The organism is Paenibacillus sp. 1781tsa1, assembly GCF_024159265.1.
Lineage (GTDB): Bacteria > Bacillota > Bacilli > Paenibacillales > Paenibacillaceae > Paenibacillus.
This window is the reverse complement of record NZ_JAMYWY010000001.1, coordinates 288,356-346,026: the sequence shown is the minus strand read 5'-3', so window position 1 is coordinate 346,026 and position 57,671 is coordinate 288,356. Positions and strand designations below refer to the sequence as shown.

Annotated in this window: 42 protein-coding genes, 17 tRNA genes, 3 rRNA genes and 2 pseudogenes (1 of these 64 cut by a window edge); 15 read left to right on the top strand and 49 right to left on the bottom strand. The window is 47.4% G+C overall.

The features are described 5' to 3' along the window. Window positions 1-196 precede the first annotated feature (196 nt). The 4 genes from NKT06_RS01625 to NKT06_RS01610 form a co-directional block, all read right to left on the bottom strand. Window positions 197-424, bottom strand: coding sequence for a cold-shock protein (locus NKT06_RS01625; protein WP_017691121.1), 228 nt, complete (start codon window positions 422-424; stop codon window positions 197-199). A gap of 188 nt (window positions 425-612) precedes the next feature. Next, the gene (locus NKT06_RS01620) at window positions 613-813 is read right to left on the bottom strand and encodes a cold-shock protein (RefSeq protein ID WP_024633772.1); all 201 of its coding nucleotides are present in this window, start codon (window positions 811-813) and stop codon (window positions 613-615) included. 395 nt (window positions 814-1,208) lie between these two features. Then, the gene (locus NKT06_RS01615) at window positions 1,209-1,445 is read right to left on the bottom strand and encodes a DUF6953 family protein (protein WP_253429245.1); all 237 of its coding nucleotides are present in this window, start codon (window positions 1,443-1,445) and stop codon (window positions 1,209-1,211) included. Window positions 1,446-1,586: 141 nt separating this feature from the next. Next, window positions 1,587-2,375 (bottom strand): CPBP family intramembrane glutamic endopeptidase, encoded by a 789-nt coding sequence (locus tag NKT06_RS01610; RefSeq protein ID WP_253429243.1) that lies wholly within the window; start codon window positions 2,373-2,375, stop codon window positions 1,587-1,589. A gap of 304 nt (window positions 2,376-2,679) precedes the next feature. On the opposite strand from NKT06_RS01610, the gene NKT06_RS01605 reads away from it, so the two are divergent. Continuing rightward, on the top strand, window positions 2,680-3,351 hold the full coding sequence (locus tag NKT06_RS01605; protein ID WP_253429241.1) for a phosphatase PAP2 family protein: 672 nt from the start codon (window positions 2,680-2,682) through the stop codon (window positions 3,349-3,351). A 134-nt stretch (window positions 3,352-3,485) separates the two neighbouring features. Here the strand turns inward: NKT06_RS01605 and NKT06_RS01600 are convergent, their stop codons facing one another. Continuing rightward, the gene (locus NKT06_RS01600) at window positions 3,486-4,265 is read right to left on the bottom strand and encodes a helix-turn-helix transcriptional regulator (RefSeq protein ID WP_253429239.1); all 780 of its coding nucleotides are present in this window, start codon (window positions 4,263-4,265) and stop codon (window positions 3,486-3,488) included. Between the two features lie 112 nt (window positions 4,266-4,377). Here NKT06_RS01600 and pyk point away from each other — a divergent pair, with 112 nt between their 5' ends. Then, the gene (gene pyk, locus NKT06_RS01595) at window positions 4,378-5,793 is read left to right on the top strand and encodes a pyruvate kinase (RefSeq protein ID WP_062838171.1); all 1,416 of its coding nucleotides are present in this window, start codon (window positions 4,378-4,380) and stop codon (window positions 5,791-5,793) included. Window positions 5,794-5,935: 142 nt separating this feature from the next. On the opposite strand, the gene NKT06_RS01590 is transcribed toward pyk, so the two are convergent. Next, window positions 5,936-7,465, bottom strand: a complete 1,530-nt coding sequence (locus NKT06_RS01590) for a methyl-accepting chemotaxis protein (RefSeq protein WP_253429237.1) — start codon at window positions 7,463-7,465, stop codon at window positions 5,936-5,938. A 179-nt stretch (window positions 7,466-7,644) separates the two neighbouring features. Beyond that, window positions 7,645-8,094, bottom strand: coding sequence for an SRPBCC family protein (locus NKT06_RS01585; RefSeq protein WP_253429235.1), 450 nt, complete (start codon window positions 8,092-8,094; stop codon window positions 7,645-7,647). Window positions 8,095-8,296: 202 nt separating this feature from the next. Between NKT06_RS01585 and NKT06_RS01580 the strand changes: the two are divergent. Both NKT06_RS01580 and NKT06_RS01575 read left to right on the top strand, forming a co-directional pair. Then, window positions 8,297-8,404: pseudogene (locus NKT06_RS01580) on the top strand (WecB/TagA/CpsF family glycosyltransferase); the annotation flags it as partial. Between the two features lie 28 nt (window positions 8,405-8,432). Continuing rightward, the gene (locus NKT06_RS01575) at window positions 8,433-9,272 is read left to right on the top strand and encodes a helix-turn-helix transcriptional regulator (RefSeq protein WP_253429233.1); all 840 of its coding nucleotides are present in this window, start codon (window positions 8,433-8,435) and stop codon (window positions 9,270-9,272) included. 16 nt (window positions 9,273-9,288) lie between these two features. On the opposite strand, the gene NKT06_RS01570 is transcribed toward NKT06_RS01575, so the two are convergent. Then, entirely contained in the window at window positions 9,289-9,822 is a 534-nt protein-coding gene (locus tag NKT06_RS01570; RefSeq protein ID WP_253429231.1) for an MOSC domain-containing protein, read from the bottom strand. Between the two features lie 266 nt (window positions 9,823-10,088). Here NKT06_RS01570 and NKT06_RS01565 point away from each other — a divergent pair, with 266 nt between their 5' ends. The 3 genes from NKT06_RS01565 (at window position 10,089) to NKT06_RS01555 (ending at window position 11,983) form a co-directional block, all read left to right on the top strand. Continuing rightward, window positions 10,089-10,445: a DUF1304 domain-containing protein gene (locus tag NKT06_RS01565; RefSeq protein ID WP_036608019.1), complete on the top strand. Its 357-nt coding sequence runs from the start codon at window positions 10,089-10,091 to the stop codon at window positions 10,443-10,445. 117 nt (window positions 10,446-10,562) lie between these two features. After that, window positions 10,563-11,363, top strand: coding sequence for a DUF4261 domain-containing protein (locus NKT06_RS01560; RefSeq protein ID WP_253429229.1), 801 nt, complete (start codon window positions 10,563-10,565; stop codon window positions 11,361-11,363). Window positions 11,364-11,623: 260 nt separating this feature from the next. After that, the gene (locus NKT06_RS01555; RefSeq protein WP_253429227.1) at window positions 11,624-11,983 is read left to right on the top strand and encodes a hypothetical protein; all 360 of its coding nucleotides are present in this window, start codon (window positions 11,624-11,626) and stop codon (window positions 11,981-11,983) included. Between the two features lie 337 nt (window positions 11,984-12,320). Here NKT06_RS01555 and NKT06_RS01550 read toward each other — a convergent pair whose 3' ends face one another. From NKT06_RS01550 to NKT06_RS01380, 35 genes and pseudogenes are all read right to left on the bottom strand, one after another. Next, window positions 12,321-12,848 (bottom strand): hypothetical protein, encoded by a 528-nt coding sequence (locus tag NKT06_RS01550; protein ID WP_253429226.1) that lies wholly within the window; start codon window positions 12,846-12,848, stop codon window positions 12,321-12,323. A 418-nt stretch (window positions 12,849-13,266) separates the two neighbouring features. After that, window positions 13,267-14,274 carry a LacI family DNA-binding transcriptional regulator gene (locus NKT06_RS01545; RefSeq protein WP_253429224.1) on the bottom strand — a complete coding sequence of 336 codons (1,008 nt, stop codon included), beginning with the start codon at window positions 14,272-14,274 and terminating at the stop codon, window positions 13,267-13,269. Between the two features lie 214 nt (window positions 14,275-14,488). Further along, window positions 14,489-15,295 (bottom strand): 5-deoxy-glucuronate isomerase, encoded by an 807-nt coding sequence (iolB, locus tag NKT06_RS01540; protein WP_074093115.1) that lies wholly within the window; start codon window positions 15,293-15,295, stop codon window positions 14,489-14,491. Between the two features lie 115 nt (window positions 15,296-15,410). Further along, the gene (iolG, locus tag NKT06_RS01535) at window positions 15,411-16,463 is read right to left on the bottom strand and encodes an inositol 2-dehydrogenase (protein WP_253429222.1); all 1,053 of its coding nucleotides are present in this window, start codon (window positions 16,461-16,463) and stop codon (window positions 15,411-15,413) included. Window positions 16,464-16,532: 69 nt separating this feature from the next. Next, on the bottom strand, window positions 16,533-18,008 hold the full coding sequence (locus tag NKT06_RS01530) for a CoA-acylating methylmalonate-semialdehyde dehydrogenase (RefSeq protein WP_301289673.1): 1,476 nt from the start codon (window positions 18,006-18,008) through the stop codon (window positions 16,533-16,535). A gap of 99 nt (window positions 18,009-18,107) precedes the next feature. After that, on the bottom strand, window positions 18,108-19,118 hold the full coding sequence (gene iolC / locus NKT06_RS01525) for a 5-dehydro-2-deoxygluconokinase (protein WP_253429220.1): 1,011 nt from the start codon (window positions 19,116-19,118) through the stop codon (window positions 18,108-18,110). Window positions 19,119-19,317: 199 nt separating this feature from the next. Then, window positions 19,318-20,220, bottom strand: a complete 903-nt coding sequence (gene iolE / locus NKT06_RS01520) for a myo-inosose-2 dehydratase (RefSeq protein ID WP_253429218.1) — start codon at window positions 20,218-20,220, stop codon at window positions 19,318-19,320. Window positions 20,221-20,370: 150 nt separating this feature from the next. Beyond that, complete coding sequence (gene iolD / locus NKT06_RS01515; RefSeq protein ID WP_253429216.1) at window positions 20,371-22,236, bottom strand: 3D-(3,5/4)-trihydroxycyclohexane-1,2-dione acylhydrolase (decyclizing); 1,866 nt, start codon at window positions 22,234-22,236, stop codon at window positions 20,371-20,373. Window positions 22,237-22,615: 379 nt separating this feature from the next. Continuing rightward, a tRNA-Gly gene (locus NKT06_RS01510) sits at window positions 22,616-22,686 on the bottom strand. 10 nt (window positions 22,687-22,696) lie between these two features. Continuing rightward, a tRNA-Pro gene (locus NKT06_RS01505) sits at window positions 22,697-22,770 on the bottom strand. A gap of 7 nt (window positions 22,771-22,777) precedes the next feature. Then, window positions 22,778-22,856 (bottom strand) — tRNA-Leu (locus NKT06_RS01500). A gap of 17 nt (window positions 22,857-22,873) precedes the next feature. Further along, window positions 22,874-22,950: transfer RNA gene (locus tag NKT06_RS01495), tRNA-Arg, on the bottom strand. 7 nt (window positions 22,951-22,957) lie between these two features. Next, window positions 22,958-23,032 (bottom strand) — tRNA-Gly (locus NKT06_RS01490). 10 nt (window positions 23,033-23,042) lie between these two features. Next, a tRNA-Leu gene (locus NKT06_RS01485) sits at window positions 23,043-23,123 on the bottom strand. A gap of 6 nt (window positions 23,124-23,129) precedes the next feature. Continuing rightward, window positions 23,130-23,205, bottom strand: a tRNA-Lys gene (locus NKT06_RS01480). A 10-nt stretch (window positions 23,206-23,215) separates the two neighbouring features. Beyond that, window positions 23,216-23,301: transfer RNA gene (locus NKT06_RS01475), tRNA-Tyr, on the bottom strand. A gap of 9 nt (window positions 23,302-23,310) precedes the next feature. Further along, a tRNA-Thr gene (locus tag NKT06_RS01470) sits at window positions 23,311-23,386 on the bottom strand. Window positions 23,387-23,406: 20 nt separating this feature from the next. Beyond that, window positions 23,407-23,482 (bottom strand) — tRNA-Phe (locus NKT06_RS01465). A 14-nt stretch (window positions 23,483-23,496) separates the two neighbouring features. Beyond that, window positions 23,497-23,574, bottom strand: a tRNA-Asp gene (locus NKT06_RS01460). A 25-nt stretch (window positions 23,575-23,599) separates the two neighbouring features. Next, window positions 23,600-23,673, bottom strand: a tRNA-Met gene (locus NKT06_RS01455). 18 nt (window positions 23,674-23,691) lie between these two features. Then, a tRNA-Val gene (locus NKT06_RS01450) sits at window positions 23,692-23,767 on the bottom strand. A gap of 122 nt (window positions 23,768-23,889) precedes the next feature. Further along, a tRNA-Glu gene (locus NKT06_RS01445) sits at window positions 23,890-23,961 on the bottom strand. A 4-nt stretch (window positions 23,962-23,965) separates the two neighbouring features. Beyond that, window positions 23,966-24,041: transfer RNA gene (locus NKT06_RS01440), tRNA-Asn, on the bottom strand. Window position 24,042: 1 nt separating this feature from the next. Then, window positions 24,043-24,118, bottom strand: a tRNA-Ala gene (locus NKT06_RS01435). Window positions 24,119-24,151: 33 nt separating this feature from the next. After that, a tRNA-Ile gene (locus tag NKT06_RS01430) sits at window positions 24,152-24,225 on the bottom strand. A 38-nt stretch (window positions 24,226-24,263) separates the two neighbouring features. Next, window positions 24,264-24,380, bottom strand: a 5S ribosomal RNA gene (rrf, locus tag NKT06_RS01425). A gap of 138 nt (window positions 24,381-24,518) precedes the next feature. Next, window positions 24,519-27,444, bottom strand: a 23S ribosomal RNA gene (locus NKT06_RS01420). Between the two features lie 347 nt (window positions 27,445-27,791). Further along, window positions 27,792-29,343, bottom strand: a 16S ribosomal RNA gene (locus NKT06_RS01415). Together the 16S, 23S and 5S rRNA genes with 17 tRNA genes alongside form the textbook arrangement of a ribosomal RNA operon. A 626-nt stretch (window positions 29,344-29,969) precedes the next feature. Continuing rightward, a pseudogene (locus NKT06_RS01410) lies at window positions 29,970-30,514 on the bottom strand (GNAT family N-acetyltransferase). A gap of 52 nt (window positions 30,515-30,566) precedes the next feature. Next, window positions 30,567-32,171: a response regulator gene (locus NKT06_RS01405; RefSeq protein ID WP_253429214.1), complete on the bottom strand. Its 1,605-nt coding sequence runs from the start codon at window positions 32,169-32,171 to the stop codon at window positions 30,567-30,569. Next, window positions 32,168-34,078 carry a cache domain-containing sensor histidine kinase gene (locus tag NKT06_RS01400; RefSeq protein WP_253429212.1) on the bottom strand — a complete coding sequence of 637 codons (1,911 nt, stop codon included), beginning with the start codon at window positions 34,076-34,078 and terminating at the stop codon, window positions 32,168-32,170. The genes NKT06_RS01405 and NKT06_RS01400 overlap by 4 nt, the downstream gene beginning before the upstream one ends. Window positions 34,079-34,106: 28 nt before the next feature. Further along, window positions 34,107-34,955 carry a carbohydrate ABC transporter permease gene (locus tag NKT06_RS01395; protein ID WP_036616400.1) on the bottom strand — a complete coding sequence of 283 codons (849 nt, stop codon included), beginning with the start codon at window positions 34,953-34,955 and terminating at the stop codon, window positions 34,107-34,109. Beyond that, on the bottom strand, window positions 34,952-35,902 hold the full coding sequence (locus NKT06_RS01390) for a carbohydrate ABC transporter permease (RefSeq protein WP_253429210.1): 951 nt from the start codon (window positions 35,900-35,902) through the stop codon (window positions 34,952-34,954). Before NKT06_RS01390 ends, NKT06_RS01395 begins: the two co-directional genes overlap by 4 nt. A 47-nt stretch (window positions 35,903-35,949) precedes the next feature. After that, the gene (locus NKT06_RS01385) at window positions 35,950-37,290 is read right to left on the bottom strand and encodes an ABC transporter substrate-binding protein (protein WP_253429208.1); all 1,341 of its coding nucleotides are present in this window, start codon (window positions 37,288-37,290) and stop codon (window positions 35,950-35,952) included. A 183-nt stretch (window positions 37,291-37,473) separates the two neighbouring features. After that, window positions 37,474-39,717 carry a glycoside hydrolase family 88/105 protein gene (locus NKT06_RS01380; RefSeq protein WP_253429206.1) on the bottom strand — a complete coding sequence of 748 codons (2,244 nt, stop codon included), beginning with the start codon at window positions 39,715-39,717 and terminating at the stop codon, window positions 37,474-37,476. Window positions 39,718-40,282: 565 nt separating this feature from the next. On the opposite strand from NKT06_RS01380, the gene NKT06_RS01375 reads away from it, so the two are divergent. Further along, entirely contained in the window at window positions 40,283-41,110 is an 828-nt protein-coding gene (locus tag NKT06_RS01375; protein ID WP_253429204.1) for a methyl-accepting chemotaxis protein, read from the top strand. 156 nt (window positions 41,111-41,266) lie between these two features. On the opposite strand, the gene NKT06_RS01370 is transcribed toward NKT06_RS01375, so the two are convergent. Further along, a complete protein-coding gene (locus NKT06_RS01370) occupies window positions 41,267-42,085 on the bottom strand; it encodes an endonuclease/exonuclease/phosphatase family protein (RefSeq protein ID WP_253429202.1) in 819 nt (272 codons plus the stop codon). A gap of 280 nt (window positions 42,086-42,365) precedes the next feature. Between NKT06_RS01370 and NKT06_RS01365 the strand changes: the two genes are divergently transcribed. After that, the gene (locus NKT06_RS01365; RefSeq protein ID WP_253429200.1) at window positions 42,366-44,138 is read left to right on the top strand and encodes an SWIM zinc finger family protein; all 1,773 of its coding nucleotides are present in this window, start codon (window positions 42,366-42,368) and stop codon (window positions 44,136-44,138) included. Next, on the top strand, window positions 44,135-47,164 hold the full coding sequence (locus NKT06_RS01360; protein ID WP_301289672.1) for a DEAD/DEAH box helicase: 3,030 nt from the start codon (window positions 44,135-44,137) through the stop codon (window positions 47,162-47,164). Before NKT06_RS01365 ends, NKT06_RS01360 begins: the two co-directional genes overlap by 4 nt. Before the next feature lie 150 nt (window positions 47,165-47,314). Here the strand turns inward: NKT06_RS01360 and NKT06_RS01355 are convergent, their stop codons facing one another. Continuing rightward, complete coding sequence (locus NKT06_RS01355) at window positions 47,315-47,779, bottom strand: hypothetical protein (protein WP_253429198.1); 465 nt, start codon at window positions 47,777-47,779, stop codon at window positions 47,315-47,317. A gap of 382 nt (window positions 47,780-48,161) precedes the next feature. Here NKT06_RS01355 and NKT06_RS01350 point away from each other — a divergent pair, with 382 nt between their 5' ends. Continuing rightward, window positions 48,162-48,845, top strand: a complete 684-nt coding sequence (locus NKT06_RS01350) for a type 1 glutamine amidotransferase domain-containing protein (protein WP_253429196.1) — start codon at window positions 48,162-48,164, stop codon at window positions 48,843-48,845. 102 nt (window positions 48,846-48,947) lie between these two features. Here NKT06_RS01350 and NKT06_RS01345 read toward each other — a convergent pair whose 3' ends face one another. The 4 genes from NKT06_RS01345 to NKT06_RS01330 form a co-directional block, all read right to left on the bottom strand. After that, window positions 48,948-49,907 carry a 2-keto-3-deoxygluconate permease gene (locus tag NKT06_RS01345; protein ID WP_253429195.1) on the bottom strand — a complete coding sequence of 320 codons (960 nt, stop codon included), beginning with the start codon at window positions 49,905-49,907 and terminating at the stop codon, window positions 48,948-48,950. Window positions 49,908-49,913: 6 nt separating this feature from the next. Then, window positions 49,914-51,371, bottom strand: a complete 1,458-nt coding sequence (locus tag NKT06_RS01340; protein WP_253429192.1) for a glycoside hydrolase family 1 protein — start codon at window positions 51,369-51,371, stop codon at window positions 49,914-49,916. Window positions 51,372-51,421: 50 nt separating this feature from the next. Continuing rightward, window positions 51,422-53,350 (bottom strand): beta-glucoside-specific PTS transporter subunit IIABC, encoded by a 1,929-nt coding sequence (locus tag NKT06_RS01335; RefSeq protein ID WP_253429190.1) that lies wholly within the window; start codon window positions 53,348-53,350, stop codon window positions 51,422-51,424. A gap of 160 nt (window positions 53,351-53,510) precedes the next feature. Continuing rightward, window positions 53,511-54,329: a PRD domain-containing protein gene (locus tag NKT06_RS01330; RefSeq protein ID WP_253429188.1), complete on the bottom strand. Its 819-nt coding sequence runs from the start codon at window positions 54,327-54,329 to the stop codon at window positions 53,511-53,513. 340 nt (window positions 54,330-54,669) lie between these two features. Here NKT06_RS01330 and NKT06_RS01325 point away from each other — a divergent pair, with 340 nt between their 5' ends. The 4 genes from NKT06_RS01325 to udk form a co-directional block, all read left to right on the top strand. Further along, complete coding sequence (locus tag NKT06_RS01325; protein ID WP_253429186.1) at window positions 54,670-55,206, top strand: RNA polymerase sigma factor; 537 nt, start codon at window positions 54,670-54,672, stop codon at window positions 55,204-55,206. Beyond that, the gene (locus tag NKT06_RS01320) at window positions 55,190-56,314 is read left to right on the top strand and encodes a DUF4179 domain-containing protein (protein ID WP_253429184.1); all 1,125 of its coding nucleotides are present in this window, start codon (window positions 55,190-55,192) and stop codon (window positions 56,312-56,314) included. Before NKT06_RS01325 ends, NKT06_RS01320 begins: the two co-directional genes overlap by 17 nt. A gap of 33 nt (window positions 56,315-56,347) precedes the next feature. Then, window positions 56,348-56,929, top strand: a complete 582-nt coding sequence (locus tag NKT06_RS01315) for a VanZ family protein (protein WP_253429182.1) — start codon at window positions 56,348-56,350, stop codon at window positions 56,927-56,929. A 204-nt stretch (window positions 56,930-57,133) separates the two neighbouring features. After that, a protein-coding gene (gene udk / locus NKT06_RS01310) for a uridine kinase (RefSeq protein ID WP_017691162.1) crosses the window boundary here: on the top strand, window positions 57,134-57,671 show its 5' portion. The gene runs 95 nt beyond the window's last position; the window shows 538 of its 633 coding nt (coding positions 1-538); its start codon is at window positions 57,134-57,136; its stop codon lies beyond the right edge, outside the window.

Sequence of the window (57,671 nt, the reverse complement as noted above, 5' to 3'; positions counted from 1 at the left end):
TTGCGTATAGCGAAAAGGGTCTTTATCTTTTCATACGATTCCCATCAATTAAAGTATACTTTCTGTAAAAAAAGATACAAAAAAAGGCATTCGCTAAAACGAATGCCGGGAACTTCATATTTAATACCCTTACCTTCGCACAGGGTGTCTGTTTGATCTTAAAAAAAAACACCTCGTTAGAGGCGGGTAAGCTATGTTAAATCCGATTTCCTTTAGGCATCGTTTTCAGATTACTATTCGAATTCTCAAGCAATGGTAGCATCCTAGTCGTGCTGACCATCTCAGAAGCACATATCGGACAAGTAGGTACGTTATCAAACGCAAAATTGTCCCGCATCCATCCTTTGCACGTATCACTCGTACATTCCCAGATTGCCGCATCAGCTTGTGGAATCTCTTCCAACGGTTTTTTGCGATTATACATGACTTCTACCCCCTTTGTTATGGAAAAACATCTAACCGACGTTATTTCACAGAAGCCTACACTTAGCGGAAGTTTTACGTACCACCGAACTTCTGTCTCGACAACTATTGGGTCGACTTTTATATAACTAATCAAAAAAAAGAAGCTGCCTTTACCATTATAACATGTTAAAGGCAGCTATGCTTTAATTACAGTTTTACAACTTCTTCTGCTTGAGGACCACGGTTTCCTTGTACAATTTTAAATTGCACGCGTTGACCTTCGTCCAGCGTTTTGAAGCCTTCGCCTGTAATAGCGCTGAAGTGTACGAATACATCTTCTCCGCCTTCAACTTCGATGAAACCGAAGCCTTTATCAGCGTTGAACCATTTTACTGTTCCGTTTTGCATGTGAATTACACCTCCAAATAAAGATTAACATGTTCCTTTGTTCTTTGCAGCAAGCAAATAAAAATTCACACATTGAAAAAGGTACCAGTCATAAACCTATAAGTGATCGCCCTTTACAATATATGAATTAGGTTTTCCACTCTCTACAACTTGTTTTTATTATAACTCCAATTCAGCCAAAAAGCAAATCTTTGTATTTTCTTTTCAAACAGCTTTGGAAATACATGTTATTAACTCGCGTGGGGACAGGGTTTATCACGCTTATGTGCCTGGTCGCTTGTGTACGGTCTTATGAAAGGATATGCAGATCTAATCCATCTTATACATTTTTTATATAATATTCTGACATGCATATCCAACACAACCAATGAATCATCTCACTACAGTTTAACACATTATGTCCATGCCCACATAAATGCATCCCGATCCCAGGCGATCTGCCCACGATGAAGCTTACGGAAAGCTTTCTTCACTTCCTTGGACAATGATGTATTACCGTTCTCGTTCACAAAAATAAACTCTTCGCCAAAATGGTTCTTCACATATTCTATGGCAGCTTCCTGATGAAGTGTTCCTGTGAATTTAATCTCCTGTACCATCCATTCTGCTACGCCTTGTGCTGTCTTCTCCACTATATCACCTACTGTCTGAACCTAATGTACGGATAGGCAGACCGCGTATCATGAACATATCTGTCTTCCCGCCAGACTGAAGTATACCATGATCCCACTGCTGACGGGAAACTGTAAGATAACTACTTCCAAGCGACACCCTTAATGAACAACCGCATTGTCCTGCTCACTTGCATGGGAAGGAATAATCGAAGTGGTTCGATTGCTCCACACTAACCAGGTACAGTATACAATCAGTACTACCAGTATAAAAAGATCGTAGGGAAGTGTTCCTGTGTCCTCCATATCATTCCCGAGGAATTGAATCAGATTATGTATGAAATGAAACAAAATAAGCGGTACGATATTTCCGTTCTTCAGCATTAATAATGCCAGTGCCGCTCCCAGTAGCAGCGCATAGACCAATTGCATAATCGTATCCATCATATTTTGACCAGACAATGCATTTAGCAGATGTGTAATTGAAAACAAGATGCTGGAGGTCACGACTGCGGTCACTGCACTTTTTTGAAGCAATGTTTTGAAAATAAGTCCTCGATAGATCGTTTCCTCAACAAAAGCTACGAGCAAGGTAAAGTAGATGAAAAAGACTACCCGTGAAAAGCTTAGCTCCCCAAATCCTTTTAAGGCAAGTGTACCCAGTACAAGGAGTAGTGGAATATAATACTTTGCGTGGCCAGCTGGGATACTTCGCAAGGATCGAAATCCGGTCTCTCTCCACTTGCGCCTGAACGTCAGATAGATCATCAGAACAATTGCGATGGGTGTAAAGGAAATAAGTACAGGGGAAGTGTAGTCCAATTGTTTTATCGTCGCTATGGCTCCTGCCGCAAATACGGCTAACAAGAGAAGTAGCTCAATAATCACGACGGTGAGCACAGGTTTGCGCTCAGAAAAGGAATGTTTTGGCTTGGGTTGCGGATTAACCATACATTTGCCTACCTCATTTCGTTTACTTTTTTCGTTGTCATATGAATTTATATGCCAATATAGTTGTATCACATCCCCAGTACAATGAATATCCCTATTATGGATAAAACTATAAAAGTAACAAAAAAGAGACTTATCCTGACTGCATTTCCCCTAAAATCAGGTATGGTTTATACCTTCATCTGTCCATTATAGTATTACAATAGTTTAAAGCTGCAGGGGTGCGGCGACTCTTCAACGTCATATATCTATAAGTATGAATTAACGATAATTTCACAATGCATAATGAAATCAGGGGGATACTATGAAAGCATTCTTTCAGCGCTGGGGGCATTTACTGGCTATTCTGTGCATACCGCTCCAAGGCTCCATTTACGTATTTCTAGGCAGCAACACGGGAAGTGATGTATTCTACAATTATGCTTGGATTGACACACAGATTCCTTTTGTCAAAGAATTTATTTATCCATACATTAGCTGGATGCCCATTCTGTATCTTGGATTTCTCTATCTGGGTCTGACAAACAAGTCGCTATTCTGGCGTACGTTGATTACCTATAATATTGGTGTGATGGCTGCCAATGTCTGTTTTGCGGTGTTCCCTACCCATGTCCCACGCCCGGAAATCGGCGGAACTGATCTGAGCAGCGTGTTAGTACAGTTTATCTATTCCAATGATGCGCCCTTCAATTGTTTCCCAAGTGTTCACGTTCTGACCAGCTACTTGCTGTTTATTGTGATTAACAGACACTTGAACTTTAAACCTTTGGCACGCATCTCTTGGTCAGTATGGCTGTGGTTGATTATTGCTTCGACTGTTTTTGTAAAACAGCATTCCTTGCTGGATATCGCCGGAGGCATTTTGTTTGCTGAGGCCGCATATTGGACTGTACATGTGTTTGCTCTTCGTTTGGGGCAGGCGCGAAAAAAAAGCAAGCAACCACTTACAGCATCTAATCCAAGCAGCCATGTATAACAGCATTTATATATGTAACAGGTGGGATGATGCTCCTGTTATATAGCAAAAGAGGGCCTAAGCCCTCTTTTTTTGTGCTCATTTAATTAAACCTACTTATTATAGAAGAACTTATTAGGGTTGGGCTATGCTTTTCATACTATAGGCGGGCGTTCATGGAGCAGATCGGATGGCGGACTTCCCGTTATACGCTTAAATATGCGGTAAAAATAAGACAAATCCCGGTAGCCGAGAAATTCGGCAATTTCCTGGATGGAGAGTTGTGACTCCGTGAGCAGATATATGGCTCGTTTCATCCGTTGATCATGGACATACTGACTGATGGTCTGATTCGTCATGCTTTTGAATAATGCAGCAGCATAATTGGGAGTCTTATTGATCTCGTCCCCCAGTTCTTCCTTCGTTACTTTCTCCCGATAATGCCGCTCAATATATCGCTTCATCCGTTCAACATGATTATGCCTCTCCGGCGGAATGACTCCCCGATCTAACTCCCTGTTCATATAAATCAACACTTCCATCAATAAGGCTTGGCTCATCATGACATAATAAGACGGACGCTCCTGCCATTGTTGATAAATAGCGCTCATGCGTTGATGGATCAGTTCGTAACATCCAGGTTTATGGCGCAAAGCTTCATACCGTTCGAGCGCAGGCAGAGTTTCTGTATGATTTCGTTGCAATTGAATTACAATCTGTGTGTGCGTTACTGTTGGAATACTCTTGCCGTAATATGGGACACCACCTGGAATGAGGAGCAATTCCCCCTTTTCCATGATCTGTTTATCACCGTTCACCCAATATACACATTTTCCATAAGTAACCAAGCTAAGCCGCCAAGTTTGTTGAGATTGCACAGCTTCTTCGTACCAACCAACACCGTTAATATGTCGTACTTCAAGTGGAGTGAACATAACACACCTCATTATCGGACTATACTCTAATCATTGTACTATAGTTCATACCCTGATTCGACAGAAAACGCTACAATACACATATAAGCTTAAATATGAGGAGGAAATTAGCATGTTAAAAACAAAAATTATTTGTACCATGGGACCTGCTTGTGACTCAATCGAATTGTTGAAAGTAATGATTCAGGAAGGTATGACTGTTGCTCGTCTGAACATGGCTCATGGCGAACTGGAAGATCACGTTACACGGATTAACAATATCCGCAAAGCAGCTTCCGAACTGAACACCTATGTACCGATCATGATGGACATCAAAGGGCCGGAAGTACGTATCGGCAAACTGAAAGAAGCATCCTGCCATCTGCAAGCGGGTAAAGAGCTGATCCTGACTACCGAAGAAATTCTCGGTGACGCTGAGCGTATCTCGGTAAACTATCCAGAACTGAACCTCGTTGTGAAACCTGGCGATCGTATCCTCATCGATGATGGCCTTGTGGATCTGACTGTACTGTCTGTGGAAGGATCCGATATCCATTGTAAAATCATCAGTGGCGGCATTCTGAAACCACGCAAAGGGGTTAACTTGCCAGGAATCAAAACGACATTGCCAGGTGTAACCGAGCGTGACGTTATGCACATCGGATTCGGGATCGAAAACGATATCGAAATTATCGCAGCATCCTTTGTTCGTAAAGGTGATGACATCCGTGAAATCCGCAGCATTCTGAAAGAACGCGGTGTAGATCACGTACAGATCATCTCCAAAATCGAAAACCAGGAAGGTATGACCAACCTGGACGATATTATTGAAGCATCTGACGGCATCATGGTAGCTCGTGGAGATCTCGGGGTTGAAGTACCCATCGAAGACGTACCAATGATGCAAAAAGAAATGATCGATAAATGTAACCGCGCTGGTAAACCGGTTATCGTAGCTACACATATGCTGGAGTCCATGCAAGTAAACCCACGCCCTACTCGTTCCGAAGTTAGTGACGTAGCTAACGCTGTACTTCAAGGTGCAGACGTTGTGATGTTGTCCGGTGAATCGGCTGCTGGTAAATATCCGGTACAATCCGTGCGTACGATGGCTGCGGTTGCTCGCCGTGCTGAAACAATGATCGATTACAAAGAGCAATTCGCACAAAAATCGGCTCAACAGATCGCTGATATTACTGAAGTTATCAGTCAGGGCGCTGTAAGTTCTTCCCTCGTACTGAATGCAAAAGCAATCATCACTTCGACTGAGAGTGGATTCACAGCACGCATGATCTCCAAGTATCGTCCAAAAGCGCCAATCATCGCAGTTACACAACATGAAGAAGTATTGGCCAAAATCTGCCTGCTCTCCGGTGTCATTCCGGTTATGGGCGACAAAGTAACCACAACAGATGAAATGTTCGAATCCGCTACTCGTAACGCAATTAAAACAGGTTACATCGAAAAAGGCGACATCATTGTATTGTCCGCAGGTGTCCCTATCGGTCAATCCGGTAATACAAACCTGATCAAAGTTCAACAAGTCTAATTCAATAGCTGAAACTGAAGCTATAGAATTAGCTATATATAGAAATATAAAAATCCACCGAGAGCAGAAATGCATCCCGGTGGATTTTTTTTGTTAGATGATTTGTGCAATGATCGTGAAGTGGCAACAAATGACTTCGGAATTATAGATTCCGCGAGTAATCAACCAGATCCTGTGACATGGTGTTAATCTCATCCATTGAAGCATTTACCTGCTGTGTCAGGGCAGCCTGATTTTGCGTTAACGTGGACATATTACCGATATGTTCAAGAATCTGATCAATCAATGTTTTCATCGTCTGCATGCTATCTTCGATATTTACTGTGGCCTCTGAACTGTGATCAGCCAATTTCCGAACTTCACCTGCAACGACGCCGAACCCCAGTCCCAGCTCTCCCGCTCGTGCAGCTTCAATTGCTGCATTCAACCCCAGCAGATTGGTCTGACTGGCAATCTCTCGAATAAACACGGTGATATTCTTCGTATCATCTGCACTGCTTTTCACTTGAATGGCTGCATCGGCAGACAACTCCTGTGCAGTAACCAGATCCTGTGCCTGATCGGTAATCGAGTTGATTCCACGTACCATCTCGCCAATGGACTCGGATAATTGTTTTGTTTTCAGATTCATAGCTTCCACGATCTGTTCCTTATTCTTCTCATGGGTTACATCTCGAATGGTTCCAGCTACGCGGAGCGGTACTCCATCCTGATCCCTAATGGTCTCCCCACCCGCGTGATACCATCGGTACTCCCCGTCTTTGCGCTGGAGACGATAATCCAGATCGTACGGTGTACGACCACTGTAATCGTTCATATGTCTGGCGAATTCGTTGATCGTGCGATCATGGTCTTCCGGATGAAGTCGGCTACTCCAGCTGCTGAACACATTCGGGAAGTCCTGCTCGTCTTTAAACCCTAATTCTCTACGGAACTGGGGTGACCACCAGAATTCGTTATTCGGATTCACCACATCTCCTGCCACAACGGTCATATCCCACGGTGCCTCCACCAAGGCGCGGTTAACAAGATCATATCGGGTGACGAGTGCTTCCAGCTCATCCGACTTGCTCTTGTCCTCATGAATATCGAACATGATGCCCAGAAGTTTGATCGGAACTCCAGCCTGATTTCGGATGACATGTCCAAGGCATCGGAACCAGCGAATCTCTCCGCTTTTTGTAATCATACGGCTGATAACGTTATACGCAGTCGTTGCTCCAGTGTCATTCACATGGTTCATTATCTCTTGCACCAGCTGAGGTCTGTCATCCGGATATACCGACTTGGCCCAGCTTGCAAATGTATCGGGATAATCCTTGGCATTATGGAATCCTAACATTTGGCGGAATTCATTGGAAAACGAGACTTTATTATTGCTATCCAGTGGATCACCGGCAACAATGTCAGATTCCCATAATCCTACATTCATTGCCTGATTCAGCATTCTAAGACGCATTTCCACGGCTTCGTTTTGTGCTTTCATCATATGTACTGCTTTTTTGATGTTACTAGCTATTTCATCATTTTCCTGAAATTCAATGCCATCTTCAATCCATGCGTCATAATCGCCCTTTTCTGCATTGGCTACCAGTTTACGACTATACTCCAGTAAATTCTGATGCGCATCTATACGAATGTGCTTGGTAGATTCAGTACGTTTACGAAACATGTTCATTTCTCCTCTTAGGTCATATGATATATATTTCGACATTATCAGACATTAAATGTAGAGCAATGGTCTTAAATTTGTATAAAAAAACAAGAACCAGTGCTTAATCAGCACCGGTTCTTATATTAGTTGCCTTTATTTTTTATGATAATAAATCTCAAATGACTACCTCTTATCAGCTACCAGCCAAAATTCAATGTTTTCCCCGTTTCCACCCATGTTTTTATGCTGCTTAGAATCATCCACCAACTGCTCTGTGCATTCGCAAAGGAAGGATGGTTATCTGTAAATTGATCATTGATCAGTGTCAGCTTCGTACATTCCCCTACCGTCTCCAACTGGAAGACCACTCTGGATTGAAGCTCGGCATGATTGGCATGGTATGACGGTCCGGGATGCTCCTGATAACTAAGTCTAGACAATGGTTCAAATTCCAATATATCTCCGTACACATGTACAGTCTCCGCACCATCATTACCTGGCCCTACATAAGCAAATGGCTGACCTGGTTGGAAATTAGTGCGAAGTTCACTACCGAAAAAGCTGTTCCGTGTGCCGTCTGGTGATATTAGAGCATTCCACACATCTTCAAGTCCTGCATTGATATAGAATTCATATTTCAGTTCCATGGACTCACTCCCTTTAAGTATTGGACACGCGATCTACCCACCTTGCACTCCTATCCTACCGTTATACCCCAAAGGCCGTATTGTAAAAACGCGACAAAAGGTCACATATCGATAAAGATATTTATGACTCCCGGAATGTTTATATCATTATCCAAACGGGTTTCGCCCATATATAGTCCTTTTCCAGAAGATCAGATATACTAAACTGGAATGGCTCTATCGCCTCCTCAGTCAACCTTCAAGATGGCGCAGGCAACTCATTTTACCCCGTTTTGCTGTACGGGCATTATTGTTCAGAGAACCTAGATAATATGAGATGAGTAGGAGGGATGACTCGAATGAAACAGGTAGAACAAGGAGACAGACCAAGTATGGGCCTGCTGAACCTGAATGAAGGTGACCATAAATATCAACTGACACACCATGCGCCTTCCGAAGCACTTCGCCCTTTTATTAAACATTACTGGATCGTATCGTGGGATCTGACGGGACTTGAACCGTATCCCCAACATGTCGTGCCTAATCCCTGTGTCAATCTGGTTGTGGAACGGAACAATACGTTTTTCTTCGGACCATCTGGACGCAAATTCTCCTATCTTGTGAGCGGGAAAGGTCGTGTATTTGGCGTGAAGTTCAAACCGGGAGGGTTCTATCCCTTCCTTCGGGCTCCTGTCTCATCCTTGTACGGACAGCCGATGAATATATCCAATATTCTTGACGTCACAGCGGAATCCTTGGAAGACCGGCTTCTTGGTGCGGGGGATGATGCGGATAAAACCAGTTACATTGACCAGCTATTATCTGAACACCTTCCTCCTGAAGATGCTCAAGCAAGAATGGTTAACGATATTGTGCAACAGATTGAACAGAACCGGGAGATGCTGAGAGTAGATGATCTATCTTCCTATTGGAATATGCATACCCGAAAGCTTCAACGCCTGTTCAATCAGTATGTGGGCATCGGACCCAAAACCGTAATTAAGTTGTATCGTCTGCAAAATGCTGCGGAATTGATGGACCGCGGTCTTCACTGTGACCTGATTAAGCTATCCCAGGACCTTGGATATCATGATCAATCCCATTTCATCCGAGATTTCAAGTCTATTATTGGCAGTACACCAGAGGAGTACTTACACGCTAGACATCCGAATGGTGAGCGCCGAGGGCTGATCAATTAGAAACCTGTCCTGAAAATCAGGACAGGCGAGTGACTTTTATGGTATCCCCCGTATGGATTACACCTTCCCGTTCAACCGAGCACACAATCCCACGTTTTTTGCGAGCGGCCGGCACGAATTTTTTGCGCAACCCGTCCTGTTCGTAGAATTGTTCAATCATTTTCCCCGGATGCACACAGGGAAGGTTCTCCCCTTCACATATTAACCCTGTCCCGTTCGGAAATAAAAGCCGCGTTCCAGCAGGCAGTTCCGTCAATCGATCAATGCCTCGGACCAGTAGATTGGCACCCAACCACTCTGGACGCACTTCAGGAATGTTCATTTTCTCAGCAATAAGAGCACATTCTTCCTCAGACACAATACTGATCTGGCGGCGATTCGCAATCGGTGTACCGCGCTTGTAGATTTTCTGACGCGAGTCCGCTGGACGAAGCAAACCATAATGACGGTCACCCGGAATTCCTGCAAGCTCAATGTCGATAAAAGGTACAACTCGGGTCAAAAATGTAGATGGATCATCAGCCAACAAAACGAATTGAACCGTCCCCATAGTAATCTCCTCCCTTTCCTGAGCAATATCACTTCTTTATTGTTCATTATTACCCAATGAATGGATTGTCGACAATCGGCGTATGCTTACCTTTGTACGATTTTATTTTTTTTAACATTATAACTTACTTGGAAAATGATGAATATTTTAAATAACACACAATTAAATTGTTAAAAATTAATTTTACTCTTTCCGTTCTCGTTGCAAACATTTATACTAGGATGGACAAGTAAATAAATTACATATCAGAAAGCAAGGTGTTTCCATTGATTAGTATCATTTTTGTAGCTCTTGTAGCTGTCGAACACTTCTATATCATGGTGATGGAGATGTTTATGTGGACTCGTCCACGCACAATGAAAACCTTTAATCTCACGCCGGAATTCGCCAAATCCACCAAATCCCTCGCGGCCAATCAAGGCCTTTACAATGGATTTCTTGCGGCAGGACTGATCTGGGGACTCGTATATCCGGATGCTGCCGTTGGACAGCATATTCAGATTTTCTTCCTGGCATGTGTGATTATCGCGGCTCTCTATGGAGGAGCAACTTCTTCACGGTCGATCATTATCAAACAAGGATTGCCTGCGATCATTGCATTGTTGCTGGTCCTGTTCCTGTAATTTCCTGTCGATAGGTGCATTGCTGCGATTCATCTTATCTCCGTTATGGTAAGGTAGTTAATAGGTAGCAGTGTACAACGACCAGAATCAATCTGGGATCGGAAGGAGAACCATGTCATGGGATTGTTTGACAAGCTTCGGCGGCGCAAAAAGGAGAAGGTACCCACAGGTGGGACTGTCGAATCGACAAATTACAGTGAAACCATCGTCGGTTTTGTCCTGCTGGAGCGCAACGATTGTGATTTTGACCTCTTTATCAGGAATATGAGGAACGAATGGAATATTGAGATTAAGGAAAGCCCAGAAGAGGGCAATCTCTTTTTCGAAGTGCATGGAATGCAGGTTGTGTGTGCTCATATTGAAGCGCCTGTACCTGACCGTAAAGTTGAGGAGAATGCCAGGCTAAACATCCTTTGGCGAGAAGCGGAGCAAGTTACCTCACGGCACCAGTCTCAGATTATTGTGTCGGTTCTGAACGCAACAAATGCAATTGAGGGACATGTTCTGTTCACTCAAACAGCGAGTGCCTTGTTACAGTTGGATCACGCGCTGGCAATATACATGGCTCCCCTTGTCGTTGAAGCCAGTCAGTATGTCGAAACCAGCCGTGGGATCAAACACGATGAGTTACCCGTCTCACTCTGGATTTTCATCGGATTATTCCAAAATGCCGAAGGCGCTTCAGCTTATACTTACGGACTACGTAACTTCGGAAAAGAAGAAATGGAGATTATACAATCTGCTGAATCCTTAAGCGATGTATTTGAGATGATGTTCATGACCACAACGTATGTGGTCGAAAACGACGTCACACTGCATGATGGGGAAACACTAGGCTTCTCGGCAGAACAAAAGCTAAGCATTTCCCTTTCCAAAGGTGTAGCAACGGAAGGAAACAGTTTGAAGATTGGCTTCTAACTTACGAAGGATTTTCACTTTATCATATTACAATTATTGAAGCCATCTGGAGTTCATCCTCTGGGTGGCTTTTAGCTATTCAATCTTCCTCCCAATGACGATATGAGAACAATCCCTGAATTTAACTTCGCTAGGAAAAAGTAGTCCATAAGAACCACTATATTATGAATTCAGTTTTCATTCTCGTTATAAAAGGGTATAATTAATAGGCTTATAGTCTCATATATTACATATTATTTTATAATCGAGGAGTTGCCTACATGTCTGTTAGACGTTTGGATTCAACTAAACCTATTATTGAAATTATCTGGGAAGGTATTGTTACTCCTGAACAAGTCGAACAAGCGAATACGGAAATCCAGACAATTGCGGAACAATTGGGAAATTCGTTTGATGTGCTCGTGGACATGAGAACGATGAAGGCTTTTCCTCAGGATACCAAAGAAAAAATTGTGGAGCATCAGAAATTACTGCTAGATTGGGGTATGAAGCGGGCTAGTGTAGCCGTAGGCGGTGCGATCGCCAAAATGCAATTGAATCGAATTTCCAAGGAATCGGCGCATCAGACTGAATTCCAATGGGAAACGTATGACGAGGCTTTGGCATTTTTGTTGAAATAATATTTAGTGTCCAGGATTAAGTATAAAGAGAGCTACCAGTGCTGTACCTGGTAAAAAGAAAGAGGCGTTCCCCATGAGGAAGCGCCTTTTTCTTTTTTTGCATTTCCACTTGGCTTACTTCGTTTAGCCAGTGATACGACCACTTATCATTTGAGATTCAAGTTCACTTACACGCACCCTCGCTACCGATGTACCATTTAGGCACTCCTCCACAAATCTGAATAATCTCAATTGGGAGAGTTTATCACTTTCTCATGTATGCAGGGATGCGTATAACATCTCCCATAGAACAGGGATATCCTGTTCCTCATTGCACGTATATGATCGTTGGTCTTGGTCATGTTTGCTCCTCCTTCAATTTTTCAAAGAGGCGCTCCATCTCGTTTATATTTAACTCATTCGTAATTTCGTAATCTTGAAATGAGTCTCGTGTCTTGTGCTCACTATAGATTGAAACGGCATGATCATTATAGAATGTAAGTCCAAATCCCTCGGAAAACCGACCCTCTTTATTAATTAGAAGTCGCCACTCATAGTAATGTGAACTACTCTGAGAAGTATCGATGTCCTGTACTTTTTTAAGTTCAACATCCTTCAATAACTTCAACATATCCCTAATCTCGTTGGGATCTGTGATCGTCACTTCATCCTCATCATTATGCGGTTCTGTACTTGAAACTTTTCTAATTGTCAGTCGATCCAAGCGATCCAGCATGCTCATATGATCTGTCACCTCAGCTCGAAACGTCGTATGTTTGCTGGGGATGTACGTCGTATATTGACCAGAGGTATACATACGCACTGCAATAGCTATCACAACAATAATCATGACGATACCCATAATGATTTTAATTCTTTTAATCATAGCTCTCCCCTCCATACACCACAAAACATATATAAAATGGTAATTAATGATACTTTTCAGTATATCATCTTACTCCTTCTCTTCCATAATTATTTCTTATTCACTGCTGCTATGCAACCGATAACGTTTTGCCAAAAGTAAAATGATAGAGATGATTGAACAGTAGCGAAAAAAGCATGTTATCAGCATACTTTGTCCTTCATACCACGTTATTTTTTTAGAATTATTAGAAGTTAAATTTAAAATTCAAGTCAATAAGCCGCGTTCTCCCATAGGGCGAGCGCGGCTTATTTGTTACTTTGTTACCGTACATGTTCAGAATGTGAGGTGAAACGATATCCGTATCTCCTCACAGGAATATGACGTATATCAGCTTGGCCTCACGCCTTATTGGGTTACATCAGGAACCTAATTTTTTTCAGCGTAATACGCGGCCTGCCGAGTCTCTGATAACCAGCTCGGGCTTCAGCACAATCTTCTGCGGTTCTTTTTGCTCATCTTTTAACTCTTCAATCAACAGATCTACAGCGCGATGCCCCAGTTCTTCAATTGGCTGGGCAACAGTCGTAAGCGGTGGACTGGTTACCGAAGCCAGAATGGTATTATCAAATCCGATAATTGACACATCCTCTGGCACACGTAGCCCCAGCTCTTTGGCTGCCTGAAGAGCACCGATGGCCTGAATGTCATTACAACAGAACAAGCCTGTTGGGTGATCGTTCTCACCGAGCAGCAGTAGTGCCTCTTTTTTGGCCGAACTCAAGTCAGCTGCAGATTCTCGGATCTGAGTCGGTTCCAACGTATAACCTGCCTTAATCAGTGCTTCACGGAATCCGCGTACACGTTCCTGACTACTGCTGACTTTGGACGGTTCCGACAATACCGCTACACGGGTGTGCCCAAGTTCAAGCAGATGCTCAGCTGCGAGTGCCCCGCCGAGTATGTCGTCAATGGTGACCGTATGTACCGACAGCGTTGGCATATGACGGGCAATCAGAGCAACAGGTATCGACTGTTGCAGAAGGGGTGACAAAATGTCAGCATTATCGATCCCGGTTCCGATCATCATGCCGTCGACCCTTTTTTGCTGGAGCAGGTTCAGGTAACGCTCTACCCGCTCGTCCTTATTATCCGTACTGCAGATGACCACGCTGTAACCCAATTGACGGCTGCGATCCTCCACCGCTCTGGCGAGTTCTGCAAAATACGGGTTTGAGATGTCCGGTACGAGCAGCCCCAATGTGTACGTCTGCTTGCCTGTAAGTGCAGCTGCGATCGCACTGGGTTGATAGTGGAGGCGTTCCATGATCTCCATAATCTCAGCGCGCCGCTTCTCACTGATCTTGCCTTTGCCATTAATGACCTGCGAGACGGTTGCAATGGATACCCCCGCCTCGCGTGCTATATCGTATATGGTTGATTTCATTGTTTTTTCCCCATTTGTGCTATATATAAATTGCGATATACATGAATCAATTTCATAATACCTTTAGCCGCTTCAATCAAGGCTAAGTTACAGAAATCCATTTTTAGTGAGTTATGCAATTGATTCGCATAGATCATTGTTCTCTTCTCATTATGCAGGGGGAAGTCTGCATACGCAACTTGAAGTGAGCACAATCTGCGCAGCATGAACTGTTTTACTTTTTCATCAACCACTCATGATCAGGATCGTTATGGAATTTCCATGTCCGCGTTGGGCCAGCCATCACGTTCAGATAGTAGACCTCATACCCCGGAGGAGCACCTACCGGATGATATCCGTCCGGGACAAGCACCACTTCTCCGTTCTTCACTGCTAACGTCTCGTCCACAGAACGGTCATCCGTGTATATGCGCTGAATGGCAAACCCCTGCTCAGGCTGCACACGGAAATAATACGTTTCTTCCAGCAAAGATTCATCCGGAAGCGCGTCCCGATCATGCTTATGTGGCGGGTAACTGGACCAATGCCCATCGGGTGTGAACACCTCAACAACGAGCAAACTGTCCGCTTCCTTTTGTTCCGGCAAAATGTTATGAATCTGGCGTTCCAGATTGCCATACCCTCGTGCCTCTACCCCTACATCTTCGGGTGCAATGAGACGAGCCGGGTACGTGCCTTTACCGGGTGCAACACATATAGCGATTTCCAGTTCGGTACGTGCTGTGATCTGCACTTGATCGGAAGTTGAGACGTAGACTGAATACGGCGGAATTTTCTCGAATACACTCATTCTTTTTCCGATATTATCCCATGTGTGCTCGCGGGTACTTACATTGGCGAAACCACTGAGAAGCACCACACAGAGTTCCTGATCACCGCTCTCACGGGTTAGCGTCTCCCCTTCTGCCAACTTCGCTACCTGAAATCCAACATATTCCCACCCGGCCGACTCCGGTGTTACGTTGATAAGTGTACCGTCTCCCTCCGGGTTGACCACGGGTTTCACAATACGTTCTGACATCTTGCCATCCACTCCTTTCTGTAATCGTCCACAACAACCTGAATCTTATAAAAAAACAAAACTTGGACTATTCATGCGCTCTATTCAGAAAAAGTGACTATAATCAATCATCCACCTATGGCGTTGCCGTTTGTGATTCCAGTGACACCCCAGGGACTTCACTCAGCTTCACAGGTCTTCCCCGCTCCATGGACATTTTTGCTGCCAGCGCAATCCGTTCTGCCTGTACTGCATCGTGGCCATCTACGATAACGGGTGTATCATGGATGATTGCATCGATAAAGAGGGCTGTCTCCTGCACATAAGCTTCATTGTAGCGTTCCAAGAAAAAGTGTAACGGTTTGTCGCGCATAAGCCCGGCCGCTGTACTGATCTCAGCCGTATTCGGATGGTCATTCGCCGCTGCGGCGCTGCCCATTGAACCAAATACTTCAACACGCTGGTCATACCCATATACAGCCTGACGGCTGTTATCAATAACACCAATCGCCCCGTTAGCAAACGTCATCGTTACAATCGCTGTATCCACGTCACCATGTTCCGCAAAAACCGGATTGATCAGCACATTGCCTTGGGCGTATACTTCTTCCACTTCACTCCCGGACAGATAACGGGCCATGTCAAAATCGTGGATCATCATGTCCATGAAGATCCCGCCAGACACCCGGATATACTCCGCAGGTGGTGGAGACGGGTCGCGAGACGTAATTTTGATAATGTGCGGGTCACCAATCGTACCATCCTGTACATGTGCACGTACCCGTCTGAAGTTGTGATCGAAACGGCGATTAAACCCGATTTGCAGCTTCACGCCCGCCTTCTGAACCGCTTCTACAGCCGCTTGGGTCTGTGCCAGATTCATACTGACTGGCTTCTCGCAAAAGATATGTTTGCCTGCCTTGGCGGCCTGTTCGATCAGCGGCACATGTGTATCTGTTGAAGAACAGATCAGTACCGCGTCTACATTAGGCATCGAGATCAACTGGCTGCTATCCGTTGTTACAACAGGGATGCCACGTGTGGCGGCCCATGCCTCCAATTCAGGACCTGCAAACAAGTCACTGATTCCCACAATCTCGGCATGCGGGTTGCGCAGGAGATTGTCTGCATGAATTTTGCCGATCCGTCCAGCACCGATGATGCCAATTCTCACTTTGTCCTTGCCCATTCCGTTATCCTCCCTATGTGCGTCCATATGGGCTGGGCGTTCCCCTTAGCCCGAGTGATGCTCTGGTTGTTACCAGCGCGCCGTTACCATCTTCTTGCGAGTGTAGAATTCAACACCATCCGTACCATTGGCATGCAGATCACCATAGAAGGACTTTTTCCAACCGGAAAACGGGAAAAATGCCATTGGTGCAGGTACGCCTAGGTTAATACCCAACATGCCCGCATCAATCGTCTCACGGAATTGACGCATACTTGCCCCGCTGCGGGTGAACAGACACGCACCATTAGCAAAATCGGAACGGTTTGCCAGCTCAACGGCTTCCTCCAGCGTAGATACTCTTGCCACCGAGAGTACTGGAGCAAAGATCTCATCCTGCCAGATTTTCATATTACTCTCCACTTGGTCGAATACCGTTGGCCCTACAAAATAACCGGATTCCCCTGTCGCCTGATCCTTACGTCCATCCCGAATCAATGCCGCACCTTCCTGCTCTCCGGATTCAATGTAACCGAGTGTACGCTCTTTATGTGGTCCACGAATGACAGGACCGAGGAACACGCCCTCATCCATACCGTTACCAATGGTAATACGATCTGCTGCTTCCACCAGCTTTTGTACCAGTTCATCAGCCACGTCACCCACAGCCACAACAACCGAACATGCCATACAGCGTTCCCCTGCTGAGCCAAAGGCTGCACTGGTAATCTCTTTCACCGTCAGATCCAGATCGGCGTCCGGCATAACGATGGAGTGGTTTTTGGCACCAGCCAGTGCCTGTACCCGTTTGCCATGCTTGGATGCAGTGGTGTAGACGTATTCAGCTACAGGTTGTGATCCGACAAAGGAGATCGCTTGAACATCCTTATGTTCCAGCAGACCGTTCACGACATCATGTGCACCGTGTACGATGTTGAGTACGCCATCCGGAAGCCCTGCTTCCTTGAACAGTTCTGCCAGGCGACCAGCCAGGAGCGGTGTACGCTCGGACGGCTTCAGGACAAATGTGTTACCGCACGCAATAGCCAGCGGGAACATCCAGCACGGCACCATCATCGGAAAGTTGAACGGGGTAATTCCCCCAATAACTCCGATTGGGTAACGATACATGCCTGACTCCAGTCCTGTCGCGATATCAGGCAGTTGTTTACCCATCATCAGATTCGGAGCACCTGCCGCGAACTCGACGCACTCAATGCCACGCAGTACCTCGCCATACGCTTCGGCGTAGCTTTTGCCATTCTCCAGCGTTACCAGGCGGGCGAGCTCTTCCCAATGTTCGACCAGCAACTGTTGGTAGCGGAACAGAATACGTGCACGGCGTGGAACCGGTGTGCCGCTCCATGACTTGAACGCTTCCCGTGCTGTCTGTACAGCCAGATCTACGTCCGCTTGTTCAGACAGTGGCACATGTGCAATGACCTCTTCTGTAGCCGGATTCACAACCGGCTCCGTACGAGTTGACGCTGGGGTTACCCAGGCACCTCCGATCCAGTTTTGTACCATTGTCGCTGTTGCAGACACTTCAGAAATCCCTTTTCCCATAGCCCTGTCTCCCTTCGCTTATGTGTGATCCCTTATGTTCAACTGATATTATTGATGTTGATCTGTATGAGCGTGTTATTCAAAGTATTGCAATCTGCTTCAGAGCGCGGTAATCTCGCCCCGATTGCAACGTTCGATGTAATCATTCACCTGTTCTACCGTTGGCATCGCATCCGAACAGCTGTGGCTCGAAATAACGATACTTGCTGCGCCACTGCCGTACGCCATACTGCGCTCAATCGTCCAGCCCTGCATCAATCCATACAGGAACCCAGCTGCGTAGGAGTCGCCTGCCCCGAACGTTTTGACTACTTTTGCCGGATAGCTGTCCGCACGGTGAGAAAGTCCTTCACGCGTATAAGCAATGGACCCTTCCTTACCATGTTTAATGACAACGATGTTGGCTGAGAAATCAAACCATTTCTGTGCAGTCACCTGATCACTATGATCCGGATTGTGGTCAAATGTCTCCATCATGTCGAACTCTTCGCGTGTGCCCAGGATGATATCGCATTTCTCGGCTGCGAGGTTATAATAGACCGCTGTCTCTTCGTCCGATGTCCATGTGTATGGGCGATAGTCCAGATCAAACACAATAACTGTTCCATGTTTTTTCGCATACGTTAGTGCCTGTAATACGGCTTCACGGGATGGGCTCTGCGCGAGGGCCGTGCCTGAGATTAGCAGCACTTTGGAGTCAGCAATCAACTGCTCTTGTACCTCTTGCGCCTGTAATAACAGATCCGCTACATTGTCCCGGTACATTAAGATACTGCAATCGGTTGGGCTCTTGATTTCGGTAAAAGCAAGCCCCGTCACCGCTCCGGTGTCATCTGTAACCACATTTGATGTGTCGATGCCGTTCTTCTCCAGATAGCTATGGATGAATCGACCCATCTGGTCACCCGCGATCTTACCGATAAAAGCCGTCTCCATACCCAGTCTGGACATGCCTATCGTAATATTGGCCGGAGAGCCGCCAACATATTTCGTGAACGTCATAGTTTCTTCCATCGGGCGATTGATCTCATTGGCGTTCAAGTCGATGCACAAGCGGCCAATCGCGGTGAAATCCTTCTTCCTGGATACCGGAAAGGATACGTAAGTCATTGCATGTGAGCCCCTTTCTGTGTTGAGATTTTACATGTTATATATGGATATCTAGACTAGTTACTCATTCCAACATGAGGATTAGTGAACGTCTAGAGTAGGTCCGTTTTATTTTCCAATCGTAACGTTATACTCTTGCTGGCGTTCTTCCTTTTTCACTTTATAGGTATGGCCTCTGACCGCTGCAATGCTGAACGAATCAGCTGTGTTGATATAAGGACTCCATATAGTTCAAGGAGCGTTTGGCATACTCATACGGGTTATGAATCGCAGGGTCCTGCTCTCCTTCAAGCATCGCCCAGCCATCGTACCCTCGTGTGATCAGTTCTTGCAGAATTGGTGCAAAATCAATGCATCCATCCCCTGGTACGGTGAACACGCCTCTACGAATACAACCGACAAAGTCAGACTGCTCCGCGCGTGCTTCATCCAGCACATGCGGGCGGATATCTTTCAGATGGATATAAGCGATCCGATCATAATGTTTGCGCAGCAGCTCCAGCGGATTGGCTCCGCCATAGTAGGCATGACCTGTATCATAGAGCAGATACACGAGAGAAGGGTCCGTCAACTCCATCAGTCGATCAATCTCATCCGGTTGCTCTACCACTGTGCCTCCATGATGATGGTACGTAAGCTTCAACCCGTGTTCACGGGCGATAGCTCCTGCTTCGTTCAACCCTTCAGCAAGGATATGCCATTCAGATTCGCTGAGTCTAAGCACTTCTTTTTCATTGGGGGTTCGTCTTGGATCAAAATGAAGTGACCCACCTACCTCTGCCGTACTAATCACCTTACTGCCCATGGATTGCAGAAATTCCGCATGTCTGCGATAACTGTCCAGCTCCGACTGACGATACGCCGGGTCGGAGAAAAGTACGGATTTCCACTGAGAGACCAGCTTGATATTCCTTTTGCTCAATTCCTCACGCAATATAGCAGGATCAGTTGGATATTTACGTCCCATCTCTGTACCTGTCAGCCCAAGACGCTGAATGTCATCCAGAATCTGCGCACACGTTGTCGCATCACCATGTTCCTTCACATCTTCACCGACCCAATTGATCGGATGAATCCCAAGCTGGAATGGCAGCTTGCTCATTGCTCCACGTCTCCTTTATCGTTCAGCATTATGGTTCACTTGGAATGCAGTGCTTTTAGTTTCAATATATAGATATATACGTCCACCGATATATACCGTGGGGAGTACAAATAATGCTTTATTTTAGAAGGAATGCTCTATTAAATCCCATTAGATAAGTCTTACTTTGGCACGGTTGGCTTGCATGGTGTGATGAGCATGAACTACCTTTTCCTCGGCAGATACTTCTGGCACTCCTACATTCCACCACGACTCGTATCCATTTGCGTTGGTTCCAGGCACGACCGGAATCTCAATCAACGTACTCACTGTTTCGTTCTTCGCATCTCGGAGTGCCTGTTCGAGCTGTTCTGCTGTCTCCGCTCTATAGGATTTGGCTCCCATGCTTCTGGCGTGTGCAGCGAAGTCCATTGGCATGTAATCCCCGGTCAGTCGCCCACTCTCGGAATCCCGATAACGGAACTCATTGCCGAACCCGTCACTACCATGTTCCCGCTGCAAATTATGAATACACTGGAATCCATTGTTGTTGAATAATAGAACGGTCATCTTCTTCTGTTCCTGCAGACTGGTCACAAACTCCGAATGCAACATCAGATAACTGCCATCACCGACCATGGCGTACACTTCACGATCTGGCTCGGCAAGTGCTGCTCCGAACGCTCCACTTACCTCGTACCCCATGCAGGAGAATCCATACTCCATGTGATACGTCTTTGGTTCAGCCGCACGCCACAGACGATGCAGGTCTCCTGGCAGACTGCCTGCCGCACACACAATAACGGAGGATGGATCAATGGTCCGATTAACTACGCCAACTGCCGTTGTCTGTGCCAGCCCTGCTTCATGTTGTGCTCCATACAGCCGATCTACTTCTGCATTCCACTCAGTACGGAGATCAGCGATTTCGGATGCACCATATGCACTGCGGTATTGTCTTTGCTGCAATTCCTTCTGTAAAGCCTGCAATCCTTCGCGTGCATCTGCCAGAATGGCTTCTCCGCCTAACTTGGCGGCATCCATACCGTTCAGGTTGATGTTAATGAATGAAGCTTCCGGATGCTGAAAAGCAGAGCGGGACGCCGTCGTAAAATCGGAGAAACGAGTACCGACGCCGATCACCACATCCGCTTCTCTCGCCAGCCTGTTGGCTGCCAGAGAGCCGGTAACCCCGATGGCCCCCACATTCAGTGGGTGGTCCCAAGAGACTGCGCTCTTGCCCGCCTGCGTCTCGGCGATCGGAATGCCAAATGCCTCGGCGAACTCCACGAGCTGAGCGGATGCCTCAGAGTACAACACACCGCCGCCTGCAACGAGAAGCGGCTTTCTACCACGGGCAATCTGCTCCGTTGCCCGTTCAATGGCTGCTTGTACCGGGGGGCGACGGTCCAGATAATGCACTTTGCGGGCAAAGAACGATTCCGGGTAATCGTACGCTTCTGCCTGCACATCCTGTGGCAGTGCGAGCGTTACTGCTCCCGTTTCTGCTGGATCGGTTAGTACACGCATGGCCTGTGTAGCTGCAATCATCAACTGCTCGGGACGAACAATGCGATCCCAGTACTTGCTGACGGCTTTGAATGGATCCGTGGCTGAGATTGTATAATCACTGCTCACTTCCAACTGCTGTAGTACCGGGTCCGGTTCCCGCGTAGCAAAGTTGTCTCCAGGAAGCAATAAAACCGGAATCCGGTTCACCGTTGCAGTAGCTGCCGCCGTAATCATATTCAAAGCACCAGGTCCAATGGATGTTGTACATGCATAGATCTGTCTACGGTTCTTCTGCTTGGCATAGGCCGCTGCCGTATGCACCATACCTTGTTCGTTCTTGCCTTGCATATACCTCAGGCTTCCCGGACTGCGCTCCAGCGCTTCTCCAATGCCTGTTACGTTGCCATGTCCAAAAATACCGATGATTCCCTTCACAAACTTGGTTTCCACACCGTCAACCGAGATATATTGCTGATCCAGGTATCGAAGCAAAGCCTGAGCCATCGTCAGTCGAATTGTTTTCATGAATTGATCGCCGTCCTTTCCTTTACGGGTTAAGCGCTTAATCTACGTTAAGTTTAAGCGCCTTACCCCTAAAGGTTAAGCGCTTAATTGATATGGTATTACAGGTTAATGATTTACGCAAGCTATTTTTGTAAGCGTTTTTATGAAATGTGGTAAAGAAAAGATATTCTTTTGTTCAAACATGCGCAGACCTTCTCTATTTGAACACTTCCACAATGACTAAGAACAGACTTAAAAGAAGGGGAAATATATCGTGAGGATGGGATACATGCTAATCAGCCATATAATCCGTGATCTTTGTATACAATCTGATCAATATGCCTGTGAATGCAAAAAAAGAAAGAGACGGTGAATACCATCTCTTTCTTTTCGATATTTAAGCGGGTGATGGGAATCGAACCCACGCTATTAGCTTGGAAGGCTAAAGTTCTACCATTGAACTACACCCGCATAACAACAATCGGGATGACACGATTTGAACATGCGACCCCCTGGTCCCAAACCAGGTGCTCTACCAAGCTGAGCTACATCCCGTTATCTATACCGGCGAGAGGACTCGAACCTCCACGGTTTCCCACTCGATTTTGAGTCGAGCGCGTCTGCCATTCCGCCACGCCGGCAAAATATGAAGTTATAATGGCGCGCCCTGAGAGATTCGAACTCCCGGCCTTTTGATTCGTAGTCAAACGCTCTATCCAGCTGAGCTAAGGGCGCATAATATTGGAGCGGAAGACGGGAATCGAACCCGCGACCCTCGCCTTGGCAAGGCGATGCTCTACCGCTGAGCCACTTCCGCAAATAAAGGATGCGCGTGGAGGGACTTGAACCCCCACGTCAAAGACGCTAGATCCTAAGTCTAGTGCGTCTGCCAATTCCGCCACACGCGCATATAATGGTGAGTCATGAAGGGCTCGAACCTTCGACACCCTGATTAAAAGTCAGGTGCTCTACCAACTGAGCTAATGACTCATAGAAAAACTGGTGGAGGATGATGGATTCGAACCACCGAACCCGTAAGGGAGCAGATTTACAGTCTGATGCGTTTGGCCGCTTCGCTAATCCTCCAGGATTACATGGTGCCGGCGAGAGGACTTGAACCCCCAACCTACTGATTACAAGTCAGTTGCTCTACCAGTTGAGCTACACCGGCGTATTACATGGTGTGAAAAATGGTGGCTCGGGACGGAATCGAACCGCCGACACGAGGATTTTCAGTCCTCTGCTCTACCGACTGAGCTACCGAGCCTTATAAAATTAAAATGGCGGAACCGACGGGATTCGAACCCGCGATCTCCTGCGTGACAGGCAGGCATGTTAGGCCAACTACACCACGGTTCCATAATACTTTCTCAAGGAAAGTTAATTGCGGGGGCAGGATTTGAACCTGCGGCCTTCGGGTTATGAGCCCGACGAGCTACCGGGCTGCTCCACCCCGCGTCGTTATAAAAAGTCTTATGGTGGAGGCTGAGGGGATCGAACCCCCGACCCTCTGCTTGTAAGGCAGATGCTCTCCCAGCTGAGCTAAGCCTCCATATTATGACCCGTAGGGGATACTCTCACTTCGTTCGAGACTGCGAAGCCGTTGCTAACGAAGTACATCCTCCGACGAACCTTTGGGATTCTCATCCCTTGTTGAAGCAATAGATATTGCTATGACCCGTAGGGGATTCGAACCCCTGTTACCTCCGTGAAAGGGAGGTGTCTTAACCCCTTGACCAACGGGCCTTAATGGCTCCCCGAACAGGACTCGAACCTGTGACAACTCGATTAACAGTCGAGTGCTCTACCAACTGAGCTATCAGGGAATGGTGGAGCCAAGCGGGATCGAACCGCTGACCTCCTGCTTGCAAGGCAGGCGCTCTCCCAGCTGAGCTATGGCCCCATACTCTGGTGTATTCTTGTTGTGGTCTTGCTATGGGCCCTGGTGGACTCGAACCACCGGCCTCACCCTTATCAGAGGTGCGCTCTAACCAACTGAGCTAAGGGCCCTTATCAATTTTCGAAAAAAAATACCCCAATGGGGTTTCGCTTGGCGGCGTCCTACTCTCCCAGGACCCTGCGGTCCAAGTACCATCGGCGCTAGAGGGCTTAACGGTCGTGTTCGGGATGGGTACGTGTGGAACCCCTCCGCCATCGCCACCAAACGAGCATTTGTGTAACAAATGCGTTCGCGTTCCATTCGGTCCTACACGGCTGTGTGGATGAATGGTTCAGCGCATATTCAGAGATCGTTCTCTGAAAACTAGATTCGAAACGAAAGTGTGCGAACTATCACTTGCAAATTGGATAAGCCCTCGACCGATTAGTACTGGTCAGCTCCATGCATTGCTGCACTTCCACCCCCAGCCTATCTACCTCGTCGTCTTCAAGGGGTCTTACATACTGGGAAATCTCATCTTGAGGGGGGCTTCACGCTTAGATGCTTTCAGCGTTTATCCCGTCCGTACATAGCTACCCAGCGGTGCTCCTGGCGGAACAACTGGTACACCAGCGGTACGTCCATCCCGGTCCTCTCGTACTAAGGACAGCTCCTCTCAAATTTCCTACGCCCACGACAGATAGGGACCGAACTGTCTCACGACGTTCTGAACCCAGCTCGCGTACCGCTTTAATGGGCGAACAGCCCAACCCTTGGGACCTACTTCAGCCCCAGGATGCGATGAGCCGACATCGAGGTGCCAAACCTCCCCGTCGATGTGGACTCTTGGGGGAGATAAGCCTGTTATCCCCAGGGTAGCTTTTATCCGTTGAGCGATGGCCCTTCCATGCGGTACCACCGGATCACTAAGCCCGACTTTCGTCCCTGCTCGACTTGTAGGTCTCGCAGTCAAGCTCCCTTATGCCTTTGCACTCTTCGAATGATTTCCAACCATTCTGAGGGAACCTTTGGGCGCCTCCGTTACTCTTTAGGAGGCGACCGCCCCAGTCAAACTGCCCACCTGACACTGTCCCCGCACCGGATTACGGTACCAGGTTAGAACCTAGATACGATCAGGGTGGTATCCCAACGTTGCCTCCACAGAAGCTTGCGCTCCTGCTTCAAAGGCTCCCACCTATCCTGTACAGATCGTACCCAAATTCAATATCAAGCTGCAGTAAAGCTCCATGGGGTCTTTCCGTCTTGTCGCGGGTAACCTGCATCTTCACAGGTATTAAAATTTCACCGGATCTCTCGTTGAGACAGCGCCCAAGTCGTTACGCCATTCGTGCGGGTCAGAATTTACCTGACAAGGAATTTCGCTACCTTAGGACCGTTATAGTTACGGCCGCCGTTTACTGGGGCTTCGGTTCACAGCTTCGGATTGCTCCTAACCACTCCCCTTAACCTTCCAGCACCGGGCAGGCGTCAGCCCGTATACTTCGCCTTACGGCTTCGCACAGACCTGTGTTTTTGCTAAACAGTCGCTTGGGCCTTTTCACTGCGGCCCCCTCGTGCTATTCACACTACCGGGGCACCCCTTCTCCCGAAGTTACGGGGTCATTTTGCCGAGTTCCTTAACGAGAGTTCTTCCGCGCGCCTTAGAATACTCTTCTCGCCTACCTGTGTCGGTTTGCGGTACGGGCACCTTCACCTGGCTAGAGGCTTTTCTTGGCAGTGTGAGATCATGACCTTCGCTACTACAATTTTCGCTCCCCATCACAGCTCAGCCTTACGATGTGCGGATTTGCCTACACATCAGCCTCACTGCTTAGACGGACATCCATCAGTCCGCGTCACTACCCTACTGCGTCCCCCCATTGCTCATAACGGCTTACGGTGGTACAGGAATTTCGACCTGTTGTCCTTCGACTACGCCTTTCGGCCTCGCCTTAGGTCCCGACTTACCCTGAGCGGACGAGCCTTCCTCAGGAACCCTTAGGCTTTCGGCGGATCAGATTCTCACTGATCTTTTCGTTACTCATACCGGCATTCTCACTTGTATAATGTCCAGCGCTCCTTACGGTACACCTTCAACCCTTATACAACGCTCCCCTACCCCTGATGCAAAGCATCAAGCCATAGCTTCGGTGGTGTGTTTAGCCCCGTTACATTTTCGGCGCAGAGTCACTCGACCAGTGAGCTATTACGCACTCTTTCAATGGTGGCTGCTTCTAAGCCAACATCCTGGTTGTCTGTGCAACTCCACATCCTTTCCCACTTAACACACACTTGGGGACCTTAGCTGATGGTCTGGGCTGTTTCCCTTTTGACAATGGATCTTAGCACTCACTGTCTGACTCCCGGAAGTAAGTCTATGGCATTCGGAGTTTGACTGAGCTTGGTAACCCTTGCGGGCCCCGCACCCAATCAGTGCTCTACCTCCACGACTCTGTTTTCCGAGGCTAGCCCTAAAGCTATTTCGGGGAGAACCAGCTATCTCCGAGTTCGATTGGAATTTCTCCGCTACCCCCACCTCATCCCCGCACTTTTCAACGTGCGTGGGTTCGGGCCTCCAGTGCGTGTTACCGCACCTTCACCCTGGACAGGGGTAGATCACCCGGTTTCGGGTCTACGTCCACGTACTACATCGCCCTATTCAGACTCGCTTTCGCTGCGGCTCCGGCTCTTCACCTTAACCTTGCACGGGAACGTAACTCGCCGGTTCATTCTACAAAAGGCACGCCATCACCCCTAAAACGGGCTCTGACTTTTTGTAAGCACACGGTTTCAGGTTCTATTTCACTCCCCTTCCGGGGTGCTTTTCACCTTTCCCTCACGGTACTGCTTCACTATCGGTCGCTAGGAAGTATTTAGCCTTGGCAGATGGTCCTGCCGGATTCATACGGGGTTTCACGTGCCCCGCACTACTCGGGATCCGTCTCGGAGGGAACAGACTTTCAACTACAGGGCTTTTACCTTCTTTGGCGGGCCTTTCCAGACCTCTTCGCTTAACCGGTTCCTTTGTAACTCCATGTGAGACGTCCCACAACCCCAAAGAGCAAGCTCTCTGGTTTGGGCTTCTCCGCGTTCGCTCGCCGCTACTGACGGAATCACTATTGTTTTCTCTTCCTCAGGGTACTTAGATGTTTCAGTTCCCCTGGTATGCCTCTACATAACCTATGTATTCAGTTATGAGTAACTGGAAATTACCCCAGCTGGGTTTCCCCATTCGGACACCCCCGGATCAAAGCTTGCTTACAGCTCCCCGAGGCAGTTTCGTTGTTCGCCACGTCCTTCATCGGCTCCTAGCGCCTAGGCATCCTCCGTGTGCTCTTAGTAGCTTAACCAAATTGCTCCGGTTTCGATCGCTCGCTTCCCTTGTTTTGGACTACGTCCAAAGCCAAAAGTCGCTCCCACTCGATACCATCGCAAAAGCAATTATCTACCTTATAAACACTTCACTTGTTTGCACAAGTTCAGCTTAAAGGAATGTTCTAATTCGCATTTACTTTCGTTTCGATATCTAGTTTTCAAAGAACAAGCTCCATGCAAAAGCAAGCTTTTTGAGAGTTTGAGCTCTCAAAACTGAGCAACGAGTGAGTTAAAAGCTTTACGAAGTAAAGCTCGCTTCGGAAGCATGCTTCCTGAAGACTTATATTTGAATGTTTCCGTTGCAGGAAACGATTCTCCATAGAAAGGAGGTGATCCAGCCGCACCTTCCGATACGGCTACCTTGTTACGACTTCACCCCAATCATCTATCCCACCTTCGGCGGCTGGCTCCTTGCGGTTACCCCACCGACTTCGGGTGTTATAAACTCTCGTGGTGTGACGGGCGGTGTGTACAAGACCCGGGAACGTATTCACCGCGGCATGCTGATCCGCGATTACTAGCAATTCCGACTTCATGCAGGCGAGTTGCAGCCTGCAATCCGAACTGAGACCGGCTTTTTAGGATTCGTTCCACCTCGCGGCTTCACAGCCCGTTGTACCGGCCATTGTAGTACGTGTGTAGCCCAGGTCATAAGGGGCATGATGATTTGACGTCATCCCCACCTTCCTCCGGTTTGTCACCGGCAGTCACCTTAGAGTGCCCATCCGAAATGCTGGCAACTAAGATCAAGGGTTGCGCTCGTTGCGGGACTTAACCCAACATCTCACGACACGAGCTGACGACAACCATGCACCACCTGTCTCCTCTGTCCCGAAGGAAAGGTACATCTCTGTACCGGTCAGAGGGATGTCAAGACCTGGTAAGGTTCTTCGCGTTGCTTCGAATTAAACCACATACTCCACTGCTTGTGCGGGTCCCCGTCAATTCCTTTGAGTTTCAGTCTTGCGACCGTACTCCCCAGGCGGAGTGCTTAATGTGTTAACTTCGGCACCAAGGGTATCGAAACCCCTAACACCTAGCACTCATCGTTTACGGCGTGGACTACCAGGGTATCTAATCCTGTTTGCTCCCCACGCTTTCGCGCCTCAGCGTCAGTTACAGCCCAGAGAGTCGCCTTCGCCACTGGTGTTCCTCCACATATCTACGCATTTCACCGCTACACGTGGAATTCCACTCTCCTCTTCTGCACTCAAGTCACCCAGTTTCCAGTGCGATCCGGGGTTGAGCCCCGGGATTAAACACCAGACTTAAATGACCGCCTGCGCGCGCTTTACGCCCAATAATTCCGGACAACGCTTGCCCCCTACGTATTACCGCGGCTGCTGGCACGTAGTTAGCCGGGGCTTTCTTCTCAGGTACCGTCACCTTGAGAGCAGTTACTCTCCCAAGCGTTCTTCCCTGGCAACAGAGCTTTACGATCCGAAAACCTTCATCACTCACGCGGCATTGCTCCGTCAGGCTTTCGCCCATTGCGGAAGATTCCCTACTGCTGCCTCCCGTAGGAGTCTGGGCCGTGTCTCAGTCCCAGTGTGGCCGATCACCCTCTCAGGTCGGCTACGCATCGTCGCCTTGGTGAGCCGTTACCCCACCAACTAGCTAATGCGCCGCAGGCCCATCCCCAAGTGACAGATTGCTCCGTCTTTCCAGTTTCCTTCAGGCGAAGAAAACAATTATTCGGTATTAGCTACCGTTTCCGGTAGTTGTCCCAAACTTGAGGGCAGGTTGCCTACGTGTTACTCACCCGTCCGCCGCTAACTATCAGAGAAGCAAGCTTCTCTTCAAGTCCGCTCGACTTGCATGTATTAGGCATGCCGCCAGCGTTCGTCCTGAGCCAGGATCAAACTCTCCAATAAAGTATTGAAAAGAGCGATAAGCTCATTTTGAATCTGACGAGATTAAAAATCTCATTTGTGCTCCAGTCGATTCAAACCAAGGCTTGTTTCGAACTTTCGCGTTCATTCTGCAAGCAGAATGTTTACTCACTCGTTGTTCAGTTTTCAAAGATCAAACTTGTTTCGTTACCGAGTGTTGTTCTCCTCAGCAACTTTTATATCATAACACTTCCGATCCAACTTAGCAAGCTCTTTTTTTAAGTTTCTTTCGAAGCTTATTTGTTTTGCCTGCGGCACTTTGTTTCTCGTGTTTTTTTGGCCGGAAATAGAATATATCATATACACAACACAATTACTACTTGTAAAATATCCCATAGGCAAATTAGATATATATGATTCAATCTCTTCATAATTTCTTTTTCCAATGGCGATATCCTCATACTATACCCTATATACACTCACCGGTCTAATCTATCTCAATATAGGTTGTGAACAGACTCAATCAGCATCATTACTTTGTTCTATAAAATATGAAACACAATACCTCTATTCAATGATACTGCTTTCTATTATCTCGACACCGAATCTAATATTCGAACTCCATAGGCTGCAGGCTTATATAGATTGTGATCTTCACTTTTTAATTATTAGTCTTTAAACCTGCCCATCACTATCGTGTCGTGATACTGTCCATCCGCGTGTCGCCGATCCTTTTTCAGGATACCTTCGATCTCGAAGCCACTCATTTGGTATAACTCAATTGCCTTTTCGTTGGATGCCAGTACGTTCAATGTCATCTTTTCTACACCAGTCTGGTCTGCCCATTCTATCGACTGCACTAACAAGTTCTTGCCAATCCCATGTCCCCAGTACGCTCTGGCTACACACACGCCGAACTCAACCTTATGCCAAAAGCGCTTCAACTCTATGCCTTCACATCGGGAATACCCCACAATCTCGCCCGCTACTACAGCAACAAGGAACAGATGCCGTGACTTCTCCGTGTCCTTATGGATGATCCGCCTAAACCCGGCTGCGTCGATATACGCCTCACCATCTTCACGATCCATGTTCTCGGTTTCCCGTCCATTTGTACACGAAGTGAAGACAAGGCCTCAGCATCTCTTTCCTCTGCCGATCTAATTGAGTAAGATAAGCCTTTAATGTAATATTCCTGCTGATCGATAATCATAAGAACCATTCCGCCTCTTCCACTTTATTTAAAATACTTTACCTGTATCGCTTTACCCCACCTCAGACGGACTCTTGCCCGTAAGCATTTTGAACACCTGACTGAAATACGTCGCATTACGGAACCCCGTCATCTCGCTCACCTCATATACCATGTAATGACCCGACTGCAACAGTTCCAACGCTCTCTGAATTCGGTACCCGTTCAAATAACTCACGAAATTCTCGCCCGTCACCCTTTTGAACAGTTGACTCAAATACTTCGGATGTACGAATAGTCCCTTGGCTATCGCTTCAAAACTAATCTCTTCGGTGTAATGCAGCTCCACATACTGTTTCACCTGCTCGATAAGTTTATTGCTTTTTTTCTCGCCCATCTCCTTGCGTATCTGTTCTAACCAGTTGCAGATAATACGGTCCATCCAGCTTACCAGATCATGCAACGCATACTTCGATTGAATTTCACGCAAAAAATCACTCATCGCCAGTGGCGGTGTTAACATGGGATGAAGTCGGTTCCAGCTATGAATCAACGTGTCAAACAGACTGACGGCCACCACCTGTACATCCTGTATCCCAACACAGTTCCCCTCTCTCAGCAAAAGGTGAATGTCCTGCCATAGCTCTTCCGCCAGATCAGGTCGAATATCCGCCCAAGCCTCATTCCATTGACGAAGCAATAATGAGTAATCGGTCACACTTGCTTCTGTATCCTCAGATGCCTCGTAGTGGTAGATACGACTTCCACCCTGAAACTCTGCTGTTTCCACCGCTTCCCTGCTCTCGAGATAAGAATCTATCGCCTCACATGGGTGACTTTTGGATCTTCCGATTCCAGCACTCACTTCAATTTTCAGATACGTAAAGATCTGATCGATCATCCGCTCTATGAGTGGCAGACATTCCTCCAATAGATCTTTATCTCCTAATAGAAGCAACACAAATACCTGATCCGAATAATCAACAATCTCTACCTGACCATTCATGCGCGCCGCCTGTTCCTTCACCGTCTCCTGAATAATATCAGCCGCCCCATAGCGGAGAAGCTGCCAATCCCGTTCTTTCATCCGTGTCAAAAATACGGGGCGATTCAGCTGCAGACTAATGGCGCGTGTCTGTGAGGACATATGAATGCCTATATAGTCCATGCGTTCTTTAGGCAGTTCATCTGCCCGATACCGTGTAGTCAGCAGTTCGTGAAGAAATTGTTTGCGCAAATACGGAAGTACCCGTCCGACCTCCTGCTTATACGTCCGCTCCAGCCGCTCATGCCGCTCTCGCACATCTTGTTCCAGTAGCACCTCCCGCAACACAGACTCAATCTCCTCAACCTCCGCCGGCTTCAGCAAAAAGTGATTCACCCCCCAGCGCATAGCTGCCCGGGCGTTCTCGAATTCGTCATATCCACTAAGAATGATAATCGGCAGGTGGGGATGATCACGTCGCAACGTCTGGGTGATCTCAAGCCCCGTCATCCCAGGTAGATAGACATCAGTCATAACGACATCCGGATGCATACGGTGAAACAGCTCCAACGCATCCAAGCCATTTGAAGCAGTGCCTGCAATGCTGAGGCCCAGAGAAGGCCAGTCGATATGATCTGTTAATGCCTTTACAATATGAGGATCGTCATCAACAAGCATAATGGTCTTCATCATTTTTCACCGTCCAGCCATAGATTTAATTGCTCGTCGGTCTCAATACGCGGCAGCGTAATGGTTACTTCCACGCCACCTGATTCTCTATTGTTCAGTTGAACGCCATACCTCTTCCCGCAATACAACTGAATCCGTTGATGCACATTCCGTACACCGATGCCATATGTCTCTTCGAGTTTCCATCCCTCCGGCAAACCTTGCCCATTATCCGTAATGCGAATGACGATATCCTCATGCGGGCCAACCTCTTCGTGCATATGCACTTGAATTCGAAGTGTCCCCTCTTCAGGATGCCCGTGCATAACGGTATTTTCGATAAAGGGCTGCAGAATGATCTTGGGAATGTGACAACCGCGAATACGCGGATCGATCTGCTCCTGATATTGAATGGAGAACGGTAGCCGCTCTGACTGTATATTAACGTAGCAACGGGCATGCTCCAACTCATCTCGAACCCGAATAAACAACCTCCCTCCACTCAGTCCGATCCGTAACAGCTTGCTAAGCTGCACAATCATGCGACTGATATCCTTGGCTTCATAATCGAGTGCGCGCCAGTGGATCATGTCGAGGGTATTGTATAGAAAATGGGGTTTGATCTGGGCCTCAAGCAAGCCCGTCTGGGCTTCACGCTTGGCCCGGCTCTCCTCCTTCACCTGTTCCATCAGCGTTGTGAGTTGTGAAGCCATATGATTAAAGCCATAAGCCAAGTGGGCGTACTCCTCCGTAAACGAAAGTTGCACCCGGGTATCGAAGTCCCCTTTCTCCAGTTGTCTCATTCGCTTGATCAATTGTCTCAGTGGGCGGATAATCTGCCTTACGAACAGGTACGCAAGCACAGCGGAGCATAATAGTCCCAGTATGGCAATGCCGAGAATCTGCCAGCCCGCATGCCTGACCGGAGATAACAGTGTGTACACCGGAATAGTCTGTACGAGGCGCCACTGAAGCATGGCTGGTCTGGAGTAGAGCACCAATTGGGCACCTCCGGATTGGCCGGAAACGACTTCGTATCCGTCTGCGCCAGGCTGGACATGTTCCTGAATCCATGCACTATCTATAATAGAAGAAGATGCGTTTAAGGCATCACCCGTTTCTGGAACTGTACTCACTTCATTACTTCTATTCGCTCGTTCCTGTTGTTCCAATGTATCACCTTCAGCATGATCGGATTGTACATTCTCCCCTGCTGGATCAGCTTTCCCCATCTCCATTACGACATTACCAGCCGTATCTACCAACAGGACTTTTCCATCAAGCACCATGGGTACATCAGCAAACCTGCGTACAATGTCCTCTCTACTCAGCCGAATGAGCACATAGGCAACCGTTCCGCCATGACTGTCGAAAATCCGTTGGGCATATCCGACCAAAGATTGGCCAGATTCGTTCTCACGCAGCGGCACCCAAGCCGCATCAGCCTTTTCCAGCGTTGCAAACCAAGAGTCGTGTGTGATGGTGTCCACAGGAAATATGCGATCAGCCATCGTCACTGTCACTTCATTAAAGACATCCGTATACAGTTCGATGGAGGTGATGCCTTCACTCACGACCATGGTATGATCCAGGATTCGAGAGACCTCTCTCCGTTGGTGAATCTGTGCAAGCCTGCCCGTATCGGCCGTTTCGAGCAGATTGGACAGTTCCCGATTGCTTGCCAAACCGTAGGCGGTTCCTGTTACCCCTGTGATGAAATCAAATCCCCGACGTGTGCTCTCGTTCAGAAGAGCCAGACGTGCTTTGCTAATCTCGGCAAATGTGACCGCGGAGAAAGACTGATATGCCAGCCAGACAACAACCGAGACGAGCAACAGGTTAAACGCAATAAAGCAAGTCACCATCAACGTGGAGAGCTTGCTTTGTTGCAGCTTTTGATTAATGAATGAAGACCAGCTTCCTTTCCCCATGGAAAAATCAACTCGTTTCGTCTTGGAATTACCCTTTGAGCCCAGAGGTCGCGATTCCTTCCACGAAGTACTTTTGACACACGATAAATACAATGAAACATGGCACCAATGACAACACCGACATGGCAAACATCGGACCCCAATCGGATTGAGAACTCGAATCAAGGAACAGACGCAGACCTAGCGGCACGGTGTATTTGCTAACATCACTCAAGTAGATCAACTGACTGAAGAAGTCGTCCCATGTCCACAAGAACGTAAAGATCATCGTGGTAACCAGCGCTGGAAAAGCAAGTGGAATGATGATTTTGGTGTATATTTTCACAGGACCGCATCCATCAATAGTTGCCGCCTCATCCAGCTCTTTGGGCAATCCCCGGAAGAACTGTACCATGAGAAAAATGAAGAAGGCATCGGTCGCCAGCCATTTTGGCACCACAAGCGGAAGATACGTGTTCACCCACTCCAGGTGGTTGAAGAGAATATACTGCGGGATCAGCGTTACATGATGCGGCAGCATAATCGTCATGAGCATCAGGCCGAAACAGATGGCTTTGAATCGAAAATTCAGTCGCGCGAAGGCATATGCCGCCATAGAGCAGGAGATGACATTGCCCAGCACGGCACCAAGCGACAGGATGACAGAGTTGGTCAGGAACCGGGAGAATGGATTCCCCTGAATTCCAGACCAGCCATTCATGTAATTTTGCCAATTCCATTCCTGTGGCCAGAACCAGGTCTCTGTAAAGATCATATGTCCCGGTTTGAATGAGCTCCCCAGCATCCAGAGGATCGGGTAGAGCATGACAAAGGCGATGCCTGAGATCAACACATGTTTGCTGACGACCCATGCTGTAGAGTTTCGTTGTCCAATCATGATTTCCCACCATCCTCATAATGCACCCACAGCTTGCTGCTGCGGAATACGAGCAATGTAAATACGCCAATCAGGATGACCAGCACCCAGGCCATCGCGGAAGCATAACCCATCTGAAAGAATGAGAATCCTTTTTTGTACAGATACAGAGAGTACATTAAGGTTGAATTCACTGGTCCTCCGCTACCATTACTGATGACAAAAGCCTGTGTGAACGATTGAAAGGACGTAATCAGTTGCATCACGAGATTGAAAAAGATGACGGGTGACAGAATCGGCAACGTTATATAGAAGAATCTCCGCAGAGGGCCTGCACCATCTACCGCTGAGGCTTCATCATATTCAGGTGGAATCTGCTTCAAGCCTGCCAGGAAAATAATCATCGATGATCCAAATTGCCATACGGATAACAGCACGATGGAATATAGGGCATACTTCGGATTGGCAACCCAATCAGGCGCCTTAATACCTACCATGGCAAGCACACTATTGAGTAACCCGTCACCGCCCAGCATTTTACGCCACAACATTGCAATTGCAACGCTACCTCCAAGCAATGTCGGAATGTAATACACGGTCCGGTAAATACCAAGCCCTCGAATCCCTTTGTTGAGCAACATCGCTACAAGCAGCGCAAAGATCAACTTGACCGGTACGGATACAGCGACATACGTGAAGGTGACTTTGAGCGACTGGGTGAACAGTTTATCCGATGTGAACATCGTTGTGTAGTTATCCAGACCGACCCAAGAAGGGGTGGCCAGGATACTGTAATCGGTGAACGAGATGTATAACGATACCAACATTGGACCTAAGGTGAGAAATAACAATCCGACAAGCCATGGGGCGAGGAACAGAAGCGCGGCTCCATTATGCGCATATCTCCGTTTGACCCGCCGGGTAGCTACACGCTCGATTCGGGCTTGACTGATCTGTGATGTGTTCATCTTCGCAACCTCCCCGCAGAATTAGAAGTCTGAGACAGTTTCAATTATTATTGACTCGATCCAAGCGTAGCCTTGGCTCCTTCAATAAACTGAGCAATGACATCTGGAGTATTGCCTTGACCGAAGGCGATCTGCTCGCTTGCGCTCTTGAAACTTGTGTCCACTTCAGCAAATCCTTGCGGGTATGGTGGATCAATTTCACTGGAATGCTTCGATACGGTATCGATAAATTGGAAAATGACTTGTTCCGCTTCCGGCAGCGTTGGCTGCATCTGCTCGCGAATGCTTGAGTTAACCGGCACACCACGTTCAGAACCAAGAATAGCGGTTGCTTCTGGATCATTGACCATGAAATCAATGAACATGGCAACTTCCTTCGGATGTTTCGTTTTGCCATAACCGGAGAGGAACTGGCCTGGTTTCAGGTATTCGCCAATTTGTTGCTCGTTAACACCATGCGGGAGCACCTGTATGCCAAGCTTATGATCCTGGTTTTTGTTCACCTGCTGGAATGTCAGCAATTGATTGGACCATGCAAAATCCATGGCAGCTGTACCCAGTGAGATCGGGCGTGTCTCCAGTGCATTGGTGGTGGATGCCGTGATCTCCGCTGTGGTCACTCCACCATTCTCGCGTAGTGCGCCCCACATATCGAACCATTGCTGAAGCTCTTCGCTGGTAGCGGTCATTGTGCCACCGTCGAACAAACCTTTCCCGGATTGTCGGATAAACACTTCGAACATGTTGGTTGTACCGGAAATGTCTGCAGATCCATAGAAACCATCACCTTTGGCTGCGGCAATCTTGGTCGCCATATCCCCAAAATCCTTCCATGTCCAGCTCTCTTGCGGTTCTTCAATACCTAATTCCTGAAATACGGTGGCGTCATAAATGACACCTGGTGCGTTTACTCCGAGGGTAATCGCATATAATTTATCGTCAATCGAACCGGCTGTAATCATGCTCTGATCATGGTCCTCTGTCCGCAGCTCTTTGCTCTCTGCAAATGGGGTCAGATCAAGCAAGGCCCCACGGCGGGCAAAGTCAGTCAGAAATGCGTAATCCATCTGAATGATATCTGGTGCATTTGAACCGGCTACCTGTGTCGTTAATTTGTCAAAATAACCATCCCAACCAGAGTATTCAGGTTTAATGGTGATTCCCGGATGTTTCTCTTCAAATAGTTGGATGACTTTGGTCGTCAGATCATGCCTGGTCTGTGATCCCCACCAGGTCATGCGCAGTTCAATCTTGCCTGAAGAGTCTCCTTCACTTCCACTTGCTTCGCCAGAAGAAGCTGGCTTATCCGTGGCTCCTCCCGAACAGGCTGTAGCGAACAATAACAGGGACAGGCAGAACAGGGTTACCCACTTTTTGGTGATCATCATAAATGAATTTCCTCCCCTTTTACTTCTATGGAATCGCTTACAAAACCTATTGTATAGGTCCATTGCTGGACATGACATAAACAAAAGTAAGCTTTCCTGTCAAAAAAGTAAGGAGTTAAAGGAATCAAAAACCACCGGGAATAACATTCCCGGCGGTGGTGTACCCGTCTCAGTTATGATCTATCAGGAATGTGATACTGCAGGTGAAGACACCCTGTGCTCGGCCAGATGTTTCTTCATTTTTGCCACTTCGGTCCCTGCCAGCATCATAATGCCTATTCCGTGATTGTCATTGGTGACGGTACGCAAGTCCTGATCATAATACTCTGCCGTAAACGCATATCGCGATCCACTGCACACGCCATGGACATTCCCTTGACGATCAATCGCTTTGCAGATGAGTCCCCTCCAAGCTTGCTCGGCTGCCGTGACGTAAACTTCAGGGTCTTTGAACCAGCCAAAACGTACACCTCTCGCAAAACCATAAGCAAACATCGCCGTGCAGGAGGCTTCTTCATACGTCTGCGGTTCGTTCAACACCTGATGCCACAACCCACTTTCTCCTTGAAGGGCCGCATACCCTTCACACAGTTCGTTGAAGAAATTAATTAGAGCCGGGCGCTCGGGATGCTCTGCCGGCAAAGCTTCCAATACCTCCGTCAAGGAGAATAGTGTCCAGCCATTGCCACGTCCCCATGGAATCTGCGTTGCCTGTCCGTATTTGAAATCATACACATGAGACATGATCTTGAACTCAGGCATGAACAGATATTTCCGATACAGTGAAAATTGTCTGGCGGCTTCATCCAATGCGGCTGAGTTGCCTGTCACTCGTTCATAACGAACGAGAAACGGCGTACTCATATATAGATCATCTGCCCACATGGTATTCTCGGCATACTCGCCTACACATGTGCGATAAAATGCCCCATCCTCCTGCCTTTCCAGGCGGGAAAGCATGAAATCTGCAATCCGTTCAGCAATCGGAAGAAACGTTGGTTCATGACACTCTGAATACGCTTCCAGCATGGCCGAACCAAATGAACCGCAATTATCCAACATTTTCAGCATGACCAATTGTTGATTGACAGCCGGGAAACCATACTGCTCCCGATCCCATAATGAGTATTCATACATCTGGGTACATGCCTGCACATGCTCAGCCGCATAACGTGTAATGTCCGGTCTCTGCAAATAACGCCCAGTCCGTAATAGACCATATACAGTGACACCCAATGGATAATCCCAGCGACCATAGTTGGTTACACTGCCCACTGTCCATTTATTGCTTAACATGGCGTTTTCATAATAGGGTCTAATCCAAGCATCCGGTCGATCCAAGCGCCAATATGTCTGTTCTCCCCCGGTTTGGTACACTCGGTCTGTTCGGGTAAGATCCTGCACATCCGGTTCAACCTTCGACTCAAAGGGGCCGACATATAACCATGACTCTCCGGAAGCACCGTGGACACGCTGAGGAAGTTCAAGTAGAAGCGGCTTACCCGAAACGGTTGCGTTCAAATTAAAATGCCACGGTCCTGCCGCATCATCGCATTCACTTCGGACAAGCAGGTCACTCCGCCCAAAAGAGGCTGCTACATCCACCTCGAACGGACCTGCCTCCCTCACTTGCGCCACAGGCTTGCCGCTAATCCATATACTTAAAGAACCCGAGGATTGACCTGACAATCGTACCTGACTCCCGGTTGAATCGGTATTGTTCAAATGTGTCCAAGCATACACATGCCGTCCAGGAAGATGCCCGTATATTCGTTCGAGGGTTGGCTTGGTTTTATCTTCATCAGACCAGCCTGTCTCAGGCAGCCATTTCAAACTGTAATCTGCTTCTTGTCCAAGCAAGTCTGGTTGCTTACTCACAGCAAGGTTCGGTTGGGAGAACACCCAACCCGCTTGTCCCTGTCTCTCCTGAAACGGCGCAAATACGTTCAGAATACGCACTTTACCTTCATCAGAGCCAAACTGGCAGCCAAATCCGGCAGGGGTATTCTTCATTTCCAGCCAAATGGTGTTCCAACCGGGCTTGATATCGATGCTGAGCTTCACCGTTGCATCAGGACTGATCTCATCCATTACGGTAGAGCGATAGACCAACTGCTCATTGAAATAAAAGCGAACAGGTCCATAACAGCGGACCAACACATCCAGATTCCGGTCCTCGTCTCCCCAGACCAGCGCAGCTGCGTAGGATATATAATCTTTGGGAGCATCAGGAAAGCGTTTACCTAAATTCAGATCATAAAGCCCTTTCTCATTTTGCAAAATACCAGACTTCTGGAATACCCGATATACAAAATCAGCCTGCGCATTGGCCCCAATATACCTCTCGGCCAGCACCTTCAGCACCTGATCCTGATCTTCTCCAAATCGGTAATACATGCTCTGCGGTTCACTGAAATAGGTCGTCATTGATCGCACACATCCCTCTCACATTGAAATAAAATCGTATCCGAAATAAAACGTCCAGCCGAGCAGCTCAGACCCCTATTCTGCTGTGACAGGATCTAGAGATATAGCGCTTAACCTTCGTAAGGAACGCCCTTGCCCTGAACGTTAATATCTTCTAGTTTACTCAGGCACCAATTAATAATCCCAGTATAACTGACATGTTCTATGGTGGCTATAGATTTTTGTTTACGCTTACAAAAAATCAGGAAATTCGGTTTTTCCTTCGCCAATTACACCTTCATTAGGACATTAATTTAAAAAAACGGAAAATGTTACCGATATAGAGACTATATAAGTTGAACTAATCATTTACACAGAAACGTAGAGGACAGAAAAAACCTGAAAAAGCGAAGCGTTCGCCTTTATCACCGGATTTTTCCCTTGAGAAAAGGGAATCAAAAAAATCTGGAGATAACAGCGATTGGAAGGTTATTCTGTCATCGGAGTGTACGTGTGAATATATCTTTAGTTCAACTTAAATAGATTGAAAAATTCCACTTTTTGTATTGGGAAGGAAAGATGCACATTGAATACTCTTGAATCTCTGGTAAATGCTATGCCTTTTGTTAGCCAAATGTTCCGTGACGACATATCCATATCCATTAATGATCATGAGAAAGTTTTGTATTTTTCCGAAGCAAAAAGTCTGGAAATTGGCGTGAAGGTTGGAGATGAGCTGCATGACGATTATAAAAATTTCAAAATGCTCACCAACAAGGATACGCGTACCGTGGCTCGCATGCCTGGTGATCTGCAAGGCAGACCTTTCGACGCCATCCTAATTCCCATTAAGGAAAACGATCAGGTCGTGGGCATATTGGGTGTGAACTACGCACTGGATAGCCACATGACACTGGAGACGCTGATCCGTGAAAATGAAACAACCATTCATGCGCTCGTCGGCGGCATTCAGCAGATTGCGGCACATTCCGAAGAACTCTCTGCAACCTCCGAAGAGATTCTGCGCAACTCCAAAAAAGCTTCAGAGAACTCCGTTAGTGTGTCTAAAGTAACAAACGTCATTCGTGAAGTATCAGAACAAACCAATTTGCTTGGACTGAACGCCATGATCGAGGCAGCTCGTGTGGGCGATCAGGGAGCCGGATTCGGTGTCGTTGCCAGTGAAGTACGCAAGCTGTCCGATCATACGAAACAAGCAGCGGCTGATATCGAAACCTCCCTCGGTAGTGTACAGGATTCCATGAAACATATGGAGCAGGAGATCGGTCAGATTACAACCGCAACGATGGATCAGGCCAAGCTTGTATCCGAGTTCATGGAAAGCATCGAACAGCTTAGCGAGACAAGCGAGAATCTGAAAAAGTTCGTACATCAGATGCTGGCGCTCGAGTAACCATCCAGTTCCACAGCAGAAATAACGAACGCTATGAAATGTACATAGGAAATGATGTAGAATGTGAAAAGCCTCCGGCTAACTTCCCTTAACAGGAAGTCAGCGGAGGCTTTGTTTTGTATTTGAGTTGATATCCCATTTATAGTCGCACAGCTGTTATATCTCTACAGCAACGCCAAAATGGTCGGACACGACCGGCCCGTTTTTACCGTTCAAGACCACAGTGGAAGACTTGGCCTGAATGGGACGATTGGAGAAAATATAGTCGATTCGCAAATCGCGTTTGTTGTCTGCCCAGCCCGCAATGGCCTTCACCACGGTTGCTCCTTCATCCTTTTGCAATGCTGTGGTGTACAGGTCATTCCAGCCTTTGCTCATCATATAATCATAGCCTTCTCCACGCACTTCCGCGACATTGTTGAAATCACCCATTATATATAACGGCTGATCCATGTAGGGGGCAAGCTTGCTCTCCGTCAACTCCCACTGTCCCTTGAAAGGTTCCTGCGCATCATCCCACCAGTTGTAGTGTCCGTTCACGAACCAGGTTGCTTCACCTTGGACGACCGTCTGAATTCCCACAATCTTGCGTGTACGGTAATTGTTATAATCCCGCATGTGGGACACGTATTCCCCAAAAGCCTGCTTAATCGGCGTCCGGCTAATGATCGCGAGTCCTTCATCGTACTTTTGGAACCCGACATGCGCGGGAATCCACGTCCAGTAATACTGCTCTGTCAGCTGTTGAAGCAGGACGTAGGCATAGTTGTCTTTTTTAATCACAGCGTCGGATTCAGTAACATAATACATCTTCAAGTCTTCTTCAGAAAGCGCCGCTTCCTGCATGGACTGGTTAACCTCCTGCATGGAGATTACATCAAATTGATGTGTATTTATAAAATCAGCCAGCTGACTGATCTTGTTCAGTTGATCCTCTTCCGCCCAAGCGTGTGTGTTTAACGTAAGTATTTTCATATGCTCTCTCCTGTTGTTTGAAATATGACCGTTTTCCCGGCCTGCATCGTTCCTGAAAGGAATACATACGATAAGCATACACAATATGAGGCAATCATGCATGCCACTCGCTCACGGCACCTGCGCATTCATCTTGATTTATGTTTGTCCAAAAAGAACTTCATATTCTTATAACCCATGCACGGATCGGCTCATAACTGATATGATGGATACAACAAATTGACAACATCACGTCATAGACGTGGTGATTACTGAACCTATGTTTACCCCAGGAGATGGAATGATGAACATACCCAATAACATGAGGATGGATGATGCGCAGTGGCAACAATTAATTCGGGAAGTTGCAGAGCATTTTAACAACCTGACGATCATGCGCGGATTCCAATATTATAAACAAAAACGTGTCGGACCATTAACCTATTCAGAACAACAAGGGATTTCGGCCGTTGTACAAGGATCGGAAGAGTACGAAGTAACATTGAGCATGCAATCCCTTACTACAAGTCATTGTACCTGCCCGGTGAGTTCCGTATGCAAACATATGACGGCTGTCTTGCTGAGTTATGCCGAGCAACTGGAGCGACCTGTGCATGCGATTGTGAATGCACACTCCAGTACTGCGCTCAAACAAACGACCAAACCTGTCGGGGCCATGTCCGCAGGACTATCCAGCTATACAGATGCCGATGAACAACAGGATATGGACTTTCCCGACAACCAATACAGCCAGATCAAGGAGCGTGCAACAGAGCTTGCCGATCTCGAAATCTCGGAATGGCATGAGTTATTCCACTCCTGTCTGAGACGGCTGGGTACCGGCACAGCAAGCACATCCTACGTACAGGAAGCAACGGACGAGTTATATGCCATTAAACCAAGGCTGACCGCTGCGATGGACCAACTTTTTGAACTTCATGTGCAGCTGCACCTCATCCGATTCTGCATACCGCCGGCTCGTAACTCCATTACGCATACCCCCGTGTACTTGAGTTACCCTGCCCAACTCGCGGTGGATGCACTTCTGAAAGACATTGAACGGATCTTTAGCCATCCGCTAGACTTGTCCGGTCTAAAGGGAAACAAGCTTGAACAACTTTGGAACAGATTATCTGAAACCTCAGCTTATTTACGCAAACAGATGATGCCTGAGACAGCCAGCATGATGTTCTTCACTCCGATCTATCGACAACTGTGGTTAAACTGGATCGTACCTGAGCTTCAGGGGTCGCGGGACATGTTAGCGTCGGAACAGGATATCTTAAATGATATAGAGCGCAATATAACCGCCGCTTCGACACCTTCCCAGTCAGGTGGAAGTGTCTTGGGTAGCGCTCAGAGTAATAGTAGTGATAGACCAGGCAAAGCCGTAACACTGCCTTTACCACTCGTACTCGCGCAGAGCTGGATGTACTTCCATGTAGGGCAAGACGATCAGGCATGGCAGCGACTCATCCATGGAAGCTCGGCCTATGGTATCCCGCCAGAACATCTGTTGCATTTTCTCCACGTGCTCGCAGATGCAGCTGAATGGAAGCGGCTCGGAGATTGGTTGGTACAACTTGGTCCCCTGCTGGCGAATCGGCGTAACACGCCTTTGAATGATTACATGCATCTGTGGGACACGGCCATTCAACATCTGCCGGATACAGAGAACCGCATGTGGGACACACTTGTCAGCATGCTCCCCCACTCTCGCCCAGCCTATGAGGATGCCATGCATTCTCGTGGTCAGTGGCGCAGGTGGATTGATTTTCAGCTAAGTACAGGGACGGAGCCTCTCGAATTCCGCGTAGCGGTGCTGCAACCGATTGAAAAAGATGCACCTGAACTGCTGCTCCCCTTCTATCATCAGGCGGTGGAGCGTTATATCGGACATAAGAACAGGGACGGATACAAGGCTGCGGTGAAGCTGCTGAAACGCCTGTCCAAAATCTATAAAAAGTTGAAGCAAGAAGCGCACTGGGAGCAATTCATCACCACACTTGCCGTTCGTAACAGTCGGCTGCGCGCCCTGCAGGAAGAGCTTCGGAAAGGTAAACTGATCTCATGAGCTTAATTCATCCATACACTGAAACGATTGAGGTTCACGTCGCTTTAACCGGATATGGTGATGCTTTGTTTTACGGAGCACTCAACACACACCACTTTGTATCGGGACAGTCGCTTAAGCAGCGATTGTTCGCTTGGCATGCGCCTTCCTTCTACGGTACCGAATTGGAAGTTCGGCAGATTGAAGAGATTGAGCTGGTTGTTCTGCCTGCGGAAGAAGTCATTCCCTTCTTTGCCGAGATGCATACGCTGCTTCATATTGAATGGAAATGGGACGAGCAAGCGGAACATCTGATTCGACTGGCTCCGGCATTCGCAGCATCTGTCGAGAAACGCAAATACGTACCCAGCTTTGAGGCTTATCGCGCAGGACAACTTCAGTGGACCTGGGACCCGGACAGCTTGAAAAAGCAGGATCGGGCATCGCTTACCAAAGCGATTCAACAGACGGACGAGAGCTACGCCGAAGGGCTTGGGGCGGCCTACTCTGCCTTCGTATTCCAACGATGGTACAGTTCCGAGGAAGCTGCGACCGATCTGCGGCGTGAATTCCCGCAGTTGTTCCCAGAGCGCGGTACTCTACCCAAGACAGCCGGAATGGATGCTCAGTCCTGGCTCGTATCCATTGGCTGGAAAGCGGATGCTGCACCATTCAGACCTATGCTGCAATTGCAGGAGCCGGACGAGGACGAGCCATCTTGGCGGCTGCGACTGGTGTTGCAGAACAAGCTGGATGCCGCCATCTTGGTGCCCGTCATGCTGGATTCACGCGGCAGACTTGAAGGCGAATGGCCAGAAGTATGGACACCGTTCATTCTGGATCGCTCCGCCGGATGGCTGGATCAGCTTCGCGCACATCTGCCACGTCTTGCAAGCTCTATTAGCGGCAGACGGGATGTGCTGAGTGATCCTTTGGGAGATCAGGAAGCCTGGCAGTTCCTTACACAGGATAGCGGCAGATTGCTGGCAGCGGGTTGGCAAGTCTTGCTCCCGGGTTGGTGGGAAGCAGCCCGGAAGAAGAAGCCTAAGCTGCGCGCCAAGGTGAAGCCAGAGGAAGGCAGTGAGCGGGGACAGTCCTTCTTCGGACTGGATTCAATTATTCATTTTGACTGGCGAATTGCAATTGGTGACACGGATCTCAGCGAAGATGAGTTCGCCGATCTTGTGGCCCGTAATGAACGATTGGTTCGCTTCCGTGGAGAATGGGTTCCTCTCGACCCTGACCTGCTGGAACAGATACGTCGTGCCATGGGCGGTGTAGATCGGGAACAGGGACTCTCATTCCAGGATATTCTGCACCTGCATCTGCTGCATAATGAGCAACGGGAATATCGCAACCAGAAATGGAAGGAAGGACAACAGGCCGAGGAGGAAGAGCAACCACAGGCTAGTGAAAATATTCGACTGGAGGTAGAGCTGAACGAGCACCTGAATCGGGTCATTGCACAACTGGGAGGCGGACAAGGCGGTGCGCCTTCCCTGCCCATTCCTACAGGGCTTCATGCCGAGCTGCGATCGTATCAGAAGGAAGGTTTTGCATGGCTTGGTTTCCTGCGCAGATTCGGCCTTGGGGCATGTCTTGCCGATGATATGGGTCTCGGGAAAACCATACAGTTCATTACGTATCTATTACACATCAAAGAACATGAACCACGTAAGCCGGGACAGGCTCCGGCACTTCTGATCTGTCCAACTTCTGTATTGGGCAACTGGCAAAAGGAGATTAGCCGCTTCGCACCCTCCATTAATGTCAGTCTGCATTACGGGGCACGCCGATTAAGTGGGGAAGAATTCCGGGAGCAGACGGAACAGGTGGACATCATCATCACGTCCTTTGCTACGGCTACACTGGATCAGGAAATGTTGCAGACTTACACGTGGGCGTGCATCTGTCTTGATGAAGCGCAGAATATCAAAAACGCCCAGACCAAACAGTCCCTGGCCGTCCGCAGCTTCCCGGCAAAACACCGCATTGCCATGACAGGCACACCAATCGAGAATCGGTTGTCCGAGCTGTGGTCGATCTATGATTTTACCAATCCAGGATACCTGGGTAGTGCCCGAGCATTCCAGACTCGCTTTATCAGTGCCATAGAGAAAGATAAGGATGAGCAGCGGATGCAGGACCTGCAACAGCTCGTGAAACCATTCATGCTGCGCCGTAAGAAAAAAGATCCGAATATCCAGCTTGATCTGCCGGACAAAAACGAGATGAAAACATACATTCACCTTACGGGCGAACAAAGTGCATTATATGACCAGTCCGTGCAGGCCCTGATGGATAAAATGAAAGAGCTTGAAGGTATCAAACGCAAAGGTGCGATTCTGTCGGCACTAACTCAGCTTAAACAATTGTGTGACCACCCTCTGCTGCTGACAAAAGAAGCTTTGCCGGAGGAACTGCCCGAGGACGGCACATTAACATCTTCTTATGATGTGTACAGCCCGCAGGATATGGCGATGCTGATCAGCCGTTCCGCGAAGCTGGAACGACTGATGGAGCTTGTCCGTGAATTGCGGGATGAGGGCGAGCGATGCCTGATTTTCACCCAATACATCGGTATGGGACAGATGCTGCAACAGGTACTCCGTCAGGAGTTGCAGGAACCTGTGCTGTATCTGCACGGGGGTACCTCCAAGACGGCAAGGGATCGCATGATTGAGGAATTCCAATCCCGAACACTGCCTGAGGACAAGCAGCCGTCCGTCTTCATCCTGTCCATCAAGGCAGGCGGTGTGGGATTGAATCTGACCGCAGCCAATCATGTCTTCCACTTTGACCGCTGGTGGAACCCTGCTGTTGAGAATCAAGCCACCGACCGGGCTTACCGGATGGGTCAGACCAAAGATGTACAGGTGCATAAGTTCATCTCTCTCGGTACACTAGAGGAGCGGATCGACGAGATGTTGGAGAGCAAACAGCAGCTAAGCGATAACATCATCACAAGCTCCGAGAACTGGATTACGGAATTGTCAACGGACGAGCTGAAAGATCTGTTCACTCGGCGTCGTGACTGGTCGGGCTAACTTGGATTGAAGAATGCAGTAGAAGACGGGACTTCCGTCCCCGTTTAAGATAAGTTATATAATTAAAAAGAGAAACACAAAAAGAGCGAAGTTTCGGAATTAAAATTCCGGCTCCGCTCTTTTTGTATTGTTACAGTTAATCATCCGTTCTTAACGCATGTTACCGATGATAGATGATCTTGATTCCTGCATTTTTTTGACAAAGTTTGTCATTACATCAAATGCTTCATTACGCTTGTTGGACATGGACTGCAGACGAAGCATGTCCATCTGCTGGGAATTGCTCGCAGCATCAATTTGGCCTTTCAGCTTCTGAACAGCTGCTTCATCCCCGTTTTGCTGGGCAACCTGCAATTGAGAGTTCAACTCCGCGATCTGTTGATTACGGTTCTGTACCTCCTGGATTTGCGTTTGCAATTGTGCATCCAGTAATTTGGTACGTTCTTGTTGGACCATCATCAAAGCCGTTTCGATATCCATACTGCTAATGTTGATAGGTGTTACGCCGGAGATGTTGGAGACGGAAACTGTGCTTGCTGAAGCTGAAGAGACGATAGATACTGCAGCGACAGCAGCAACTACGGATGAAGCGAAAAATTTACCTGAACGTTTCATGACTGTTCCTCCGAGTCCATATGTAATATGTACCAGTTTTTTGTTGGCATCTTCCGTCATTCTAAATCAAAAGTACTAGTTGTTCAATCAAATTAACATCAAATTTGAAATAATTTTGATATCGCTTACACACGCCTACCTCCGCTTACAATTTGAGTAAATTAAACAGGGCATTATAAGTAAAAGTGCATTCTTAAGGGTATATTTACTACGACTAAATTGTTCTTACTCCTACGCTTGAAAGTAACAATGGAGATCGAAGATACGTTCATGATTTTACTTTAGAACATGGTTATGTTATGTTTAATAATATATTTTACACAATTTAATTTTGTAATATTTAATATAAATGAATGTTATACACTTTACGGGAGGTTTTTATATGAAAAAGATACTGGTTGTTCTAACAAATGTAGATAAATACGCAACAAAGGACGAACCTACCGGCTTGTGGCTGAGCGAAGCAACTCACTTTATTGAAGAGTTTGACCATAATGACAATGTTCAGATCGATCTGGTTAGCCCTAAAGGTGGTAACGTACCTCTTGATCCAAAAAGTCTGGGTGACTCCCTCGATGAGAGCACCAAAGCCTATTTCGAGAACGAAACGTTCATGAACCAATTAAAAAATACGCTGAAACCTAGCGAAGTAAACGCGAGTGACTACGATGCAATCTACTTCACAGGCGGTCACGGTACGATGTGGGATTTCCCGGACAATGCCGAACTTCAAGAGCTTTCTCGTGATATCTATGAAAAAGGCGGCGTTGTATCCGGCGTGTGCCACGGGGTTACAGCTCTGCTGAATGTGAAGCTGTCCAACGGCCTGCTTTTGATCAACGACAAAACCGTTTCCGGCTTCACAAATGAAGAAGAAACATTGGCTCAACAAACCGAGTATGTTCCTTTCCTGCTGGAAGATGCTTTGAGAGAACGTGCTGCACATTACGATAAAGCTGCTGCCTTCAGTTCCTATGTCACAACAGATGGCCGCGTGGTCACAGGGCAGAATCCGCAATCCAGCAAAGCGGTAGCTGAAAGTGTTAAACAATTGCTTGGTCTGTAAAATAAACCGATTCATTCCTCTCCTCCCCCAGGAGATCATATAGATGTACAAAGCAAAACAGCATGTGATCCGTCATGACCTGACAGAACACATGCTGTTTTTTTATTGATTTGTTGATGCAGAAGCTTCCGTCGTTGTTCCTCCAGCCAGACGTTTCACGATATAAGGCACGGTCACCGACGTCAGGATCACGGCAAAGGCAATCTGAGCGATAGCTGTGTCCACATAAGGCGCATACGCCGGATTGAACCCGGCAGCCATCGAAGGCACCACCATGGATAATCCAGCAACCGAACATGTCGCAGCCGCTGCATAACCGGGCCGTCCTAATATCTTCCGATCAATTCCCATGAGCGGCAGCATGCAGATCAGCAAAAATAACACCGTGACCAGCAAACCGGATAGACTGGATTGAAATGCAATACGCAGATCAATATTCGACCCGAAGCTGGTGCCTAGAAAAGGCAGCAGAATCAGTGTTCCCGGAGCGAACATCTTCTGGATGTTGTTATCCAGGTTACCAAGAAGTATGCCGATGAAAAAAGGTACTAGTGTAGCAAGTACGCTAAGGTAATCGATACCAACACCGCTCGCGGAATTCAATATCATAACCGGAATAACCGGTACGGCAATCAGATTCAAAATGCCAAACGCAGCACGATCCACATCATCTCCGTACGTGTTCATCAGGGCAAGATATAAGCCCGGATTACAACTGGTCAGAACGGCGATGAAAGCTACCGCTGACACTCCTCCGACCCCACTTATGCCAAAAAAGTGTACAAATGCCCAGCCGAACAGGCAGCTGATGAGAATACGTGAAATACAGAGTACTCCTGCTCTCTTCAAGGTCACCAGAAGCTGTGACAAGTTCAGTTGTGTCCCTGAAACCAGCAAAATCATGCCAATCAGCACCATGGTGCCTTTCGATGTGAATAGTGCTGTCGTTGGATCTCCGACCTGAAAAAACGATGGAAACACCGTGTTGATGACCGCAGCGGCCAGCATGGGAACGATCAGCAAGCCGCCGGGGATTTTTTTGATACGACCCAGAATATTCATGCTCTGTTACAGTTCTGCTCCGTTGGAACGGATCACATTCTGATACCAGAAGAACGAATCCTTCCGATATCTTTGCAGCGTACCATTGCCATAGTCATCCTGATCGACGTAGATAAATCCGTACCGTTTGCTCATTTCGGAAGTACCTGAACTGATCATGTCGATTGGCCCCCACATCGTGTATCCCAACACTTCGACCCCATCCGCAATGGCGAGTCCCATCTGTTCGATATGTTTGCTCAGGAAATCAATCCGGTATGGATCGTTGATCGTTCCATCTTCATTCAGCTTATCGTAGAAGCCTGAGCTGTTCTCCAGAATGAAGACAGGCTTTTGATACCGATCATAGACGAGATTAAGCGTATAACGCAGGCCAATCGGATCAATCTGCCAACCCCACTCGTTAGCGGGCAGATGCGGGTTTTTATATACACTGTGTACATTACCTGCCGTTAGTTCGAGCTGCTCCGTATCACTGCTGGAAATCATCGAGTTGTAATACGACATCCCCACAAAGTCAGCCGTATGTGCGCGAATGTTATCCAGATCGCCATCCTCGATATTCAGCTGGATCTCCTTGTTTTTGAAATACGTTTTACTATAGTAAGGGTACTCGCCTTCATTGAGCACATCCAAGTAGAATTGATTTTTCATCTGATCATCCTGCTGCATCTGAAGTGCATCCTCCGGCTTGCATGTGTATGGATACGTTGTAAAATAAGCGACCATGCTTCCAATCTGATTGTTTGTATCAATCTCATGAGCCATCTTGGTTGCTCTGGACGCAGCTACAAATTGATGATGCAGCCCCTGGAACAGCATTTCTTCATAATTCGGAGCATCATAATCAATGATTCCCAGCGTCTTCGCCGATGCTTTCACGCTCATGTTGATCTCGTTGAACGTCACCCAATATTTCACTTTGCCCTTGTAGCGATTGAACAGCACATTACAATAGTTCACATACAGATCGATCAGCTTGCGGTTATACCATCCTCCGAACTTGTCCATCAGTACAATTGGCGTATCAAAGTGACTGATGGTGATCAGAGGCTCCATACCATGTTTAAGACATTCATCAATCACCTGATCATAGAACTCTAGTGCCTTTTCGTTCGGAGCGGCATCGTCGCCACCTGGAAATACTCTGGCCCATGAAATGGAATAACGAAATACTTTGAATCCCATCTCGGCGAACAAGGCGATATCCTCACGGAAGTTATGATAAAAATCGATCCCCCGGCGCTTCGGATATTTCACGGTATCCGGGTCATTCCTCGCCTCTTCAATCATCTCCCAATTTACCCTGATCTGCTTGGTCACCTTGCGGTCGTTCTTCTCGTTAAACTTCATCACTTCTGGAATGGTCAGGCTCTTGCCATCCACATTATAAGCACCTTCAGCCTGACAGGCAGACAGTGCACCGCCCCACAGAAAATCTTTTGGAAAATTGGAATTCGTCATTTTAGTTTCCTCCTGTTATTACGTGTTATTTAAATGGCTTATTTAAGGTTTCAGGGGATTAGCTTGATCAGCGCTTCACTCTCCCGGATCGGGCCGCTGGTCGCTGTAGTCAGTACGTCCCCATACTGTTGCATGTTGGTAACGACAATGGACGTGATGGTGTTGTAGCCCGCTGACGTAATACCCTCCGGATCAAACTCCACCAATAAATCGCCAGCCTTGATGGTCTGTCCCTGTTCGATATGGGCGTTAAAATATTTCCCTTTCAGACTGACGGTATCCACCCCGATATGGATCAGGATCTCGACACCATTCGCTGCCTTTAGTCCAATGGCGTGTTTGGTGCGATAAAGTGCTTCGACTACCCCATCAAATGGAGCGTATACCTTGCCATCTGTCGGAACAATTGCAATACCTTTACCCATTAACTCTTGGGCAAATGCCTGATCTTCTACCTCAGAGATGGGTTTGATCTCCCCTGTCATTGGACTAACAATAAGCATGTCAGAAGATGTGGATGTCTGTGATGGCACTGACTCTGGAGTAGTGTCCGTTGCAACTGCCGCCTGATTGCTATTTACTTTATTCGTAGCTTGCTGCTTTGATTTATTTCCATCTGTATCTTCCTTGATGCCCGCCAACAGCGTGAACACAAACCCGAGTACAACTGCAGCAATACAACCAATAACGACATACATGTAACGATCCGATGAATACGTGCCAATTGCCAATACACCTGGAAGTGAAATAGCATTCGCTGTTGTATGCACCAAGCTGTAGAATCCACCGACTACTCCACCTGCCAGACAACCTGCAAAGAAGGGACGTTTGTATTTCAGCGTTACCCCATAGATCGCCGGCTCGGTAATTCCGAACAAGGCGGTGAATCCACTCGAAGCAGCCGCTGATTTCATCGTTTTACTCTTCGTTAGGACAAACACACCAAATGCTGCTCCAGCCTGAGCCAAATTCGCCGCCAGTGCCGTTGGTAACAGCACGGTTGCACCCAGTGTAGCCACTTGTTGAACCTGAATAGGCATGATCGCATAGTGCATACCAAACATGACCATGATCGGTTTGAAAAATCCAAGAATTGCACCAGCAAGAACACCTGCAGTGGAGAACAATGAGTTAATACCATTAGTCAACCAGTCACCGATATATGATCCTACTGGGCCGAGCACAATCAGTTCCACTGGAATCATAATGAACAAAACAATCATTGGGGTAAGCAGGACCTGTAGAAACTTGGGAATCACTCGATTGACGATTGGATACACATAACTCATAATCCACACCGCCAGAATGATTGGTATGACGGAAGAAGAATATTTCATCAACAGAATTGGCATGCCAAGAAAATCGATACTATTTACACCCGTCTCAGCAATCTGAGCCGCAGCGTTCAAAATGGTTGGATGCATGAGTCCCGCAGCAAGAGCTACCGCCAAGTAGGGATTGGTTTTGAAACGGTTTGCTGCACTAACAGCCAGGAAGAATGGCATGAAATAGAAAATGCAGTCCCCGATCATGTTAATGATCGTCAGGAAACCGGAGCCTTCCAGGTAACCCATGGCAGTTATAACGGTAGCCAAACATTTGATCATCCCGCAACCAACAAGTGCTGGCAGAACAGGGGTGAATATACCTGCGATGGTTTCAAGCACTACGTTGACGGGATTACGTCTCTTTTTCGGTCCACTGTCTGTAGACTCCGTAAGCTCGCCAATCTTGCCAGAAGTTAAATTCTTCACTTCACTGTATACCGCGTCTACTTTGGCACCGATAACAACCTGAACCTGTCCACCGGAATTTTGTGCCTTGAGCACACCTTCGAGCTGATCCAGCGCCTTGAGGTCTGCTTTGTGATCATCCTTCAATACGAATCTCAAACGGGTTGCACAGTGCGTCAGACCCGATATATTTTGCTCGCCGCCAACGAGATCAAGTACGTTTTTAGCCAAGTCTTTGTTGTTCATGACCCTTCTCCTCTACATGAATAAATTGGATATATAAAAAATGACCAAGCCGGGGAATCGTCATTCCCTACGCTTGGTCATGCCTGATCGAATCAGTAACAGTCCAATATGGATTATTCGGTTAGTTTCTTCACTAGTTCATTCATTCCGTTGGTTCATTCTAAATCAATCGTTGGATATGCAGAATCAGATATAACTTTTCATCATCCGAACAGGTCCAGCCATAGTTATTTTTCAGAAAGTCCGCAATCTTCTCCACACAAGCGAGTTCTTTCGGAAACTTCTCCTTCACCATCAGGAAAAGCGATTCATTCTCGTCTTTGAGCGATTTACCGCTCATCTGCCTCAGAATGAAATACCGAATATGTGTGGCAAAGCGCATGAAATGGATGGAATCCTCTTGAAAGTCAATTTTGAGAGCATATTTGATCACGGACAGGATCTCGCCCGTAACTGTGGTTACCTTGGTGGTATCACTCATCTCTCCAGAGCCCACCTGTGCATTAACAAAATGCAGAGCAATCAGTGTTGTTTCGGCTGTCGGCAGAGCGATATCCGTTTTTTCCTGAATCAGTTTCAGGGCAGCCTCCCCCACCCGGGTCTCGTCCGGATAGAGTGTCCGCACTTCCCATTCCAGCGGATTTTTGATACGGATGCCTTCTTTGGTTCGGGTTAATGCAAAACTGATATGGTCAGACAGGGTGAGAAGCAGATTCGGGTTAAATGTTTTATTCAGGATCTGACTGCCCAGCTTGATGACTTCCTCCGCGAGATAAATATCCTCAATCGGAATACTGTTCAGCAGGTCATACATACGGATGTTCTTTGGTGCTACGAATATTTTCTCTACCAAGTCCGTCTCCGTCAGCTCATAGGGCGTTTTCAGAAATCCTACACCCTTGCCTACGACAAATACCTCTTCGTTATGTTCATTAATAGCGATGGCTACGTTATTGTTTACTTTCTTGATAACCTTCAATGTTCTCACCCCCCAACAAAAATAAAAAAAGACCGAAAGCGATTACAGTAAAGCAATCGAATTCGGTCATGCCTGGTTTCCCCAGTAACAGTCCGTGTTATGAATATAAGTTTATTATAGTGCTGTTTTCGAAAAAGTCAATCATCCAATCTTCAGGAAAAATCAACCTTTCTTAGCATTGAAGGGATCATAGAGAACCGATACGTCATATATAACAACGCTCTTTTTTTTAAAAATTATAAAAATAAATGTGACCATATGCCCTACCCGCCAGTCTAATTCATATCAAAACCAGCCAAGTGCTGGCTTCATCCCTCCAATACGAAAGGAGCTGTTATCCATGGATTCAACCGATCTCGTTAACCAGGCCATCCAAGGAGATCGTGAAGCCTTTATCCGGCTTATTCGAGACATTGAAAACTCTTTGTACAATACGGCAAAATCCATGCTGCGAAAAGAGGAGGATGTGGCCGATGCCATTCAGGAGACCATTCTGAACGCATATAAATCGGTGCATACACTCCGGGAACCCCGGTATTTCAAAACCTGGCTGTATCGCATCCTCATCAATGAATGCAACACGATGCTGTCTCGCCGCTCTCTCTCCACCGCTTATGCGGAAGTACCTTCAGAAAAGCGGGAGCATTCCAGTCCCTACGATGAGGTTGATATGCGAGAAGCGGTAGACCGTCTGGAGGAATCGAAACGAATTGTAGTCGTTTTGCATTATTTTGAGGACCTATCCCTGCGTCAAGTCGCCGATACGCTGAATATTTCCGAAAGTGCAGTGAAAATGAGACTTACTCGGGCAAGGCAGGAGTTATATCAGAAATTCAAAAATTTTCGGGAGGTAAACTTACATGTCAAACCCGTTTAATATCGATCAGGAATTAAAAAACCAAGCAAAGGAGCGTCCTCTGATGTCTGAACTCGTTCGTAACCGGATTGATGCCACACTTGATTCTCTGCCGGCGTCCCCAAACCCATTGAAAAGCGAACAGATTATGCGCTCCAGTCGCCGGAACAAGCGATGGCACAAGGCTGCAGCTGCAACGATCGCAGCCGGAGTATTGGGCGTGACCGTATTTGCATCCGGCTTTGTATCACCGGCCATGGCTGCCTCCTTGCGCAATATCCCACTCGTAGGAAGCCTCTTCAGCTCAATTGAAGCCGATATGGGTCTGCGAACGGCGGGCAACGACGGCTTGACTACCCCTGTTAACAGCAAGATCGCTTACCAGGATGTGAAACTGGAAGTCCTTGAAACAGTTTATGACGGTACCCGTGCTGCGTTTCTGGTTCATTTCACTGCGCCTAATCTGAATCAAGGCGAATATGACAATGGCAAGGACATCGTAAAACTGAGCAGCGGAATTGAGAATGTCTTTTTCAAAGTCGACGGGTCCCTTTCGGATAGCGGACTGTTCTATAGTTCGGTAGGAGAAACGCAGCCAAATACACTGCTCTTTGAGCAGGTCATTTCCTCCGATCAGGGAGCGGCACAATTGCCGGATCAGTTCGACGCCAAGGTTCAATTGACGTTGCAGGGCATCGATCATGAGTTCGAGTTGACGGTTCCTTTTGCCAAATCAACAGAAAACATTCATCAGGTTCTGCCTAACACAGCCATGACCAACGATCTGTATACGGCCGCTGTTACGGAGGCTGAGGTTACCCCTGTCACTACCCGCCTAACTACTGTTATCAGATTGAACGATAAGAGTACTCTTACGGCAAAAGAGCAGGAGCAGCTGAGTCACATCGGATTTGCCGTCTATGATGATCAAGGGCGGCAACTGACCTCACTTAGCGGCGAGGGCACCTATAAGGGAACCCAATTAACATCCGAACACATATATGCCACAACTGCCAAGGATGTAAAATATCTGATAGTGAAACCTTTCGAGATCAAGGATGATTTTACGGAAGAGGTTAAAGACACTCAATTCATCAAGGGAATGGAAATGAAGATTCCGCTTCAATAGCCTGATCTCATTTCCTTGTGGAGGAGCCATCCCATGTCCATCCAATATTCAATCTCATCTCCCATCGTACTTGGTCCATTATTCGTTCTGGTCCTGCTCGCCCTGATGCTCCATGTCAGGGTGAGCAAAACCAGGTATACGGTCAGACATTATGTGTCGATACTCGCATTTGTCATATATTTGTTGGGCGTTATGCACTTTGTATTTTTCCCTATCGACGTGAACATCGGAATCTATGCCAATCAGACCCCATGGTATCAAAGTATTCAATGGATTCCGCTTCTGACTGCAGATGCAGCAAGCTTTCTCCTCAACATTGTGCTGTTTATGCCACTGGGGTTCATGCTTCCTTTCATCAAGCCTTGGATTCACTCGATACGAACAGCAGCATTCGCAGGATTGAGCGTAAGTTTCCTCATTGAAATAACACAGTTGCTACTTCGAGCAACCTTAGGCAACGGTCGCAGTACCGATCTGAACGATCTGATAGCCAATACAACAGGATGTGTCCTTGGTTATGTCATCCTGAATATGTTCACAAAAAGTTCCATCGGACAGCGCCTGCTGGCCCTATGGGAGTCACCGCGGGGAGTATCATCCAAAGATATCCAGTAAAATGAATATGAACAAGTAAGCATAAAGCCCCTGAAGGCAAAACATGGTCCATACACCAAGATGAAAAAAGCCGTCTGCTATGGTACAATGAAGGAATTGTGTATTCAGAGACAGACATGTGGATAAAGGCTATGAACGAAGGATTTCTGATGCGCTTTTATCCATTCATCATGCTGCCATTTTAGGGAGGCTTATGGAACAACCATGCTCATTATTGGTATCGCCGGAGGAACCGGCTCCGGTAAAACGACGGTAGCTCGCTCCGTCATAGACCGTCTGGGATCAGGTAAAGTCACGTTTATATCCCAAGACAATTATTACAAAGACCAGTCGCAGCTCACACCTGAGCAACGCCGACTCACCAATTACGATCACCCGTTTGCATTCGACAATGATCTGTTGATTGAGCATCTCACTTTGTTGAAAAAAGGCCAAGCGGCGTATGCTCCCGTATATGACTTCACCATAGATAATCGTGCTGCCAATGAGACGGTTGAACTGGCACCGAACCATATTGTCATTGTAGAAGGATTGCATGTGTTGATTGACGAACATCTTCGCAGTCTGATGGACATCAAAGTATTTGTTGATACCGACTCCGATGTGCGAATTCTGCGCAGAGTACTACGGGACATTGAAGAACGCGGACGCACGATCCAATCCGTGTACAAACAATATCTCGAAACGGTAAAACCGATGCACGATGCTTTTATCGAGCCATCCAAAAAGTATGCCGATATCA

What these genes read in the sequence shown, in the direction of transcription:
- NKT06_RS01625 (WP_017691121.1), bottom strand. Translation starts at nt 424, where the DNA reads ATGTATAATCGCAAAAAACCGTTGGAAGAGATTCCACAAGCTGATGCG.
- NKT06_RS01620 (WP_024633772.1), bottom strand. Translation starts at nt 813, where the DNA reads ATGCAAAACGGAACAGTAAAATGGTTCAACGCTGATAAAGGCTTCGGT.
- NKT06_RS01610 (WP_253429243.1), bottom strand. Translation starts at nt 2,375, where the DNA reads ATGGTTAATCCGCAACCCAAGCCAAAACATTCCTTTTCTGAGCGCAAA.
- NKT06_RS01605 (WP_253429241.1), top strand. Translation starts at nt 2,680, where the DNA reads ATGAAAGCATTCTTTCAGCGCTGGGGGCATTTACTGGCTATTCTGTGC.
- NKT06_RS01600 (WP_253429239.1), bottom strand. Translation starts at nt 4,265, where the DNA reads ATGTTCACTCCACTTGAAGTACGACATATTAACGGTGTTGGTTGGTAC.
- pyk (WP_062838171.1), top strand. Translation starts at nt 4,378, where the DNA reads ATGTTAAAAACAAAAATTATTTGTACCATGGGACCTGCTTGTGACTCA.
- NKT06_RS01590 (WP_253429237.1), bottom strand. Translation starts at nt 7,465, where the DNA reads ATGTTTCGTAAACGTACTGAATCTACCAAGCACATTCGTATAGATGCG.
- NKT06_RS01585 (WP_253429235.1), bottom strand. Translation starts at nt 8,094, where the DNA reads ATGGAACTGAAATATGAATTCTATATCAATGCAGGACTTGAAGATGTG.
- NKT06_RS01575 (WP_253429233.1), top strand. Translation starts at nt 8,433, where the DNA reads ATGAAACAGGTAGAACAAGGAGACAGACCAAGTATGGGCCTGCTGAAC.
- NKT06_RS01570 (WP_253429231.1), bottom strand. Translation starts at nt 9,822, where the DNA reads ATGGGGACGGTTCAATTCGTTTTGTTGGCTGATGATCCATCTACATTT.
- NKT06_RS01560 (WP_253429229.1), top strand. Translation starts at nt 10,563, where the DNA reads ATGGGATTGTTTGACAAGCTTCGGCGGCGCAAAAAGGAGAAGGTACCC.
- NKT06_RS01555 (WP_253429227.1), top strand. Translation starts at nt 11,624, where the DNA reads ATGTCTGTTAGACGTTTGGATTCAACTAAACCTATTATTGAAATTATC.
- NKT06_RS01550 (WP_253429226.1), bottom strand. Translation starts at nt 12,848, where the DNA reads ATGATTAAAAGAATTAAAATCATTATGGGTATCGTCATGATTATTGTT.
- NKT06_RS01545 (WP_253429224.1), bottom strand. Translation starts at nt 14,274, where the DNA reads ATGAAATCAACCATATACGATATAGCACGCGAGGCGGGGGTATCCATT.
- iolB (WP_074093115.1), bottom strand. Translation starts at nt 15,295, where the DNA reads ATGTCAGAACGTATTGTGAAACCCGTGGTCAACCCGGAGGGAGACGGT.
- iolG (WP_253429222.1), bottom strand. Translation starts at nt 16,463, where the DNA reads ATGGGCAAGGACAAAGTGAGAATTGGCATCATCGGTGCTGGACGGATC.
- NKT06_RS01530 (WP_301289673.1), bottom strand. Translation starts at nt 18,008, where the DNA reads ATGGGAAAAGGGATTTCTGAAGTGTCTGCAACAGCGACAATGGTACAA.
- iolC (WP_253429220.1), bottom strand. Translation starts at nt 19,118, where the DNA reads ATGACTTACGTATCCTTTCCGGTATCCAGGAAGAAGGATTTCACCGCG.
- iolE (WP_253429218.1), bottom strand. Translation starts at nt 20,220, where the DNA reads ATGAGCAAGCTGCCATTCCAGCTTGGGATTCATCCGATCAATTGGGTC.
- iolD (WP_253429216.1), bottom strand. Translation starts at nt 22,236, where the DNA reads ATGAAAACAATTCGACTGACGATGGCTCAGGCTTTGCTTCGATACCTG.
- NKT06_RS01405 (WP_253429214.1), bottom strand. Translation starts at nt 32,171, where the DNA reads ATGATGAAGACCATTATGCTTGTTGATGACGATCCTCATATTGTAAAG.
- NKT06_RS01400 (WP_253429212.1), bottom strand. Translation starts at nt 34,078, where the DNA reads ATGGGGAAAGGAAGCTGGTCTTCATTCATTAATCAAAAGCTGCAACAA.
- NKT06_RS01395 (WP_036616400.1), bottom strand. Translation starts at nt 34,955, where the DNA reads ATGATTGGACAACGAAACTCTACAGCATGGGTCGTCAGCAAACATGTG.
- NKT06_RS01390 (WP_253429210.1), bottom strand. Translation starts at nt 35,902, where the DNA reads ATGAACACATCACAGATCAGTCAAGCCCGAATCGAGCGTGTAGCTACC.
- NKT06_RS01385 (WP_253429208.1), bottom strand. Translation starts at nt 37,290, where the DNA reads ATGATGATCACCAAAAAGTGGGTAACCCTGTTCTGCCTGTCCCTGTTA.
- NKT06_RS01380 (WP_253429206.1), bottom strand. Translation starts at nt 39,717, where the DNA reads ATGACGACCTATTTCAGTGAACCGCAGAGCATGTATTACCGATTTGGA.
- NKT06_RS01370 (WP_253429202.1), bottom strand. Translation starts at nt 42,085, where the DNA reads ATGAAAATACTTACGTTAAACACACACGCTTGGGCGGAAGAGGATCAA.
- NKT06_RS01365 (WP_253429200.1), top strand. Translation starts at nt 42,366, where the DNA reads ATGATGAACATACCCAATAACATGAGGATGGATGATGCGCAGTGGCAA.
- NKT06_RS01360 (WP_301289672.1), top strand. Translation starts at nt 44,135, where the DNA reads ATGAGCTTAATTCATCCATACACTGAAACGATTGAGGTTCACGTCGCT.
- NKT06_RS01355 (WP_253429198.1), bottom strand. Translation starts at nt 47,779, where the DNA reads ATGAAACGTTCAGGTAAATTTTTCGCTTCATCCGTAGTTGCTGCTGTC.
- NKT06_RS01350 (WP_253429196.1), top strand. Translation starts at nt 48,162, where the DNA reads ATGAAAAAGATACTGGTTGTTCTAACAAATGTAGATAAATACGCAACA.
- NKT06_RS01345 (WP_253429195.1), bottom strand. Translation starts at nt 49,907, where the DNA reads ATGAATATTCTGGGTCGTATCAAAAAAATCCCCGGCGGCTTGCTGATC.
- NKT06_RS01340 (WP_253429192.1), bottom strand. Translation starts at nt 51,371, where the DNA reads ATGACGAATTCCAATTTTCCAAAAGATTTTCTGTGGGGCGGTGCACTG.
- NKT06_RS01335 (WP_253429190.1), bottom strand. Translation starts at nt 53,350, where the DNA reads ATGAACAACAAAGACTTGGCTAAAAACGTACTTGATCTCGTTGGCGGC.
- NKT06_RS01325 (WP_253429186.1), top strand. Translation starts at nt 54,670, where the DNA reads ATGGATTCAACCGATCTCGTTAACCAGGCCATCCAAGGAGATCGTGAA.
- NKT06_RS01320 (WP_253429184.1), top strand. Translation starts at nt 55,190, where the DNA reads ATGTCAAACCCGTTTAATATCGATCAGGAATTAAAAAACCAAGCAAAG.
- NKT06_RS01315 (WP_253429182.1), top strand. Translation starts at nt 56,348, where the DNA reads ATGTCCATCCAATATTCAATCTCATCTCCCATCGTACTTGGTCCATTA.